This is a genomic window from Luteibacter sp. 22Crub2.1, from assembly GCF_900167995.1.
GTDB classification, from domain to species: Bacteria; Pseudomonadota; Gammaproteobacteria; order Xanthomonadales; family Rhodanobacteraceae; genus Luteibacter; species Luteibacter mycovicinus.
Genome location: NZ_FUYT01000019.1, coordinates 1 through 57,671 on the forward strand (window position 1 = coordinate 1; position 57,671 = coordinate 57,671).

Below are 57,671 nucleotides of genomic sequence, written 5' to 3' on the forward strand. Positions count from 1 at the left end.
GAGGCTTCACTGAAGCCGTGCTTGCGACACAGGTCTTTGACCGCCATGCCGGCCTCGACCTCGCGTAGGAAGCCGATGATCTGTTCTTCGGAAAAGCGTTTCGTCACATCCAATCTCCTTCTCGTGGGGGATTGGACTCGAAACCGGGCCGCTACTCAAATCTGGGGGGACGTCGCCCTAAGCCTAATCAGTCACCGGCCCATTCATCTCCATTTATCCGAAATAAGGGTGAAATACATCCACGGCATGCCCTCCGCGTCGAAGAGAGCGTCTATCTCTAGCAGGAGTGATTCGCTATGCATTCCTTCGGTGCTACATATCTGCAGTTCAAGCCACCGGCCGAGGGCTCCGGTATTACACAGATGCGAATCGAACGGATCAGCGGGCGACAGGTCTACGACCAAGCTCCTCAGGGCCATCGCGGGCATTGCAGTGGATTTGTCGCCACCCCGTAAAATTGTCCCGGTTGTCACTTGCACTTGCCACGTCCAAAGTCGCCCCGGCGCGTTACTGCGAACATCGCGACGCTACACGACTCGTCGCCCTTGGCCGCCTGCATCGCGACGCCGAACTGCCACACTAGCGTCGCTTGCGCAAAAACGCTGATGCCGCCGGCTCAAGCGCTCACTTATCACTTTCATCGTGTTCACTTCCCTTCACCTGCTCGCCACCACCCCGGGATTGCCGACCTGCGCCACCGCCATCGGTCTCCGAATTGCCCTTCGGGTAGTGAATTGCCTGAACAAAGGCCATCGCAATGCCCACCACGACGGCAGCTCTCGACGCACGATTCAGGATATAGCGCACAACCACAGCGTCGACTTCAAACCCCCGCATGACGTAGATGAGCAAATACAGACCTACGCCTAAGACAATCGTCAGGAGCGCGAACATGCCGCCAAAAGCCAAACATTTAAGTAGCTTTATCATATCTTCCCTTTCACTTCGTCTCAGCCGCGGGAGAAGGCTTTTTATCCAGATCTAACAGCGGCCCTAAGAGCTCGCTTATTATCGGACCGAGTACATTTCCTCCGACAGCTGGAGCGAATGAGTTCGCTGTCCTTGTACCGAGCCAAGTCGAAAACTTCTCTCCGGCCAAGTAACCGCCGCCTGCTGTTGCTCCAGCGGCTACTGTATTCAAAGCAACGCTTTTGTTTTCATTGTATTGCCAATTGTTGTACTCGGTTTGCACGAATCCACCCGCCGACCCGACAGCAGTATTCCACCAAAAGCCGCCCCCAGCCCCTAGGCTCCCCGTAGCGGTTGCAACGAGCACATTGCTTACGCGTACGGGCTCTCCTTGAGAGTATTGAGACGCCGCATTTACACCTCCGGCGATCAGACCCGCTCCAGCTCGCGCCGCGAGTGTCGACTGAATCATGCTCATGACGGTCTGACCTTGGCCAGCGACGTTGATCGCGCTCGTTCCAGCAAGACCACCGGCGAGTGCCAGCTGAGCATTGAAGCTCAAGAACTGCGCAGTGTCCCTTTTTTCCCATGCATCATAGCGCTCCGGATAGCTCGCACCCACGTAATATCCTCTGAGGGCTTTTTCGACGGCCGGATCACCAGTTGGATTCATAGCTTCAAGAACGTAACCCATCGCCCTCTGATCTTGCACAAGCATCGCCGATCCTAATGTTGCATCTGACTTATCGTCGCCCCACGAAGACAGATCGTATCGCAATCCCTGGGCACCAAAAGGAGTGTTGTAATAGAGGAAAATCATTGCATCGGTTCGCGATTGTTCTGTGTCCACAGTGCCAATGTATCGCGCGCTGAAGTCATCATTTTCCGCCATGGCGGCACGAATAAGTAAGCCACGAGCCTCATCCTCTGATATACCTTTCGCTTCCGCATATTTTGCGGCCACGCCGTCAGCAATGAAGGTCACCAGTTCTGGATGTATTTGCCGATTGTACTTATCTCCGTTCAGCGCCACGGCCGCGCCGGAACCTTGTCCAGAAACCCCTCCAATGGCGGCACTTCCCAGTTCCATAAGGGCATTCCAGTCCTCACTTCCCGGCGCCACGCCTTGCTCAAATAGAAACTGCTGCATCGCCTTCGATGCCGCTTCGCTGGTCGCACCGCCAACGGTGCCCTGGATCGCATTGCCGCCACCAAGCGACGCCATCACCGCACCCACCAACCCGTGCAGAATGACCTTGTTACGACCGCCATCACCCCAGGCCGCACGCTCGGCATCGGACGAACTGTGGTTCTGCATATACTGGGCAAGATCACCCACCCCACGCATACCCGTGTAGCCCGCCAGACTCGTCAGCTCCTGCTGCTCAGCAACTTTCTCCTGATCGAAGGCGTTCTTAAGCGCCTCGTTCTCCAGCGTCGGATTCCGATCCAGGTCGCTCAGATTCTTACCCGGATCGTTGCGAACAATAAGGCTCCCGGCGGCAATACCCGAATGGGTATCGCTACTCGCGTTGTCATGCTGCGGCGTCATAGCACCCACGGCAGCACCGACCGCCCCGGAGATATTGCTCGCCATCGTGCTGCCGCCACTGACCGTGACCTGGCTCGCCTTGTACTTCGACTCGTTGTGCAGATCCTCATAAATCAGATCGCCCGTGCTGAGAATGTTCTTCGACGGATCGGCACTGCTGGCAATCTGCCCACCGATCAGATGCGTGGTTCCGCCCACGCCCAGCTGGAAGCCGCCGTCACCTGCCTTGATCCCACTGACCTCATTGACGCTCTGATAGTGGCTATCGATCTTGCCCTGGCTGTAATACCCGCTCGCACTGACAAAGCCGCTCTGGGTCAGGCCAAACATCACCTTCGCCCCCGCCTGCATCGTCTTGCTGGAGAAGTCGTCGGTATCCTGCTCGCTGCGGATCGTCAGGTTGTTGCCGATGTTGGCGATAACCTGATTGCCCTTCAGCTGGGCGCCCTGAATCGTCGTGTCGTTGCCGCTGATCAGCGTCAGCACGCTGTCGGCGTTGATCGTCGTCTCGGCATGCGTGATGCCGTTGCCGCGCGCCTTGCCGCTGCCAATGCTTGCCTCGGCATAGATACCGAAACCGTCCGTGCCGAAGCTGACCCCCACGCCACCGCTGCTGTTCTTCGAATCGTTCTTGAGTGAATGATTCTCCGCCTGGCTTAGCAGATTGATGTCATGGGCGGCCGCGAGGGCGACGTTGTCGCCGGTGACTTCGCTGCCGATGATAGTGAGGTCGCCACCGGTCGCGGCGATGGTGACGTCGCCGTTGCTACGGATGTGACTGCCGAACGCCGTCTCGTCGTGGCTGGTGGTCTTGCTACTCGCACTCTTGCCGCCGATGCCCACCTGAACGTTGATGCCTTCCTGGCCAGCTCCGCCCTTGCCTGCGCCGATGCCCTGCGTCTTATACGTATCGAGGATGTCCTTGCCGTCGTAGTAGGCCTTGGCGGCGTACAGCGCTTTCAGCCGGTCATCGTCGACCTCGCTGCCACGCTTCACTGAATTCCGCGCGTCCATCGCCAGCTCGACCATGGAGCCGCCGAGACCCACCGTGATACCGCCCTCATTATGCCGCTGAAACTGCGTCGTATCCGACGTATCCACCGCCGCATCGATCGTCACGTTCTTGCCGACGATCGTAGTCGCCTTGTCGCTGATGACGTCGGTGCCGGTCAGGTGCAGGTTATTGCCCGCCGTGAGCGTGACCTGGCCATCCGTCGAGCCGACCAGGCTGCCGGTGTGGGTGACTTCCGTATCGCTCTGGCCCTGGCTGTCCTTGACCTTGCCGTAATGATCGTTGAGACCCTGACGCGAGAAGCCGGTATACGTGACGGACTTGTCCTGGCCCGTGCTGTACGTGTTCTCGGCCGTGGTCAGGGTGAGGTCGTTACCGGCAGCGAGCAGGACGTCGTTGGTCGCGGCAATCTGCACGCCTTCACCGACGATGTTACGACCCGCCGCCGCGGTCACGCTGTCGCCGCTGAGGGTGGTGCCGTGGGCGATGGTTTGGGTCGTCGAGGAATCGCGGTCGGTGGTCTTGCCCTGCTGCATCGGCGCCAGGCCGTGATTCAGTACGAAGCCCGACTTCTTTACCGTCGACTCGTGCGATTCGCTGTAGCTGTCGTGCGTGGCTTCGAGGTTGATGTCACGACCGGCGGCCAGCGCGATCGCGCCGTCGGAGCTGACCTGCGTACCCTGAAGCGTGATATCGCGCGATGCGGCGATGGTGACGCCATCGGCACTCTTGATGCTGCTGGCGATGGCATAGGTATCGTCGGTGGAATCGCTCGTACGCGTCGTCTTGCTCGAGAACGTGCTCGAGGTCTTCTTCTGCGTCGTCTGATCCCAGGTGTGCTGCTCACTACCCGCGTTGAGAATGACGTCATTCTTGGCCGCCAGCGCCACGCCGCCGTTGTCGCTACTCATCGTGACGGCGGTCGCGTTGATGTCATGCCCCGCACTGACGATCACGCCATTCGTCCCGGCAAGGCTGCTGCCGGTCAGGGTCTGATCCATCGTCGAGGTCTGGATCAGCTTCTTGCCGTCCTTGCTGCGGTCGTCGTGACGCTCGGTATCGGTGACCGCGTTGAGGATGACGTCGCGATCCGCGCTGACGACGATCTGATCCCCCGCCTTAACCTTAGCCCCCTCACTCACCACATCCCGACCCGCCGCGAGCACCGCATTCCCGCCCGCGTCGATCGTCGTCACCGTGTGCACGGTGCTCTCGCTGTTCTGCTTTCCACCCTGCACGGCCGTCGTCTGGCCGATGGCATTGAGGCTCAGGTCACGCCCGGCGACCAGCTGTGCATCGCCGCCCGCCTTAACCGATGTCGCCGTGAGCGAGAGATCGCGTTTCGCCGACAACGACAGATCGCCACCCGCGGACACCGGCACCGCGCCCAGCGTCAGGTCGCGACCCGCGCTTGCGGACAGGTTGCCCGTCGCGCTGATCGCACCACCCGAGGCCAGGCCCAGGCGCGCGGCGTCCACTGGCGCGATCGCGTCGCCCAGCTTCAGGCCACCCAGATCGACGCGGCCGATATCCGCACCGCTGACAATGTCATTGCCCGCAGTCAGGCTGACATTGCCGCCCTTGATGCTGCCCGCGTTCAGGATGTCCTGCGCGGCGGTCACGCTTAGGTTCCCGCCCGCGCTGAGGTTGCCGCCGTTGAGCAACGTGCCGGCCTTGAGGCTGGCGTTTTCACTCGCGGCGATCGTGCCCGTGTTGGTCAGCGTGCCGGAGGCGTCGAGGATGACCGTCTTGCCTGAGAGGATCGCGCCGTTCTGCGCGACTTCCTGCGCGTGCGCGGCGGACAGGTAGACCACCGGCACGAGCACCTTCTCGCCGTTGACCTCCTGGCTCACCATCCAGACGATGTCCTGGGTAAGGCTGGCCATCTGGCTGGCGGTGAGCGCGATACCGACCGAGAGCTGGAACTCGCCTGACGCCGACACGCCTGCGTCCATCAGCGCGCGGTACTGCGCCATGGCGTCGGTGTTGTCGGTGAGGTAGCGACGACCGGTGAGCGAGGTGATCTGGTCAAGCACCATGCGCTGCTCGTAGAAGCCATCGCCCAGGCGCTTCATCGTGCTCTCACCGTTGAAACCGAGGCGATCCATCAGGTAGTCGCTACCGAGGAAACCCGCCTGACTGGCGAAGCGCGGATCGGTCTCGATCAGGTACGGGCTCGCGCTGCCCGGGTGCGTCGTATACAGGCCGCTGGTCGGCAGGCGGATCTGGCCGGCCGGGGCGTCGGGCGAACCGATGCTCTGCGAGCCCGGACGCGGACCCGCATTGCGCGTGTCGCCGCTGGTGGTGCCGACGGCACCGACGCTGTTCGCATCCGGAGCGTTGCCCAGGCCACCGACACCGCCGAGATCGACGTTGCCGCCCGCCGCGCCGACATGCCCCGCGCCTGTGCCGGATACGTTGCTGCCGCCGCTATTCGCACCGAGCTGCACGCCACTGATCGGGCTACCGTCGGCGCCGACCGTGGTGTTCTCGATGGTCTGGCCGTGGAATTCCAGCGTGCCGCCCGCGGTCATCCTCGAGACGAGGCCCTGACCCGGATCGATCCCGATCCATGCGGGGCGCTGCCCGTCGCCGAGGGCGATGGTCGCAATGCTGCTGCCGTTGCCGTAGATCCTGAAGCCGTTCGGCACCCATCGATGGGGATCGTGCACCACCGACTCCCAACCAACGCCATAGGACGCGTCGGTACGCACGGTGCCGGTGGGATTCCATGCAATGTTGCGAATGGTCTCGCCACCGATGTTTACATCACCGGGCCCGACCGCACTCTGCCCGCCACCATTGATGACGAGATTGCTTCCTGCCGCGACGGTGGACTTGTCGTTGGTGACTGAGCCCGACAACGTAATGTCTTTCCCGGCGACAAGGCGTCCCTCGGCGCTTGCACGTGAAAGGCGCACGTAGGACAACAACGTATCGGTGAACGAAGCCTGGAAGCTGACCGGCGTGCCGTCGCCGTTACGGAAACCGATACAGCGGTTGTCGTCGTAGCCCGCGCCCTGGCAATACGTCCGCGCCCGCTGAATTTCTTCCGCACTGACGACCTGGCTCGGATCGATATTCGGCGGCTGGTGGTTCGGATCCGGATCGTTATACGCATAGCGCACGATGGGACCACCCACCTGCTGCACCGCGCCGTCGGCCAGGTTGACCGTCTGCGTTTCGAAGATGCGGCGCTGATTGGTGATCTGGTTGGCGGCGAGCGTGATCGAGCCGTCGGCTTCGATGTCACCGGACAGGTTGGTGATCGCCCCGGCACGGCTGCCACCGTCGTTGGCGGCGATGAAGATGTCGCCCAGCGCGAACACCATTGCATCGCGGTTGAGGAACGTGCCACCGATCAGCAGACGGACGTTGTCCGTCGCGGCGATCAGGGCCGACTGATACGCCGTGTTGTCCGCGACACCGCCCAGATCCGCGCCGTTGGTGAAGTTGTTCGCGCGAACGGTGATGTTGTCGCCGATCAGCGAACCGGTGTTGTCGATATCCGTACCGTTGACGTTGAGCGTGTCGCCTTCGAGGCGACCGCGGTTGACTACGGCTCCACGCGAGTTGAGCGTGGTCGTCGCGCTGCTTATGCGCGCGCCGTTGCCGTTGGTGATGCTGGCGGCATCGACGGTCAATGCGCCGACGCTTTCAAGCGCCGCGCCGTCGCTGTTGTAGAGCGAGCCACCCAGGTGCAGACCGAAGTTGCGGTTGGCCTTGAACTGACCGCCCGCGCCGTTGGTGAAATCGCCCGGCAGCGTGACATCGAGATCACGACCCGCGATGACGCGCCCGTTGCCCTGAATACCGCCGAGCAGGTTGAGCGCTACGTCGCCGTTGGACGACGTATTGCCGCCGGCGTTGTTGAGCCACGCCAGCGTCAGCGCAAGACGCGTACCGGCACCAAACTGGCCGTTGGTATTGATCAGCGTCGCACCGCCGTTGTTCCAGTCCAGGGTACCCGCCGCATACACGTTACCGCTGGTGTTCTCGAAACCACCGATACCGAGTGACAGATCGCCGCCGGAAACCACCCGGCCGCCGGTGTCGTTCAGCGAGGTCGCATTGATTGCCACGCCACCCTGACCGCCAAGCGTGCCGCTGGTGTTGTTGATGGCTCCGCCCGAGGCAAGGCGGGTCGTGCCCGTGCCCGTATTGGCGATACGGCCATTGATGTTGGAGAAGCCACCGCCCATGACGGTCAGCGTGGCCGCCGCATCCCCGCTGCCGCTCTCGATACGACCGTTGTCGTTGATCAGCGAGCCGTTGGCGACCACCGTCGATGAACCCATCGACTGGACGGCGCCACGATTCACCAGGTTACCCGTGGCGGCGATATCCGCCGTCGTATTGGCGTACAACTGCCCCGCGTTATCGACTGAGACGGCATGCAGCCACAGGCCACCGTTGCCGCCGATGAAGCCGCCGACACCATTGCTCAGCGCCTGCGCGATGCTCAGGCGCATCAGCTCACCGGACAGCCCCTTGATCTGACCGCTGCCGTTGGCCAGCGAGCCTGCCGTGATCGACGTCGCGCCACCCGACTGAAGCGTGCCTGCGCTATTGCCCAGCGCACCCGCCGTCGTGATCGTGAGCGCACTGGCGACCAGCGTGCCGTTGTCGTTGGCGATGCTGGCCGCGTCGATCGTCGCTCCGTCGGTCAGGCTGATCGTGCCGCCCGTGGAATCCAGCGCCCCGCGCGTATCGAGATCGAGCGCGCCGTTACCGACGATGCGTCCGCCGCGATTGGCGATGCCGTTATCGCCGTCGATCGTCAGCGTGCCCGTACCCGCGTGTTCGATCGCACCATTGTTGTTGGTAATCGAGGACGCACGCACGGTGAGGTTGCCGCCGTTGCCGGCGATGCGACCGTTGGTGTTATCCACGGCACCGGCGAAGTCCAGCGCCTGATCGGTCGTTCCGGTCTGGACGAGCGTCCCGCCGGTGTTGTCGAGGCTGACGGCCGTGACGTCGAGCGTGCCACCCTGCAACGTGCCGGCACGGTTCTTCAGCGCGCCGCTCGCCTGAAGCGCCAGCGTGCCGTCCGTGGCGATATTCGCGTTACCGGTATCGATGTCACCCGCCGTGGCGATCAACGCGATGTCGCCGCCAGTACGCAGGCGCGAGGCGGCCAGGTCGAGGGACGCGGCACGTAACGCCAGGCGGCTGGCCGCCAGCGTGTTGCCATGCACCGCCAGCGCGCCGGCCACCGTGGCGTCGAGCACGCCCGACGCGCCGAGACTGCCGTCAGCCTGCACGCCCGCGCCGAGGACGCCGGTGGAGACGAGAGTGCCGGCGACCACGGTCAGGTCGCCCTGAGCGACGAGGGTGCCGGTATTGCTCAATTGCTGGGCCAGGGTCCAGCTGGCTTTGCCGCCCGTATAGATGCTGCCGTCGTTGCTGGCCGTGGTCGCGTTGACGGTCAGGTCGCCGCCCGTGCGCAGGCTGCCGCTATTTGTCAGCGAGCGCGTCGACAGCGTGGCATCGCTGCCGGCGTAGACCGAGCCGGCGTTGTCGATAGCGTCCGTCGTTGCGACGTCGAGATGCGAGGTAGCGTAGAGGCTGCCGGTCGCCGTGTTGTCGAGACGCGTCAGGGCCTTTGCGTAGAGATCCGTTCCGGCCTGCACCGTACCCGCGTTGGTGAGCGTGCCGGTGTTGTCGATGCGGAGCACGCCGTCGGCGACGATCATCGCGTCCGCGGCGTTGTCGACATCACGACCGCGGAGGGTCGCATCGCGTTTCGCGTAGATCACGCCCTGCTGCGTCAGCGTGCCCGTGTCGATGGCCACGTCGCGGCCCGCTTGCAGGTGGCCGCTGTTGGTTACCGCAACCGCTGCGACGGACAGATCGCGATCCGCCACCGTCGTGCCCGTGTGGGTCAGGTTTTGCGAGGCCGTCAGGCTGATGTCGCCCACAGCGCTGACCGTGCCGCGCTGGGCGATGTCCGACGCGATCAGCGTCGCATTGCCGGTGTCGGCAAGCAGCTTGCCGCTGTTGTCGACCGTGGTGTTCGCCGCTACAGCGACCGAACCCACCGCTTCCGCTGTACCCGCATTGCTTACCGAGCCGCCACGAAGCGAGACATCGGTCTGCGCGTAGATATCGCCCGAAGCCGCGTTGTTGAGAGCCTGACCGGCCGTCGCTTCCAGTGCACCGCCGATCGCGTACAGCTTGCCGCTGTTGGTCAGCGCACCCGACGCGTCCAGCGCCAGCTTCTGCGCCGCCTGCATGGCGCCGGTATTGACGATGTCGCCGGCCACGTCGACGACAAGGTTGCCGTCGGCACGCAGGAGGTTGCCGTTGTCCAGCGAACCCGCATGCAAGGATGCATTCGTCGTCGCGTAGATCTGACCGGCATTGCTCACCTTGCCGTCGACATCGATCGTCAACGCGTGACCGGCATACAGCACCCCTTGCGCACCCAGCGTCAGCGCAGCCGTCGATACGACCAGGTCACCGCCCGACTGAATCTGGCTGTTATTGGTGACGTTGGCGGAATGGATCGCCGTGTCGCCGCCGGCGACGATGTTGCCGCTATTGGTCAGCGCGCGCGACGCATGCAGCGACGCCTGTCCGGCAAGGCTGATGCGGCCGCTGTTGTCGAGGGTGGCGGCATCGAGACCGGCCGCCCCGCCGGCGATGATGGTTCCGGTATTGCCGAGACGATCGTTCGCCTGCAGGCTCAGTTCGGTACCCGACTCGACCGAGGCGGCGTTGTCGATACTCCCCGCGCGCAGCGTGACGCGCTTGCCTGCGTAGACGTCACCCGCACCGCTGTTGGTGATAGCGGAGGCGTTGACGCCGAGCGAGCCGCCGACGGCATAGAGCTTGCCGCTGTTGGTCAGCGCGCCAGCGGCGTCGATCGATGTGTCGCTGGTTCCGTAGATGGTGCCGCTGTTATCGAGCGCTCCCGTGGTCGTTACCGCCACGTTGCTGCCCGCCGCCAGCGTGCCGCTGTTCGACAGCGCCGCACCCTGTATCGCCAGCTGCCCCGTCGACGTCGTCCTGCCGGTCAGCTCGAGACGGCCTTCCTGCGTGATCGTGAAGTCACCGCCCTGCGTCGCGAGTTCGCCCGCATTGCGTACGCCGACACCGGCTTCGGTACCGACGAGGCGGATCTTATTCGCATACATGCCGCCCAGTGCGGCCACGTCCAGGCTCACGCCATCCGTGGCGCCCTCGCCTGCGATCGCCTGCGCCGACAGGTCGCCGTAGTTCACCTGGTTCGCACCGGTGACCACGTTCAGCTCATTGGCCCAGACCTTCGCGTTGGCCGCGACGGTACGCGCGATCAGGTCGAGCCGGTCCGTGCCGGTGCCATTAAGACCCGCGCCGTTGATGGCCAGCGTACCGCGCGTCACACGGAAGGCCGCGAGGCTCCCATCGCCACCGAATACCGGCGTACCCGTGACCAGCGTGCCGCGCGAGGTGTTGATGAAGCCGCAGCCGTCGCAGCTGATCCCGTTCGGGTTGGCGATGATCACTTCGGCGCGGTTGCCCGCCACCTCGGTAAAGCCGCGCAGGCTCGATGCATTCTGTGAGGTCACCTCGTTGACGATGATCCGCGCCGACTGACCGCTGGCGAGATTCGCGTTGCCGACGATGTAGCCCGCCTGTTGCGTCTGACTGACCGCGGCGCCGTTATTGAGGATCAGGCCCTTCGGGTCGACGTTGAAGTGCTCGTACTGGTTATGCGACACGCCGCCCTGCGTGGGCGCGACGATGTTGACCACCGGCGTGCCGTTGGCCGCCGTATCCACGGTCGGCCGGTGGGCCGGGTTCGCGGCGCCGGCCACCTGGGCCTGCGAGGCGACAGGCGCGCCAACGAAGGCGACGAGCAGCGCGAGGGCCAGCGTATGCGTCATGCGGCGGGCAAAGTGAGGGCGCAGTGTCATCGTGCAGTCCTTGTCAGTACTGGTAAACGAGCTGGAAGCCCGTCGCCGGTCGCATCGTGTTGAGGGCGCGACCGCCCTTGTCCGCCCAGCCGGCGAACGCGTCGAAGCTGAAACGCCCGAAGCTGCCGCGCAGGCCGACGAATTCGCCACGCAGGGTTTTCTCGGGCAGCGTGCGAATGCTCGGCCCGCCGACGTGGCCGCCGTCGATACCGGCGTAGGCCGCGATGGGCAGGTTGCCCAGCGGCACGCTGAAGGTGTTGCGCCAGTACCAGCCACGCTCGCCCGCCAGCGTCTCTTCACCATCGAACCCACGGACGGAATAGCGTCCGCCCAGCGTGATGAATTCCGAAGCGTAGAGCGTGTCGCTACTGCGCTGGGCACGCAGTTCCGTCGTCCACTGCACCGGCACACGGCCGAGCTTGAACGGCACGTTGAGTGAGGCATCGAGCAGGTTCAGGCCGTACTGGAAGGTCGGCGCGTCTTTCGACAGGCCCGCCGCATCCTGCTGGCCGCCGAACCAGGTGACACCGCGGCGATGGGCAAGGCGCAGATCCAGCTGGGCGTTACCCAGGTACTGGCGCTGCACCAGCGCGAGCTCGGCCGTGGTGACGTCACGCTTCTGCGTCAGCAGCTCGGAGTCCTCGATAAAGCTGTGCGCCCAGCGTTTGCCGATGCGCAGTTCCAGCGAGGTCTTGCCGTACTTCGTGCGATGGAGCATGCGCTGCACGGTGATGTCCGTCGTGCGCGACTTGCCGCTGGAGGTGAAGGTCTGCTGCGAGCCTTCCACCGTCTGGTGGTACTTGTAGTCATACAGCGAAGCGGTGAACAGCCAGTCGCCATAAGGCACCGCATAGTTCGCCGTGTTGCCGCGCGTGCCGTGCCCGTCGCTGTGATAGACGTCGTGGTTGTAACCCAGCGACAGCACGTCGTTGATGCGCAGAGGATTGTCGAGTCCGAGGTTGATACCGCCCTGCAGGCGGCCGGTTGCGCGCGACCCGCTGTCGTCGAGCGACGCGACCACATGCCAGGGTCGCGAGCGCTTCGCGGTGATGACCAGATCCGACTCGCCCGGTTGTTCGCCCGGGGCGATGTCGATAGTGACGTCCTGCGAAGGCACGCGCTTGAACTGCTCCAGCCCCTGCTCGATGTCGCGCAGGTTGAGCAGGTCGCCCGGCCGGGCGGCGAGCGCGGTCTGCCAGGCACCCACGGCCGTATTATCGGCGAAGCGCACCGCACGAATCGTCCCCGGCACCAGCGTGAGCCTCAGCGTGCCGCTCGACAAGTCCTGCGGCGCGAGCCCCACACGAGTAGTCACGAATCCACGATCGATGATCATGTCCGATACACGGCGGACAATGGCGTTGACGCCCTCGTGGCCGACGCATTTACCGGCGTAGCGGTCGAGATAGCGCTGCGCGAAGACGAAGCCCTCCACGCGCTGGCCTTCGAGCACGACATGGGCGAGTCGGAAGCATTCCGCTTCAACCGGCACATCCGTGCGACGGAAATCCGTCACGGGGACGGAATTCAGTCGCACATCCGGCTGTTGTTGCTGCTCCAGACGAGCCTGTGCCTCGCGCTGGGCGCGATCGCGTTGCTCTTGCTGGTCAAGCGTCTGGACTTGTTGCGCCTGTGCGACGCCCGTCACAGTTAGCAGAATGCCGGCCACACGCATGGCCGTCGAGACGCCCTGCCCGCGCCTTCCTGAGGTGATGCTCACGTTTTCCCCTGTTTCTGGCCGGTCCGGGCCGTGCTGCTCCGAGGTGGGGAATTTTAGAGCCTGCGCATCTCAGGGGCTGAGCTTTAGTCGTAGGATATTGCCGACACGTCGTGTAGGGGAATTCCTACAAGAATTTCACCTGCACGGACATCAGGTCCTGATCGCCCTGACGGAACTGGCATAGGCGACCCACTTCGGTACTCAGCATTTTCATGGCGAGATCGTGAGCTTGCTCAGACGTGACGTCCGGCCTCGCCGCCATCGACTTTGCCATGGACGCGACCATAGGGTCATCTGCTGCCGGTGGCTTGCTCTGAGGTTCACAGGTCAGAGACACCGGGGAGCCCTTATACGTACCGGCGATGCCCTTGGTCGTTTCGTCATCGATACCTTCGACCACCGTGGACCAGCCAATTTTCACTACGTACTTATCGTGGCTCATGCTGCCCTCGGTGACGCAGAGCTTGGCATCTACCTGCTTGCCGCCGATCGCGACCGGCCGGGCCTGACACACCGTGCGTCCGGGCACCGCGGTAAGCGGTTCGCCATCCGTATCGGCGGCCAGGGCGGGTATCGACATGGCCGTAGCGATCGTGAGCAGCACGAGTTGTTTTTTCATCTGAATCATCATGACTCCAAGCAAAGTTAATCCATAAACGCGTGAGCGGCTGCGGGCTCGACTCCGCTCGACGCCACGTGTGACGTTCTGGCTATACGCTGCTGATGTGCCAGTCATCCGGGCCGCGCCATGCCATGGTACGGAATTGCAGCGAGGGATCCACGTCATCTCGGTATGCCCGCGCGAACTCTGCGGGCGACCAACCTTGGCCATCGACGAACACGGCGTCCAGGTCAATCAAATCGAGGAGAACCTGCCGTCGATGGTCGCCCGATGCGACGACAGACCGACTGATCCCCTCTTCGATCAGGATGCGCACCGACTCCCTATCCATGTGCAGACGCTCCAGATAGACACACACCGACAGCAAAACCCAACCACCCGGCGACGGTCACGGTGCCGCTACTCAGCAGCCCGAACGCGATCGGGTAAGCCAGCAGGATGGTCGCGAGAATCGCCAGTAAGCCCCTCACGGCTGCCGTCTACCTCAACGATACCCACGATTGAGCTTGCTGTTCCGCACGCCATACGTGAAATACACGATCAGGCCCAGCACCATCCAGATCGCAAACCGCTCGAAGGTGATCGCCGGCAGCCCCCAGATCAGCGCCAGCGAGAACAAAATGCCCAGCGGCGCCACGAACCACACGGCCGGCGTCTTGAACTTCCGCTCCAGGTGCGGCTTGCGTACGCGAAGCACCAGCACCGAGGCGCAGATCAGGATGAACGCGCTCAGCGTACCGATGTTTACAAGCTCCGCCACTTCGCCGATAGGCAGCAGACCCGCTACGACGGCGGTGAAGATGCCCAGGATCATCGTCGGGCGTGCCGGCGTACCGAAGCGCGGATGCACTTGCGCGAACCATGCTGGCAACAGCCCATCACGCGACAGCGCGAACCAGATGCGCGCCGCGCCGAGCATGAAGGCGAACAGCACGCTGATCACACCGATCACCGCCGCGACGGCGATCACGTTGCTAAGCCACGGCAGGCCGATGGCGTTGAAGGCGTCGGACACTGAGGCTTCGCCGCTTAGCGTCCCGTAAGGAACGATGCCGGTGAGCACCAGCGACACGGCGATATACAGCACCATCGCGACCGCGAGCGAGAGCAGCACCGCGCGCGGCAGGTCGCGCTGCGGGTTCTTCGCTTCCTCGGCCGCCGTGGTCAGCGTGTCGTAGCCGAACACCGCGAAGAAGACGACGCTCGCGCCCGTCAGCACGCCCTGCCAGCCGAAGTGGCCCATGCCCTTGGCGTCGAAGACGCGCGCCGGGATGAACGGGTGCCAGTTGTCGGTGTTGATGAAAAACGCGCCGACGCCGATCACCAGCGCTACGCCGATCACCTTGATACCGACGATCAGGGTGTTGAGGCGCGCACCCCACTCCGTCTTGATCGACAAAAGGATGGCGACGAACAGCGAGATACCGGCGGCGATGACGTTGAAGCGGTGAGCGTCGGTCGGGCCCGGCAGCGGATTCGCGACGCTGAAGCCGACGCCCAGCTTCGCCTGCTGCCAGTAATAGTTCATGGTGTCGGCGCTCATGCTCTTCTGCGCCCACTCCGGCAGATGTACGCCTGCCGTGGCCAGCAACACCTGCACGTAGCCGGACCAGCCGATGGCGACCACCGCCACCACCAGGGCGTATTCGAGCAACAGATCCCAGCCGATGATCCAGGCCGCGCCTTCGCCGAGCACGGCGTACCCGTAGGTGTAGGCACTGCCGGTGACCGGGATCAGGCCCGCGAACTCCGCGTAGCAGAGTGCGGCACAGGCGCTGCCGAAGCCGGCGATGATGAAGCTGAGGGCGACGGCCGGGCCGGCGTTCAGGGCCGCCTGCTGGCCGGCGAGCACGAAGATGCCCACGCCGATGATGCCGCCGATACCGATGGCCGTGAGCTGCCAGAGGCCGAGGACCCGGCGGAAGTCCGTACGCAGGCCGACCTCCGCCTGCAACTGCTCGACGGACTTGTGGCGGAGAAACTTGGCTAACGACATCGGGGCGACCCCTGGAGCTGGCAGAGCCCGGGATCATAGCGGGGCAAGGGCCAGGGTGTCGTCAGAAAAGCCCGACACCCCGCAGGATCAGGGGCGATCCAGCGCCTTGCGCCCCAGCGCAGGGTCGTCGGTAAAGAACGCATCGATCCCGGTCGCCAGATAGGCCCGGATCTCAGCCACCGAACCGGCTTCGTTCCGCGCCGCATCCCCCGCGTCGTCGCGGAAATCCGCCGCCAGGAAGTGGTTCTCCGGCCGGAACGTATACGGATGCACCTCCAGCCCGGCGGCGTGCGCGTCGTGCACCAGCGGCGCGACCGGCGCCAGCTTTCCGTCTCCGGTCAGCGGAATGATGCTGCGCGTGGACGGCCCGATGGCGTCGGCGTAGGTGGCGATGGCCTTGAGACCTTTCGGGGTCATCATCGCGCTGTAGGTGGTCGACGGCTGGTCGGCCGGGTGCTGGTCGGCCAGATCCATCAGCTGGAGCAGACGGATGTTCGGGTGATCCTTGCCCAGCTTGCCGCGCAGGTACTTCAGATTGCCGATCTCGAACGACTGGATCTCCACGGGTGCGGTGCGCGTATAGGCGTGCGCCGCCAGCGTAGCCAGCACCTTGTCTTCCATCGGCAGGCCGACGCCATGGAAATACGTCGAGTGCTTGATCTCCGGAATGATGCCGATGACCCGATGCCTGGCCGACGCTTCCGCGGCGACAAACTCGATCATCTCGTCGAAGGTCGGCACGGTGAACTGGCCGTCGTAGGCCGTGTTGGCCTTGCGGATATCCGCAAGGCGCTCGCGGGCGCGCAGCGTCTTCAGCTCGGCGAGGGTGAAGTCTTCGGTAAACCACCCCGTGATCGACTCGCCATCGACGGTCTTGGTCACCCGGCGGCTGGCGAACTCCGGATGCGAGGCCACATCGGTCGTCCCCCCGATCTCGTTTTCGTGACGCACGACCAGCACACCGTCCCTGGTGGAGACCAGATCCGGCTCGACGAAGTCGGCACCGTCCTCGATGGCCACGGCGTACGAGGCCAGCGTGTGCTCCGGACGCAGCGCACTGGCGCCGCGGTGACCGATGACGAGGACCTTCGCGGCAATCGGCTTACCGGGAGCCGGGGCGGCGGACGTGGGCATCGAGAGCACTCCAAGGGCCAGGGCCAGAGCGCATGAGGATAGTGCAATCGCCTTCATCAGAAATCCGCCGACAGGGTAACGAAGCTCTGGCGCGGCGCGCTGGCATGAAACGCCAGTGCGCGGCCGTTCGGATCGGTCGCGCCGAACGCGGTCAGATTGGTCGCGTAACGATGGTCGGTGAGGTTGGTGATGTTCAGCGCCAGCGTCAGCGACTTGAGGTAGCCGATCGTACCGAAATCGTAGCCCGCGCCGAAGTCGAACGAGGTGGCGCCGGCCACACTCTGATCGTTGGTATAGGTGTAGTAGCGCTTGCCGGTGTACTTGCCACGCAGGCTGGCCGACCAGGGGCCGTAGGTGTAGCTGATCTCGCTGGAGTACATGCGCTTGGGCGTGTCCACCGTGGTCTTGCCCTTCACCGGGACGACCACACCGCTGGCGACGTAGTTGTCGTCGTAGCGCGAGCGGTTGAACGAGGCGGAGTTGTACCACTCGAAGCCACGGACCGGCTTCCAGATGAAGGTGAATTCCGCGCCGCGACTGGACACCGAGCCGACGTTGACGAAGGCGGTGTTGCACTCCGGACGCGTGCCCTGCTCGATGCTCGGGCAGGGGTTGAGGGAGAGCAGACGATTGTCGAACTTCACGTCATACAACGCCACCGATGCTTCGTACGACTGACCGACGCTGCGGAAGCCACCATCGATGGAGCGCGACTGTTCGGGCTTGAGGTTGGCCTTGGTACCGTCGAACGCGCTCTGCGACACGGAGAGCGGGCCACCGGCACCGCCGCCCTGGAACGCCGCGATGTTCTTTGCATACGACAGGAACACCTCCTGACCGGGCGCCAGCTGGAAGGCAAGACCTGCCTGCGGCAACAGCGACTTGCCCGCCTTGAGCGTGCCGTTGGCATACGGGCTTTCCACGCCCGGCGCTTCGACCGCCTTCATGGTCGTGTGCGGGCTCTTCACACCGACGTCGATGGTCAAGCGGTCGTCCATCGCCTTGAAGCTGTCCTGCAGGTACGCCTGTTTGGTGGTGATCGTATAGTCCTGCGAGAACAGACGACGATCCGGGTCGGACAGATAGAAATCGTCGTTGAACGGACCGTCCACGTAGTAGAAGTTGCGCTCCACGTGATGGTTGTTCTTCTCGTACCACACGCCGCCCTCGACATGATGATTGCCGAGGTCCCACGACAGCGACGCGATCGCGCCATTGCGATTGATCGTGTAATTGGTGCTGCGCAGGGAGATCGGCAGCTCCGCGGCGGTGCCGGGGTTGGACTTCTGACCCGGCGCCCACCAGTGGCCCTGGCCCGCGTTCTCATGGTGATAAACCTGGGTATGCAGCGTCGCGCCATCGGCCACGGCGAAGTCGCCCGCCACGTAGTACAGATCGTCGCGTCGCAGCGCGCGGCTCAGGTAGTAGGCATCGTCGGTGTTGTCGACGCCGCCGGAGTAACCGCAACGCGAGTCGCGCACCCCACCGACCGTGTAAGCCGGCGTGCAATAGGCCGCCGCCAGGGCGCGGTTCCAGTCCGGTGCGTAGAGATTCCAGTCCCAGCCGAGGCCGCGCCTCATGCCGCTCCTGGACAGATAAGCGTAGTCGGCCTGCGCGGTCCGCGAAGTGTCCGCGAAGCCGGTGATCCGGTTGCCGTCACCGAACTCATAGACGGCCTTGCCGTTGAACTGCCTGGTCGTGGTCTTCGAGCCCGGCTGGGCCCACATGTCCGCGTCGGCCTTGATGCCGGACAGGTACATCGAAAAACCCTTGTAGTCACCCGTGTCGATGCGCGCATAGGTGCGACGGTTGTGGTCGCTGCCGAAGGTCTGCGCCGCCTTGCCACCGAAGGTCTTCGCCGGATCCGACGAGAAATACTGAATGGCGCCTCCGAGGTTGCTGGTCGACGCCGTCCCGAGCGCGCCGATGCCCTCGGACAGCTCGACCGTCGCCATGTTCTCGGCGATCAGGGCGCGCGAGATATTGAGGCCGTTGTAGTTGCCGTAGGCGTTGTCGCCCAGCGGCAGACCGTCGAGGGTGTAGCCGAGGCGCGTGGTATTGAAACCGCGCAACGTGATCGACTGGGACTCCTCGTTGGCGCCGAAGGCGTCATTGGACTGCACCGAGACGCCCGGCAGGCGATTCAGGATCTTCTGAGGGCTGGTACCCGGCGGGAGAACCTTCTGGTCCTGGGGCACGATGCGCTGCACCTGGCGGGTCTCGCCCTGGCCGATCACCGAGACCGCGTCCAGATCCTGCGTCTTCGGGGGCGGCGCGTCTTCGGCGTGAGCCTGCAGGGCGATGGCGGCGGCGAGGGCGAGAAACAGGGCGCTGCGGTTGTGCTTCATCGACAGGAAACTCGTAAAACGTAAGAAGCCTTCGAGCGTGGCCGCCCAGTGTTTAGGTTTTCTTACGAAGAGAAGAACATGTGACGCGGAGTGACGCAGGTCGCAGTTCGGCCGCGTCCCCGTACTGCAACACGCACGCCTCACCATGGCGTCCTTTACCCTCACGCGGAAACGATCCATGCGCCGACTCGCCCGCTTTGCCGCCCTGCTTCTGGTGATCCTGGCCGTGGACGCGCACGCCTCCCGCCGCGTCATCGTTTTCGTCTGGGACGGCATGCGACCGGATGCCATCAGCGAAGACGACACGCCGAATCTGGCGGCGCTGGCCAGGCAGGGCACGTATTTCGCGGACAACCACTCGACCTACCCGACCTTCACCATGGTCAATGCGTCGAGTTTTGCCACGGGCTCGTTCCCGGGGACGATCGGTTTTTACGGCAACCGCTTCTGGGCGCCGGGCGCCAGCGGTTTCGATGCGAAGGGCGCACCCAGCGACTTCGCCTCGCCGGTCTACACCGAGGACTATGCGGTACTGCGCGCGCTGGACGATCACTGGCACCACGATCTGCTGGAAGCGCCCACGTTGCTGGAGCGCGCACGCAAAGCGGGGCTGAAGACCGCTGTGGTGGGCAAATCGGGCCCGGCCTTCCTCCAGGACATCCACGAAGGCGGCGTGATCCTCGATGAGAACGTGGCGCTGCCGCTGGCTTTCGCGCAGCGACTGACGAAGGCCGGCTATCCGCTGCCGGCCAATACCGTACACGCCTACGATCCAGATCATTTCCACCTGGAGCCGGACAACGGCACGCCCACCGCGCCGTTGCCGCTGGTCACGATGAAGGACGGCGCGACCACGGACGCCTCCGATGGCGCCGGTGCGCCGGCCACACCGTCCAATGCGTTCCTGATGAAGGCCTTCCTCGACTACGTTCTGCCAGTCGAGAAGCCCGATATCAGCTTCGTCTGGCTGCGCAATCCCGACGGCACCGAGCACAGCTACGGTGTGGGTTCGCCGAACTTCCACCTCGCCCTGCGTGCGCAGGATGAACTGCTCGGCCAGCTGCAGGCGAAGCTGAAGTCGCTGGGCATGGATGCGGATACCGACCTCGTGATCGTCTCCGACCACGCGCATAGCAACGTCGCCGGTCCTGCCGACCTGTTCCCCTTGCGTCAGATCGCCGATGGCCGTGTCGGTCGCGTCGAAGCGGAATGGGGCTTCTCCACGTCGGGCGCGATTCGTCTCGCCGATGAGATGACCCACGCCGGCTTCAAGGCGTTCGACGGTTTCGGCTGCATCTACGCGCCAGTGATGTCCGGCGTCAAAGCGGATGGCGCGCAGCTGCATCCGACCCGCTTCGACGATGACGGCCGCGCTTGCGGCAAGCCCGGCCCGTATACGACGCCGTCGTACAAGGTACCGGCCGACCTGCCGAACGATGCCTTCGTCATCGCGCCGAATGGCGGCAGCGAATACCTCTACCTGCCCTCGCACGAGCGCGCTCGCATCGTGGAAGCCGTACGCTTCCTGCAGAGCCGCGAGATGTTCGGCGCGATTTTCGTCGACGCCCGCTACGGCAAGATCCCCGGCACACTCCCGCTGGCGGCCGTGCATCTGGAGAACACGCGTTCACCCGACATCATCGTCAGCTACGACTTCAACGCCGACGCGACCGTGCAGGGCTTCAAGGGTACGGTCTATACCAGCATGTCCAACGAGCGCGGCATGCACGGCAGCTTCAGCCCGATCGACGTGCACAACATGCTGCTGGCCAGCGGTCCGGATTTCCGCAGGAACCTGCGGAGCGAACTGCCGAGCGGCAACGTGGACGTCGCGCCGACCATCGCGGCCGTGCTGAAAATTGACCTCGGCAGGCCGGACGGGCGCGTGCTGCGCGAGGCGCTGGAAGGGCACTCGCCCGAAGGTCTGAGCGTGAAGCCCGCCGATATCGCGACCGACACCGCGACGGGCCTGGACGTGCGCCGCGTGGACGGTACGCCGATGAATCGTTCGACGTACCGCTTCGTCCTCAAGACCAGACAACTGAGCGATAACGGCAAGACCTACACCTACTTCGACCAGGCTAAGGCGGAACGCCTCCCGTAAAAGCGCGCCCCACCCCCGCGTGTAGGAGCGCGCCCCGCGCGCGAAAAGCCAACGAAGCGGCGACGCGGCACACCAGAGGCACACCCGCAACACACCCATCGCGCGCAAGGCGCGCTCCTACATGACCTTTTCTGCTAGTTTTCCGCCCCGAATCTCCTTGTTCCCACCCGGATACCCTTCGATGTTCAGATCTCTCGCGATGGCCACGCTTTCGGCCGCCCTTCTCGCTGCGTGCGCCAGCGCGCCGACCGCGGATAAGTCCGGCAAAACCGGCAGCGTGAAAGATGGCGCCACGCTCGACCTCGCCATCCTCGAGACCACCGACGTCCATTCGAACATCCTCTCGTACGACTACTACAAGCAGAAGGACGACCCGAGCTTCGGCTACGAGCGTCTCGCCACGCTGATCCATCAGGCGCGCAAGGAGTTCCCGAACACGGTGCTGTTCGATAGCGGCGACACCATCCAGGGCTCGGTACTCGCCGATTATCAGGCACTGGTCAAACCGGTCGGTTGCGATACCGAGCTCGGCATCTACGCCGCGATGGACGCGATCGGTTACGACGGCGGCACCGCCGGCAATCACGAGTTCAACTACGGCCTGCCGTTCCTTGCGCAGGTCACCAACACCGCGATGAACGTCGACGGCGTGAACCCGCGGCAGTGTGCCGGCCCGAAGTTTCCGCTGGTGCTGTCCAACGTCTACAGCGTTCGCGACAAGCAGCCGATCTTCAAGCCGTGGACGATCGTGACCAAAACCGTCGAGGTGAAGAACGCCGACGGCAGCACCACGCCGACCGCGCTTCGCATCGGCATCATCGGCTTCACGCCGCCGCCGATCCTCGACTGGGACAAGCGCAACCTGCAGGGCAAGGTCACCGTCGACGGCGTCGTCGAAGCGGCCAACCGTTACATGCCGGAAGTGCTCGCGCAGAAACCGGACCTCGTGGTCGCCATCCTGCACGGTGGCCTCAACACCGCGCCGTACACGCCGCAGATGGAGAACGGCGGTTGGTACCTCGCCGGTGTGCCGGGCATCGATGCGCTGCTGCTCGGCCATTCGCATACCGAGTTTCCGGGGCCGCGCTACATGGACATGAAAGACGTCGACGCGAAGCGCGGCATCGTCCGCGGCGTGCCTGCGGTCATGGGCGGCTTCTTCGGCAAGGATCTCGGTGTCATCAACATGACCATGACCCGCGAGAACGGTCGCTGGGTGGTGCAGAAGGACAAGAGCCACAGCCAGGTCCGTCCGATCTGTCCGAAGAAGAACGAGTGCGTGCCTGCGGATCCAACCATCGCGCCGATCGTGAAGGAAGCGCACGACGCCGCGGTCGCGTACGTCAACACGCCGATCGGCGCGACCGATCACGACCTCACCAGCTACTTCGCCGACGAAGGCAACATGAGCGCGCTGGCGGTGGTCAACGCGGCTCAGGCCGACTACGCACGCGACGAGATCGCGCGTGAGCATCCGGAGTGGAAGGACATTCCGGTGATTTCCGCGGCTTCCGCCTTTCGTACCGGCTTCGGCGGTCCGGACGATTACACCGATGTCGCCAGGGGACCGATGACGATCCGTAACGCCGCGGATCTTTACTTCTATCCGAACACGCTGGCGGCGGTGAAGATCGACACGGCAGGGGTGAAGGCCTGGCTCGAGAAGTCGGCGACGCGCTTCAACCAGATCGATCCGTCGAAGGACGGCGAACAGCCGCTCACCGGCAAGCTGGTGCCGTATAACTTCGACCAGATGCAGGGTGGCATTACCTACACCATCGATATCACGAAGCCGGAAGGCGAGCGTATCGGCAACCTGCGTTACAAGGGCAAGGCGATCAAGGATGGCCAGGCCTTCATCGTCGTGACCAACAGCTATCGTGCGAACGGTGGTGGTGAGTTCCCCGGCATGAACGGTGAGTCCGTCGTGCTCAACGCGCCGGACGGCAACCGCGAAGTCGTGATCAAGTGGGTCGAGGCGAAGAAGACCGTGACCGCGAAGGACGTGGACAAGCGTTCGTGGAGCTTCGTGCCGGTGAAGACCAGGGGGCCGGTGACGTTTACGGCGGCGTCGGGGAAGGAAGGCGTAGCCAAGGCGCAGGGACTGGCGATCAGGCAGCTGCGCGACAACGGCGACGGTACGGCGGTTTACGCGCTGGATCTTTCGAAGCGTTGAGGTAGTTCGCGTCGCCCGCGGGGCGGGCTCCTACAGAGGCTGCGATGGACGGGGTCGCCCGCGGGGCGGGCTCCTACAAAATTACGCAGACTTGTAGGAGCCCGCCCTGCGGGCGATTCAACCTTGCCCAGCCCCCCCCGGCAGCAAAGCCAGATCCTCCATAGGCCATCCGGCCACGTCCGACGCGCTTGACAGCCCCCATCACCCGGGCATAACGTCGGGCACATGTATCCCATCACGCCAGCGCTGCGTTTCACCACGGTCTCCCCGACCGGCACGCTTGCGTCCGTGACCACCACCGCGACCACATCCACTACGACCATTACCATGGTCGGAGGATCGGAGTTCGCGCGCGCCTAGTTCCTTGTCGCTGCCGGCCCCGACCTCCCGCAGGACGGGATCGGCGCCGGAACTCCCAGCCAAGATCCCCACCTGACGTGACCACGGGCCTCTCACCGGAGGCTTTGATCGTGTCCATCGCTGTCGCATTACCCCGCTCACCCTTACGCGCCGCGCCCGTGCGCGCCGCCGTCCAGCCTCTCGTGGTGCATGTCGGCGTCGTCGGACCCGGCAAGGTCGGCAGTGCGCTGCTGAACCAGCTGCGCCTTGCGGCTCCGCGTCTGCTGCGTGACTGCAACCTCGAACTCAGCCTGCGCGCCGTAAGCGACAGCCGGCACATGTGGCTCGACTGCGACGACGACGCCCTCAACGGCCGCCAGCACGGCGCGCAGACCTGGCGTCCGGCCGAACTCGATGAGTTTGCCGCCTATGTCGCCGGGGACGGCCACCATGTCGCCGTCATCGCCGACTGCAGTGCCAGCGACCTGGTCGCCGACCACTATGCCGGCTGGCTCGGCGCCGGTATCCACGTCGTCACCCCGAACAAGCGCGCGGCCAGCGGCCCGCTCGAACGCTGGCGCAAGATCGCCGCCGCGGCCGACGCCAGCGGTGCGCACCTGTACTACGAAGGCACGGTCGGTGCCGGCCTGCCCGTCGTGCAGACCCTGCGCGACATGATCGATACGGGCGATGAGCTCACGGCCGTCGAAGGCATGCTTTCCGGTACGCTGGCCTGGCTTTTCAACCGCTTCGATGGCTCCGTACCGTTCTCGGCCCTGGTCCGCGAGGCCCACGCCATGGGCTACACCGAACCCGACCCGCGCGACGATCTGTCCGGCATGGACGTGGCCCGCAAGGTGGTGATCCTCGCGCGCGAGGCCGGCGTTGCCCTGTCTCTGGACGATGTGGCCGTCCGCAGCCTGATCCCTGCCGAGCTCGCCGGCTCCTCGCGCGACGAGTTCATGGACAACCTCGAAGCGATGGATGCGCCCATGGCCGCCCTGCTGGCCGATGCCCGTATCGCGGGAGGTGTACTGCGCCACGTCGCGCGGCTCGATGGCCACCGTGCCTCGGTCGGCGTGCAGGTGGTCGACGCCGACCATGCCTTCGCCCATTCGAAGCTCACGGACAACGTGCTGCGTTTCGCCACCCGCCGATACTGCGACAATGCCCTGGTCGTCCAGGGGCCGGGTGCCGGTCCCGAGGTCACGGCCGCGGCAGTATTTACGGATCTGCTGCGCGTGGCCGGTGCCATGGGAGTAAAACGGTGCGCATGCTGAAAGAACAATCCTCACCCCTGATCCGCGCGGACGTCGCTGTCGCCGAGGCGTATGCGAGTGTCGGCAACGTCGGCATCGGTTTCGACATCCTGGGCCACTGCGTCGCGGGCGCGGGCGATCGCGCGGAAGTGCGCCGCATCCCCGAACGGGAGGTGCGCATCGCCGCCATCCATGGCGTGATCACCGACCTGCCGCTGGCCGCCGCGGACAACACCGCTGGCGCCGCACTGCTGTCGATGATGCGCGCGCTCGACCTGCCCTTCGGCTTCGAACTCACCCTGCACAAGGGCATCGCGCTGGGCTCCGGGATGGGCGGCTCCGCCGCGTCCTGCGTGGCCGCCGTCGTCGCCGCGAACGCGTTGCTCGACGAGCCGCTGCCGCGCGAAGCGCTCTATCCGTTCGCGCTGGACGGCGAAGCCGTCGCCAGCGGCAGCCGTCACGGTGACAACCTCGGCCCCATGCTGCTCGGCGGACTGGTGCTGGCCACCGACAAGCGCCTCGTGCGCATCCCGGTACCGGCGGCATGGCATTGCGCCCTGGTCCATCCGCATGTGGTGCTGGAGACCCGCCGGGCGCGCGCCGCACTCGCGGGCCATTACGCGCTGGGTGAATTCGTGGCGCAGAGCGCCAACCTCGCCCTCGTGCTCGCGGGTTGCTACCGCGGCGAAGCGGCGCTGGTACGCGAGGGTCTGTCGGACGTACTGGTCGAACCGCGACGTGCGCCTCTCATTCCGGGCTTTGCCGACGTCAAGCAGGCCGCGCTGGATCACGGTGCCTTCGGCGCCAGCATTTCCGGCGCGGGGCCCAGTGTGTTCGGCTGGTTCGAAGACCGCGCCTCGGCTGACGCCGCGTCGCACGACATGCGCGCCGCGTTCGCCGCGGCCGGCCATGACAGCGACATACTGGTCGCTCCCATCGACGGCCCTGCCGCCAGGGTTCTCTGAGCATGCGCTACGTCAGTACGCGCGGCGGTGCCGCGCCCACGCGCCTTTCCGACGCCATCGCCGCAGGCATTGCCCCGGACGGCGGGCTCTACGTTCCCGAACGGATGCCGACGGTCTCGCTGCCTTTTCGCCAGGGTGACCTCGCCGGCACCGCGCTGCGGATGCTGGAACCGTTCTTCGCGGGCGATCCGCTCGAGGATGAACTGCCTGCCATCTGTGCGGAAGCCTTCGCCCATCCGACGCCCCGTCGTCAGCTGCCCGTCCACGGCGCACATGTGCTGGAGCTGTTCCATGGCCCCACGGCGGCGTTCAAGGATTTCGGCGCGCGCTTTCTCGCCGCGTGCCTCAGCCGGCTGCGTCGCGACAACGACCGGCCGCTGACCATTCTCGTCGCGACCTCCGGCGATACCGGCGCGGCGGTGGGAGCCGCCTTCCACCATCTGCCGGGCGTGCGCGTCGCCATTCTCTACCCGGACAACCGGGTATCGCCGCGACAGGCGCATCAGCTCGGCAGCTTCGGCGGCAATGTGCGTGCGCTGCGCGTGGAGGGCAGCTTCGACGACTGCCAGCATCTCGTGAAGGCGGCGCTCGGTGACCCAGCCCTGCAATCCGACGTACCGATGTCCTCGGCGAACAGCATCAGCCTTGGCCGCCTGCTGCCACAGATGGCCTACTTCGGCCATGCCTCGCTGGAGGCCGACGAAGCGATGCACACGATCGTGCCGACGGGGAATCTCGGTAACGCGGTAGCCGCCTTGTGGGCGCGCGCGATCGGGTTACCGATCGGGGATGTGATGTTTGCCTGCAATGCGAACGATACGCTGCCGGAATTCTTCGGCGGACAGCCTTATCGCGCGCGCGATGCGGTGGCCACGATCGCCAACGCGATGGATGTCGGCGCGCCAAGCAACTTCGAGCGGCTCTGCCATTTGTTCGGCGGTGAGGGAGCGGCGCGACGCGGCGGGCACGCCGAAAGCGTCGACGACGCGGAGATCCGCGATGTCATTCGTCGCCATGCGAGTAACGACGGCGAGATCTTCTGTCCGCATACCGCGACGGCTGTCCGCGTGTTCGAGCGACATCGGCATGCCGGCGATCGACGCGCATGGACGATCGCGGCGACGGCACATCCCGCGAAGTTCGATACGGTGGTGGAGCCGTTGATCGGACGTACGGTCGCGGTGCCCGAAGCGCTGGGTGCCATGCTGTCGCGCAGGGCGGCCGCGGAGCCGATGGCGGCGGACGGACGGATGTTCGCGGAGTGGTTGCGGGGCTGGTAACCAGCCCCTGCCGGCGATGCGTCCGATCAGAACTGGTAAGCGATCATCAGGCGGTTGCTCGTCCACGGCAGGTTGCCGGGATTGAGATTGTTGGTACCGCCCACCGGGTGCTCCCAGCGATCACGGATCTGCAGACCCTTCAGCACGTCGTCGAGCTTGTAGACGATGTCGACGTACAGATTGTGGCTGGTACCACGCAGATTGGTGTCGTAGTGCGCATAGGCCGCCGTGAGGCTCAGCGCATCGTGCAGCATCAGGTAGGTCGCCTTCGCCTTCCAGGCATGTCCCGGCCCCTGCTCGACCAGGCCACGCAGCATCGACGTGGTGTACAGCGGATCGGCCGAATAGCTGTTGCTGTACGGCGAGATGATCGCGCCACCGCCCACCGCGTCGTGCTGACGCTCAAGCTTGTTGTACGCCACGTCGAACCTGGCCTTGCCGACCGACGCACCCGCATCCACGCCCCAAGCCTGCGCATCGACGCGGTCGCCGGCGGCACCGGTGAGCCTGGTGTGCGTTTCGACGAGCACATTATCCGGGCCACTGGTCTGGCGAACGATCTGCGCGCCGACGAACGGCGTGATACCGCTGTCGTTTCTGAACGTGTACATGCCGTCCACGTAGCTCATCCGGCCGAAGTGCTCGAAGTCGTAGAACCACGCCTGCGCCTTCAGGCCGCCGGTCGCGTACGTCGTACCGATCGCCGTGGTGCCGTCCATTTCCTGCGCGGTGCGCGGCAATGCGCCGTTGTTCCCGTACATCGAGTCGTGATGGTACGTCGACGGGTAATACAGGTTGTCGTCGTTGTAGCCGCTGGAGGTTCGGCTTTTCCAGCGGAGCGTGCGGATGGCGAAAATGTCCCAGCCTCTGGCCGGCTTGAAGTCGAACATGGCCGCCTGATAGGAAGCGGGGATCGCCCGCGAGTCGAACTGCCCCATCCACGGCGTGTTGAGATACTGGTCACCGGCCCGTGCCACGAGCCAGTCGTTCGCATACTCGGCATAGGCCTGGGTGAACCCGCTGACCGCGTGGTTCGGTCCCATCAGCGAGGTATCGACCCGGCCCGGGTTGTCGGCACGCGTACCGAGCGACTGCGCCGAGAACGCGGTGGCGGCGAGACTGAAGCCACCCACCTTGCCGCTCTTCACGGTGAACAGCCCCGCCAGTGACGTGGCTCGCGTGTTGTACTGCGTGTCGGCATCGTAATGACGAGCAAAGCTGTACAGGCGCAGTTCGCCGTTGAACGAACCGTCGCGGAAGAAATCATCGGCCTGGACGCCGGCGGCCGTGCATGCGAGTGCGGCGGCGATCAGATAACGGGCGCGCATCAGTGCACCGCACCGGCGTAAAACGAGCTGACCACGGTTGTATCCCCTGCTTTGCGTTTCAAGCGCAATTTCAATTCAAGACCGGGGACGTCGCGGAAGAGGTACTTCGCTCGTCACCCACGCTTTTCGCAACTTCATGCGATTCGACTTGCAACAGCGCGGATGACGCGACGGGTTGCCCGCCCATTATCGGCAACCCTGTAACGAACTTGAAACAAAAATGACATTTCGGAGTTGAGGAAAATCCATGGCGGGGCCCGGTTCGTGGGAGCGGCGGATGCCGCTCCCACGAGCTCCAGCCTCGCCGTCAGGGCTCGTCCCGGCCCTCCGAGCGGGCCAGCAGTGCGCGGATCGCATCGCCCGTCTTCGCCACCACCCCCAGCGGCCCGGGCGAACCGACCTCAGGCAACTGGGCCGTGATCGACGCAAGCAGTAGGCCAAGCCTTGCTTCGGGGTCGTATTTCCCTTGCGCATCGATCGACGTGCCGTCGCTTCCCTGCACCCGTCGCAGCGAACCGTCGGCGGCGTAGATCAGGGAGACCCGATCACCGATGGTGACCACGCGATCGTCATTGATGAGGAATTCGGACACCGACTCACGGGAGACGCCGCGCACCCGGATGCCGGCATCCTCCTCATTCACGGTCCAGCGCACGCTCCGCCCGCCCTCGGTCACCTCGCGCAAGGTGAGCTTCCCGTCCTGGTAGGCATCCGAGACATCACGCTTCCCGGCAACCGCCGAAGCGCGCCCGGCCGCCTGACAGAACACGGGGAACATGTTGTCCACATCGAGCTCCCGGTTCGCGAAGGGCCCCATCGGCATGCCTAAGGCCATCATGTAGACCGAAAATCCCGGCGCGCAGGACATGTAGCCGTAGCCGCCATCGCCGCTGCTGTGCCATTCGCTGTCGCCGCCCGGCCGGTCATAGCGGAACTGATAGGTGTACGCGTAGCCGATGTCGCTGGTTCTCGCCGAGATGAGCTGGCAGTCGGGTTCGTTGAAGTGTTCGCAGCGCGCCTGCATGGCCCGGAGGCTCACCTGCATCAGGTCGGTGAAATACTCACCGGCGGCTTCGTACTCGATAAAGGGAGGGGGCGCGTCAGCCGCATGGGCGAGAGGGGTGAACGCGAGGAAGGTGCATGCCGTGAGCCGCGCAAACATGCGCGCTCCGGCCGTCCGTTGCTTGGCCATGAATCGTCCTTTGGGATACGTCGACTGGAACGTGACCAGTTTAGGTGGCGCAAAAAAACACGGTCAACGTGACCAAGTGCGACCTCCGTCACACTCCCACTAACTGTCCATTTTTCTCATTCCATGAGGGCCATACCACTTGGCCGCAAGCCGCATTCCAGCGCGGCCTGCGTAGGAAAACCACGACATCGGGCGTCTAGCCGTCCAAACGTCCTAGGAAAAAAGTTTCGCGCGAAAGTGTTGACACACGTCGACGAAGTGACATACGTTCGATGACATGACGCAGCGCACCACCCATGGCCGCTTTGACCTGAACCGCCTTCCGGCGGTCGGCAAGCTGCGTCTCGGTGGCGGCCTCCTTCTTCTTAGCCTTGTACTTATTACCTGCGGAGGTGCGGGCTGAGGGCAAGTGTCCAGGTGAATAAGCAACAAACCTGAAGACTCCTGAAGAACCCCGCACCCGGCAACGGATGCGGGGTTTTTTATTGCCCCGGGCCCGCCTCATTCACGAGCGGAGCCAGACATGAATCCAGCAAACCAGGGCAGCACCGAATCCGTCGAGAGCGACGTAGGCGGCCGCGTGCGTATCTTCGACACCACCTTGCGCGACGGCGAACAGGCCCCTGGATTCTCCATGGACCGACGAGCCAAGCTGCGCATGGCGCATGCCCTGGAAGAACTGGGTGTCGACATCATCGAGGCCGGATTCCCCCAGGCCTCACCCGACGATTTCGCCGCCGTAGCCGAGATCGCGAGATCGCTGAAGACGCCCACGGTCGCCGCGCTGGCCCGATGCCAGCCAGGCGATATCGACAGCGCGGGCAGAGCATTGCAAGGCGCGCATCACTCACGGATCCACCTGTTTCTGTCCACCAGCCCGCTGCATCGCGAACACAAGCTGGGCAAGAGCAAGCAGCAAGTCATCGACATCGCCGCCGAATCCATCCACCGGGCGAAGGCCCTGGCCCACGAAGTCGAATTCTCCGCCGAAGATGCCCTGCGCACCGAACCGGACTACCTCGCCGAGATCTTCTCGGTCGCCGTTGAAGCCGGCGCCAGCGTCCTGAACGCTCCCGACACCGTCGGCTACGTCACCCCCGACGAAATCACCCGGATGTTCACCTACCTGCGCACCCACGTGAGAAACGCGGACAAAGTCGTGTTTTCGGCCCACTGTCATGACGATCTCGGCCTGGCCGTCGCCAACTCGCTGGCCGCCGTCGCCGCCGGTGCACGCCAGGTGGAATGCACCATCAACGGCATCGGCGAACGCGCCGGCAACGCCGCCATGGAGGAGATCGTCATGGCGCTGCACACGCGCCGCCCACTGTTCAAGGTCGATACCGGCATCGTCACCCGGCACTTCTATCCGACCTCTCGCCTGCTGGCCGAAGTGACCGGGCAGGCCGTGCCGCGCAACAAGGCGATCGTCGGCGACAACGCCTTCGCGCACGAGTCCGGCATCCACCAGCACGGGATGATCAAGCATCGGGGCACGTACGAAATCATGCGGCCACAGGACGTCGGGGCGAAAACCTCGCTGGTCCTGGGCAAGCACTCCGGTCGCCACGCGCTGCGGCAGCGCCTGGAAGAACTGGATTACGACATCGACGAAACGACGCTGGACGCCGTCTTCGATCGCTTCAAGGCGCTGGCCGACAGGCAGCGCTCGGTAACCAACGACGATCTCACCGCTCTGATGAGCGCTTACGAATTCGATACCCAGGCCGCGCCCGTCGCGGTCCAGTCCTGAGGAGGATCCATGGAAGCCCCGAAACATCTCTGGCACAACGGCCGCATCACGTCCTGGCAGGACGCCACCGTCCATGTCGGCGCACACGCGCTGCATTACGGCTCCTCCGTCTTCGAAGGCATTCGCGTGTACTCCACGCCGGATGGCCCGCGCTATTTCCGACTGGAAGAGCACACCGAGCGGCTGTTCCATTCCGCGCGTGTGTACGACCTGGTGATGCCGTACGACGCCAGGCAGATCAATCAGGCCTGTCGCGATGTCATCACCGCGAACGGACTGCAGTCCGCTTACGTGCGTCCCATCGTCTTCCGTAGCGGATTCACCTTCAGCCTGGCGCCGTCGCTCGACACCAGGGTCGACGTGTCGATCATCGCCTTGCCCTGGGGCGCTTACCATGGCGCCGACGCGATCGAGAAGGGTGTCGACGTCTGCGTCTCCTCGTGGAACCGCGCCGCGCCCAATACCTATCCCAGCGGCGCCAAGGCCGGCGGCAACTACCTCAACAGCCAGCTGATCGCGCGCGAAGCGATCAATGGCGGCTTCGCCGAGGGCATCGCGCTGGGCACCGACGGGCTGCTGAGCGAAGGCGCGGGCGAGAACCTGTTCATCGTGCGCAAGGGCGTGATCTACACGCCGCCCGCCGCCTCGTCGATCCTGTGCGGCATCACGCGGGACTCCGTGCTGACGCTGGCGCGCGCGCGCGGCTTCCAGGTCATCGAACAGCCGCTGCCGCGTGAAATGCTCTACTTCGCCGACGAAGTGTTCATGACCGGTACGGCCGCCGAAGTCACCGCCGTGCGTTCGGTCGACCGCAAGCCGGTCGGCAGCGGTCGTCCGGGGCCGATCACCCGTCAGTTGCAGGACGACTTCTTCGGGCTGTTCGACGGCCGCACCGAAGACCAGTGGGGCTGGCTGTCGCCCATCGGGGAAACCGCGGACGGGAGGGTCGCGGCATGAGCGCGCGTACCCTGTTCGACAAGCTGTGGGACAGCCACCAGGTAAAAGCCGAAACGGAAAGCACGCCCGGCGTGCTCTACATCGACCTGCACCTGGTGCATGAAGTCACGTCGCCGCAGGCTTTCGACGAGTTGCGCGCACGCGGGCTGAAGGTGCGCCGCCCCGATCGCACACTCGCCACGCTGGACCATTCCACGCCGACGCTGCCCGCCGATGCGGACGGCAGGCGTCCGTACTACACGAAGGAGGCGGAAGCCCAGGTCGCGAAGCTGGAGTCCAATGTCGCCGAGTTCGGCATCGACCTGATGGGCTGGGACAGCCCGCAACGCGGCATCGTGCATGTGGCCGGACCCGAAGTGGGCGCCACGCAGCCCGGCATGACCATCGTCTGCGGCGACAGCCACACCGCCACGCACGGCGCCTTCGGCGCCCTGGCCTTCGGGATCGGCACCACGGAAGTCAGCCATGTGCTGGCCACGCAGTGCCTGCTGCAGCGTAAGCCGAAGTCCTTCGCGATCCACGTCGACGGCGCGTTGCAGCGAGGCGTCACCGCGAAAGACCTGATCCTGCACATCATCGGCCAGATCGGCATCGGTGGCGGCACCGGTTACGTGCTCGAGTACACCGGTGAAGCCATCCGCGCGCTGTCGATGGAGGAGCGCATGACGGTGTGCAACATGTCGATCGAGGCAGGCGCACGCGCAGGCCTGATCGCGCCGGACGAGACCACGTTCGCCTGGCTGAAGGGCCGCGAGCGCGCGCCGAGGGGCGAAGCCTGGGATCGTGCGGTTACCGCATGGCGTGCGCTGCCCACCGACGCAGGCGCCACCTACGACCGCGAAGTCCGCATCGACGCATCGGCGATCCAGCCGTCGGTCACGTACGGCACCCATCCCGGCATGGTCGTGCCGATCCACGCCAACGTGCCCGCTGCCGCCGACGCGCAGGAACAGCGTGCGCTCGACTACATGAAGGTCACCGCGGGCAGGCCGATCACGGGCGAGACGGTCGACGTCGTCTTCGTCGGCAGCTGCACCAACGGTCGCCTGTCCGACCTGCGCGCCGCCGCGGAAATCCTGCGCGGCCGCACCGTCGCCGCCGGCGTCCGCATGCTGGTGGTGCCGGGCTCCGAGCAGGTACGTCGCGATGCCGAGCGCGAAGGGCTGCACGAGGTGTTCCGCGCCGCCGGTGCCGAGTGGCGCGAGCCGGGCTGCTCCATGTGCATCGCCATGAACGGCGACCTCGCCCAGCCGGGCCAGCTGGTCGTCGCCACCAGCAACCGCAATTTCGAAGGTCGTCAGGGCAAGGGCGCACGCACGGTACTGGCCAGCCCGCTGGTCGCCGCCGCGTCGGCGATCGCCGGCCGAGTCGCCGATCCCCGCGATTACATGAACCAGGAAGTCGCCGCATGAGCCAGACCAGCCGCCCGCTCGCCTACGTGCATTCCCGCACGGCGGTGCTGCGTAACGAAAACATCGACACCGACCGGATCATCCCGGCGCGCTTTCTGACCACCACCGAACGTACCGGCCTGGGCAAGCATTGCTTCGAAGACTGGCGCTACGCCGCCGACGGCAGTGACGACCCCGCGTTCCCGCTGAATCAGCCCGCGGCGCGCGGTTGCTCGATCCTCGTCGCCGGCCACAACTTCGGTTGCGGCTCCTCGCGCGAACACGCGCCCTGGGCGCTGCTGGACTACGGCATCCAGGCGGTGATCTCCAGCGAGATCGCGGATATCTTCCGCGGCAATTCGCTGAAGAACGGCCTGCTGGCGATCGTGGTCAGCGAGGCCGAGCACCGCTGGCTGCTCGACAATCCCGGTGTCGAACTGCGCATCGATATCGCCGAAGGCAGCATCCGCCTGCCGGACGGCGGCACCATTCGTTTCAATCTGGACGCGTTCTCGCGTCATTGCCTGCTCAACGGCGTCGACCAGATGGGTTTCCTGCTGCAGCAGGAGGCCGACATCGCGGCGTTCGAAGCACGCATGGAGGAAGCCGCATGAAGGCCTCGATCGTCGTATTGCCGGGTGACGGTATCGGCCCGGAAGTCGCTGAGGCCGGCGTCGCCGTGCTGAGCGCCATCGCCGAACGTTTCGGCCACGAGTTCACGTTCGCCGAGCACGCCATCGGCGGGGATGCGATCGATCGCTTCGGCGATCCGCTGCCGCCGAGGACGCGTGACGCCTTGCTGGCTTCCGACGCGATCCTGCTGGGTGCCGTCGGTGGTCCGAAGTGGTCCGACCCCAGCGCGAAGGTCCGTCCCGAACAGGGCCTGCTGGCCATGCGCAAGCTGCTGGGTGTGTTCGCCAACGTGCGCCCGCTGAAGCTGCATCCGCGCACCGCGGCGCTGTCACCGCTGAAAGCGGAGCGGACGAAAGGTGTCGACCTGGTCTTCATCCGCGAACTCACCGGTGGCATCTACTTCGGTGCGAAAACGCGCAGCGAGACCGATGCGACGGATGAATGCCGCTACAGCGTCGAAGAAGTGGAACGCGTGGTCCGCCATGCCTTCGAGCTGGCACGTACACGCCGCGGGAAGGTGACCTCGGTCGACAAGGCCAATGTGCTCGAGACATCGCGCCTGTGGCGCTCGGTGGCAACGCGCGTCGCCGCCGATTACCCCGATGTCGAGCTGGAACATCAGCTGGTCGACTCCATGGCGATGCATCTGCTGACGCGTCCCGCCGACTACGACGTCATCGTGACCGAGAACATGTTTGGCGACATCCTGACCGACGAAGCCTCGGTGCTCGCCGGCTCGCTGGGTCTGTCCCCTTCCGCGTCCATCGGCGGTCCTGGTGCGGGCGTCTACGAGCCGATCCACGGTTCCGCACCAGATATCGCCGGCCAGTCGCTGGCGAACCCGCTCGGCACGATTCTCTCCGCCGCGATGTTGCTGCGTCACTCGCTCGGTCTGGCCGACGAGGCCGCCGTGATCGAAGCCGCGGTGGATCACGTCCTGGAGCACGCCAACCTCACCCGCGACCTGGGCGGCAGCGCGAGCACGCATGACGTGACCCGCGCCGTCCTGGAAGCCTGTCACGCCAACGCGGAGGCCGCATGAACGACAAGAAGATCCCCATCCGCACGCTGCGCAGCGATGCGATCAAGACCGGTCCCGACCGCGCGCCGGCACGTGCCATGCTGCGCGCCACCGGTCTCGACGACGACGCCATCGCGCGGCCGATGGTCGCCATCGTGCACAGCTGGTCCAACGTGTCGCCGTGCAACCTCAACCTGCGTGAACTGGCGGAAGCCGCTGCCGAAGGCGTCCGTGCGGCAGGCGGCACGCCGGTCGAGTTCAACACCATCGCCGTCACCGACGGCATCGCGATGGGCACCACCGGCATGCGTTCGTCGCTGGTCAGCCGTGAGGTGATCACCGACTCGATCGAGCTGGCTGTCGACGGTCACTGTCTGGATGCCATGGTGTTGTTGTGTGGCTGCGACAAGACCATTCCCGCCGCCGCCATGGCCCTGGCCCGCCTGAACATCCCCGGCGTCGCGCTGTACGGCGGCAGCATCGATCACGGCACGCGCAACGGCTGCGCCATCACGGTACAGCAGGTGTTCGAAGCGGTGGGCGCTCATGGCGCGGGCAAGATCGACGATGCCGAACTGGAAGACGTCGAGCGTCACGCCTGCCCCGGCGCGGGTGCCTGCGGCGGGCAGTACACCGCCAACACCATGGCGATGGTGCTGACCACGCTGGGTCTGTCGCCGGTCGGTCTCAACGATATCCCGGCGACACATCCGTCGAAGCGCGACGCCGCCTTCCGCTGTGGCGAGCTGGCGATGGAATGCCTCAACGCCGATCGCAAGCCGCGCGACATCATGACCCGCAGCGCGTTCGACAATGCCGCGCGCATGGTCGCCGGCACGGCCGGCTCCACGAACGCGGTACTGCACCTGCTCGCCATCGCCAACGAAGCGCGCGTTCCGCTGTCGATCGAAGACTTCGAGCCGGCCTCCGCGCATACGCCGGTCATCGCCGACCTCATGCCCGGCGGCCGTTACAGCGCCGTCGAACTGACCGCCGCCGGCGGCACGACCATCGTCGCCCGCGAACTGCGCAAGGGCGGCATGCTCAATGACACGCAGACCGTCACCGGCCGCAACCTGTTCGCCGAACTCGACGCCGCACCCGCGGCCACCGAGGGCCAGGAGGTCGTTCGCTCCGTCGACAGCCCCTTCAAGCCGCGTGGCGGCTACAGCATCCTCTACGGCAACCTGTCGCCCGAGGGCTGCATCCTGAAACTCGCGGGCCACGGCCGCAGCAGTCACGCCGGACCGGCCCGTGTCTTCGAGAGCGAAGAGGAAGCGTTCGCCGCCGTGAAGGCCGGACGTATCCGTGCCGGTGACGTGATGGTCATCCGCAACGAAGGACCCGCCGGCGGTCCGGGCATGCGCGAGATGCTGGCGGTGACGGCCGCCCTGATCGGTCGCGGGCTCGGCAACGATGTGGCGCTGATCACCGATGGTCGCTTCAGCGGCGCGACGCACGGATTCATGGTCGGGCACATCGCACCGGAGGCCGCGCGCGGCGGCCCGATCGGCCTGATCCGCGAGGGCGATGCGATCTTCATCGATGCCTCGACGCGGGAGCTCCGCACCGACGCGGACCTGGCATCGCGCCGCGCGGCATGGCGACCGGAGCCGCCGAAGGTCACCCGTGGCGTGCTTGCCAAGTACGCACGCCTGGTCGGCTCCGCCGCCGAGGGTGCCGTGACGCAGGCCTTCGACGACGCGCCCGCTACCGCCATCGCTAACCCGCCACGCCGCGAATACGCCGAAGACGACTGCACGCAGGAGCTCATCGGCAACTGATCGTTCCGACGACTCATCAACGGGAATCGCCAACCGATCTGGCTCCCACTCAGACAACGACGCATCAAGGAGAACACCGTGACCGACAAGCAAGCCACTACCGCCCCACTGCAGAACGCCCGTATCGCCGTCCTCGGCTACGGCAGCCAGGGCCGCGCGCATGCCCTCAACCTGAAGGACTCCGGGCTCGACGTCGTCGTCGGCCTGCGCGCCGGCGGGCCGTCCTGGAGCCGCGCCTATAACGACGGCTTCGCGGTCGCCGAGCCCGCCGACGCCGTGCGCGGCGCCGACCTGATCGCCGTGCTGACTCCGGACATGACCCAGCCTGGCATCTACAAGGACGCTATCGAAGCCAACATCAAGGCGGGTGCCACGTTGCTGTTCGCGCACGGCTTCAACATCCACTTCGGCCAGATCGAACCGCGCAAGGACATCGATGTGGTGCTGGTCGCGCCGAAGGGTCCCGGCGCACTCGTCCGTCGCGAGTACGAGATCGGTCGCGGCGTCCCGTGCCTGTACGCCGTGCACCAGGATGCGACCGGTCACGCGACCGAGCGTGCCACCGCCTATGCGGCCGGCATCGGCGGCGCTCGCGCCATGCTGATCGAGACCGACTTCAAGGAAGAAACCGAGACCGATCTGTTCGGCGAGCAGGCCGTCCTTTGCGGTGGTGCGACCGAGCTGGTGATCAAGGGTTTCGAGACCCTGACCGAAGCCGGCTACCGCCCGGAGATCGCCTATTACGAAGTGATGCATGAGCTGAAGCTGATCGTCGACCTGTTCTACGAGGGCGGCATCGCGCGCATGCTCGAGTTCATCTCGGAGACGGCCCAGTACGGCGATTACACCCGCGGTCCGCGCGTGATCGACGCCAGCACCAAGGAGCGCATGAAGGCCGTGCTCAAGGACATCCAGGACGGCACCTTCGCGCGTGAGTGGACAGCCGAATACAAGGCGGGCCTGCCGAACTACAAGAAGTTCAAACAGGCGGATCTGGATCACCCGATCGAGAAGGTCGGCGCCCAGTTGCGTGCCCGTATGCCGTGGCTGCAGGCGAATCAGCCGAAAGCCCCCGCCGAAGCGGCCAAAACCGCGGAATAACCGAGAAACCCTGTAGGAGAGCGCGCTGCGCGCGATGTCCCTCAGTCGCGCGCAGGGCGCGCTCCTACACGCCGCCAAAGGAATCGATATCAACGTGAACGCGCAACTGGATACCGTCGGCGAAACCCGCCGCATCGCATCGAATCACCCGCTCGCCGGTCAGTCCATGACCGGTGCCGACATCGTCGTGCAAGTGCTTGCCGACGAGGGCCTCGACGTACTCTTCGGTTACTCCGGCGGCGCGATCCTTCCCGTATACGATGCGGTGTTCCGTTACAACGCGGAGCATACGAAAGACGACGGCAACGAACCGATGCCGCTCATCGTCCCCGCCAACGAACAAGGGGCCTGCTTCATGGCCGCCGGCTATGCCCGTGCCTCCGGGCGGGTGGGTGTGGCCCTGGTCACCTCCGGCCCCGGCGCGACCAACGCCGTGACACCGGTGCGCGACTGCATGGCCGACTCCATTCCCGTCGTCGTGATCTCCGGCCAGGTGCCAACGGGCGCCATCGGCACCGATGCCTTTCAGGAGGCGCCGATCAGCACGATCATGGGCGCGTGCGCCAAGCACGTCTTCCTGGTCACGGACGCCTCCACGCTCGAAGCCACGTTGCGTACCGCGTTCCATATCGCGCGCAGCGGCCGGCCCGGCCCCGTGGTGATCGATATCCCCAAGGACGTGCAGAACGCACCCCTCATTTTCGAAGGCCGCCGCGAATTACCCGTGCGCGGCTATCGCTCGCGGCTGCGCGCCGTGGAGTCGGCGACTATCGCCGACGCCCATTGCGCGAGCTTCTTCGACGCTCTGGCCAGGGCCGAACGCCCCCTGATTTACGCGGGCGGCGGCATCATCGCGGCGGGCGCGTCATCCGTCCTCCGTGAGTTCGCGCACGCCTTCGGCATTCCGGTGGTCACCACACTCATGGGCATCGGAGGCTTCGACACCACCGACCCGCTCGCGCTGCACATGCTGGGCATGCACGGCGCGGCGTATGCCAACTATGCGATGGACGACAGCGACTTCGTCTTCGCCCTCGGCGCGCGCTTCGACGACCGCGTCGTGGGCGTGCCGACGAAGTTCGCACCGAGCGCACGCGCCATCGCGCAGATCGACATCGATCCCGCCGAGATCGGCAAGGTCAAGTCGGTGGACTGGCACCACGTCGGCTCGCTCGACGTGTCGCTTCAGCGACTGCTGGATTACGGCAGGCGCATCGGATTCAGACCCGACTACGCGGCATGGCACGCCCATGTCGGCGCATTGAAGACCACACACGCGATGAATTTTTGCCGGGACGGCGAGACCATCCAGCCTTGCGCGGTCATCCAGGCGATCAATCGCATCACGGACGGCCGCGCCATCATCAGTACGGGCGTGGGCCAGCACCAGATGTGGGCCGCGCAGTACTTCGATTTTCGCGAGCCCAGACACTGGCTCACCTCGGGCTCGATGGGCACCATGGGCTTTGGCTTGCCCGCCGCCATCGGCGCCCAGTTCGCGCGGCGCGACCTGACCGTCATCGACATCGATGGCGACGCCAGCATCCGCATGAACATCGGCGAGATGGAGACGGTCACCACCTATGGCCTGCCGGTAAAGGTCGTCGTACTCAACAACAGCGGCGACGGCATGGTTCGTCAGTGGCAGAAGCTGTTCTTCAAAGGCCGCTTCTCCGCGTCGGACAAGAGCCTGCACAAGAAGGATTTCGTGCGCGCCGCGCAGGCGGATGGCTTCGAATGGGCGCAGCGCCTCGACGACCCTGCCGCCATCGACGCGACGATCGCCGATTTCCTTGCCTTCGACGGCCCCGCCTTCCTGGAAGTCGTGATCGATGCCGACGCCGGCGTCTATCCGATGGTCGGCCCGGGCGCCACCTACGCCGAGATGATCACCGGCGACTGGATCGCCAGCCGCAACCCGCCGATCGCCTCCACCGCCGAACCTACAGGGATGTTCTGACCATGCGCCACTTGATCTCCATGCTGTTGCAGAACGAAGCCGGCGCCCTGGCGCGTGTGGCGGGCCTGTTCGCATCGCGTGGCTACAACATCGAATCGCTGACGGTAGCCGCCACGCATGACGTGGACGCCTCGCGACTCACGCTGGTGATCTTCGGCGACGACGACGTGGTCGAGCAGATCATCAAGCAGTCGGCCAAACTGATCGACGTGATCGAGATCGCCGAACTCACGCGCCGCGAACACGTGGAACGCGAGCTGCTGGTGGCGCGCATCGAGGCCAGCCACGCCGCGGTCGATCTCTGCCTCGCGCAGTTCGGCGGGCGCATGCTGCAACGCGCGGCGGGTCAGTCGGTGGTCGAGTACACGGGGCGCGCCGACGAAGTGGATGCGTTTCTTGTCGCACTGCGTGTCGCGGGCGAGATCGTCGATCATGCGCGGAGCGGGATCGCCGCGATTGAAAGACCGCTGGCGATCGCCTGACGTTCGGGCGGGATGGTCTACCAGACCTTGTAGATCTTCCCCGTCTCCCGCCCCTCGACCGACCGCGAAAACGCCAGCGCCGCCCGCGCGGCGCCGACCGGCTCGAAGCCCCGGAAATACGGCCCATACGACGCCATGGCCTCCGACAGGACACTGGGGCTGACGACGTTGATGCGGATACCGCGCGGCAGCTCGATGGCGGCGCCACGCACATAGCCCTCGACCGCGCCGTTGACCATGCTTGCGCACGCGCCGGCCAGGATCGGCTGCTCGGTGAGAATGCCGGTAATCAGCGTGAATGAGCCGCCGTCGTTAAGGGAGTCGACGCCGAGCTGGACGAGGCGGACCTGCCCCAGCAGTTTGTCCTGCAGGCCCTCGACGTATTTTGCCTCGGTCAACTCGGCCAGGGGCGCGAACGGTACCTTGCCCGCCGCGCAAACCACGGCGTCGAGCTTGCCCAGTTCACGGTACATGGCCTCGATGCTTTCGCTGTCACGAAGATCCACGCGGAGATCGCCACCCGAGCGCCCCGCCGTGACGATCTCATGGCGCTCGCCGAGTTCGGCCGCCACGGCGCGGCCCAGCGTGCCACTGGCACCGACGATGAGAACCTTCATTGCACTGCTCCTTGGAGATTGCCAGCGGGAGAGGGTACTCTCGGCCGCATGAATCGTCGCGCCGCCCTTTCGCTGCCGCCACCCATGGCCGATACGTCGGCACTCGGTCGTGAGCAGGATCTGCTGGGTCTGTCCGACGAACCGTCGATTCATTACCTCGAGCACGGCTCGCGCAGCCGGCTGATCCGCTGGCATTACCACCCCGCGTACGAGCTGCACCTGATCGTATCGACCGAGGGCACGGCTTATGTCGGCGACTACGAAGGCCGCTTCGCGCCTTATACGTTGATGCTCACCGGGCCCAACGTTCCGCACAACTGGGTCACCGATGCAGGATGCGAGCCCTCGCCGTTGCGTGACAGGGTGATCCTTTTCTCAGAAGCCTTCGTCCGTCGCTGTACGGAATTTTTCCCGTCCGCCCGCCACGTGAAGTCCCTGCTGCTCGAGGAAGCCCGCTACGGCATCCAGTTTTCTTCGGAACTGGGCAGGCAGCTCGAACCGCTGTTCCGCCGCGTCTCCGATCATCCGGGACTTCGCCGGGTAGCCAGCTTCTTCGAGATGGTGGAGGCCCTGGCCGAAGACACCGCGCGTCGGCCACTGAGCAGCCGGCCCTTTCAGGCCTCGGCCGATCCCAGCCAGTCGATGAAGCTCCACCGTGCCGTGGCCTTCATCGACCGGCATTACACCGGGGACGTATCGCTCAGGGCGGTGGCGGACCGCCTGGGCATGTCGGAATCGGCGTTCTCGCGCTTTTTCCATCAGCACACGGGCTACCGCTTCATCGACTACGTCAACCAGACGCGCGTGCAGCACGCCTGCGAGAAGCTGGTCAGCTCACCGGCCTCGATTACCGACATCTGCTACGAGGTCGGTTTCAGCAATCTCTCCAACTTCAACCGCCGCTTCCTGAGCCTCACCGGGATGACCCCGCGCGAATATCGGATGCGTCATCGGCTGCCCGTCGCCGACCTGTAATGTCGCGACGCGTCACGCGTCCGTTTCCGCCGAATCCTCATCCTCGCGTTTTTACGTACTTTATTGTCACGCATCGGGAATGCTGCATCGCAGCATAAAGCTGGTCGTATCGCCGTTTTCCGGTACCGCCGCCGGGGCCTTTTCGCAAGAAAGTATGTATTTTCACCGGAAAACCACGTTGCGCGTATTGGTGAGCCGTCCTCGATAAAACCTATAAACGCACATCCATTTCGACGCGACGGCAGATACGTCACCGCGCGAAAGCCCGCCGCCCAGGGAGGCACGATGAGCGATTACCGGAACCGGCTCGGCGCCCTAGCCGCCTCCGCGCTGTTCGCAGCGCTGGGGATTTCCGCCGCCCACGCCGACACGACACTGACGATCGGTACCGTGAACAACGCGGACATGGTGCGCATGCAGGCCCTGTCCCCCGAGTACGAGCGCACGCATCCCGGCGTGCATCTGAACTGGGTGGTGCTCGAAGAAAACACGCTGCGTCAGCGCCTGACCACGGACATCGCCACCCATGGCGGGCAGTTCGATGTCATCACCATCGGTGCGTACGAGGCGCCGCTATGGGGTAAGCAGCAGTGGCTGAAACCGCTGGATAACCTGCCGGCCGACTACGACGTCAACGACGTCATGAAGAACGTGCGCGAACAGCTGACGGTGGATAACCACCTGTATGCCGTGCCTTTCTACGCCGAGGCCAGCGTTACATACTTCCGCACGGATCTGTTCGCCAGGGCCAACCTGACCATGCCGGCCGAGCCGACCTGGGACCAGATCAAGGGCTTTGCGCAGAAACTGCATGACCCGGCCAACGGCGTGTACGGCATCTGCCTGCGCGGCAAGGCCGGCTGGGGCGAGAACATGGCCCTGCTCGGCACCATCGTCAACAGCTATGGCGGACGCTGGTTCGACGAGCAGTGGCATCCGCAGATCGACACGCCCGAGTGGCACAAGGCGGTCAATTTCTACGTCGATCTGCTCAAGAACTACGGACCGCCCGGCCCGTCGGATAACGGGTTCAACGAAAACCTCGCGCTCTTCGCCGCAGGCAAATGCGCCATGTGGGTCGACGCCAGCGTCGGCGGCGGCACGGTCACCGATCCGAAGGAAAGCAAGGTGGTCGGCAACGTCGGCTTTACGCGCTCGCCGCACCAGATCACCGATCGCGGTTCGTCGTGGCTGTGGGTCTGGTCGCTGGCGATCCCGGCCAGCACGCGCCAGCCCGATGCGGCGCGTGACTTCATCCTCTGGGCGACGTCCAAACCGTATCTGAAGCTGGTCGCGGACAAGTACGGCGCGCAGGCGACGCCACCGGGTACCCGTGAGTCGACGTATGCGAACGCGGGCTACATCGAAGCGGCACCCTTCGCGAAGGTCACCTACGACTCGCTGAAAGCCGTCGATCCCTCGCACCCCACGCTCAAGCCCGTGCCGTACAAGGGTATTCAGATCGTTTCCATTCCCGAGTTCCAGGCGGTGGCGACGCTGGTCGGCCGCCAGATCGCCGGTGCGCTCGCCGGCCGCGGCAACATCGATGAATTGCTGCACACGGCCCAGGGCGCGGTCAGCCGCACCATGAAACGTGCCGGCTACTACGACAACAAGCCGGTCATCCAGAAGGAGTCGCCGTAATGAGCGCGCGCATCCGTAAACGTCCGGAACGGCTGCTCGCCCAGCCCGCGATCATCATGCTGCTGGTATGGATGATCGTGCCACTGGCGATGACGCTGTATTTCTCGACCCAGTATTACAACCTGCTCTACCCGGGTAAGTCGGCCTTCGTCGGGCTGGAAAACTTCGCTTACTTCTTCACCTACCCGAGCTTCTGGACCTCGATCCTCAACACGATCCTGCTCGTGGGCAGTGTGCTGGTGATCACCGTGATCGGCGGCGTGCTGATATCGGTCCTGGTGGACGAGACCTTTCCGGGCCAGGGCATCGTCCGCATGCTGCTGATCTCGCCGTTCTTCATCATGCCCACCGTGGCGGCGCTGGTCTGGAAAAACCTGCTGATGAATCCGGTATCGGGCTTTCTCGCGTGGGTCTGGAAGGCCTTCGGGGCCACACCCGTGAACTGGTTCGCCGACTGGCCGCTACTGTCCGTGATCACCGTGGTGTCGTGGGAATGGCTTCCGTTCGCCATCCTGATCTTCGTCACCGCGCTGCAGTCGCTGGATCGCGAGCAGATGGAAGCCGCACGCATGGACGGTGCGCGGGGCTTCGCGATCTTCCGTTATCTGACCCTGCCTCACCTGGCGCGCCCCATCGCCGTGGTGGTGATGGTCGAGGCGATCTTCCTGCTCAACATCTTCGCCGAGATCTTCGTCACCACCAACGGCGGACCGGGCGATGCGACGACCAACATTCCGTACCTGGTGTACACGCAGGCGCTGCTCGAATTCGACGTGGGTGCCGCGTCGGCCGGCGGTCTGGTCGCCGTGGTACTGGCCAACATCATGGCGGTGTTCCTCATCCGCCTGATCGGCAAGTCGTTGACCGAGAAGGCGTGAGGAGACAGCCATGGCCAAGAAGACCCGCAACCCCCTCGCCCGCACGCTACGCATCGTCGCTTCATGGATCGTCGCGTTCGTCATGTTCTTTCCGATCCTCTGGATGGTGCTGACCAGCTTCAAGTCCGAGCTGGATGCCTTCAGCATGCCGCCGCACTTCCTGTTCGCGCCGACGCTGGAGAACTACGAGCAGATCCTGGCCCGTGCGAATTACCTGCACTACGCGTGGAATTCCATCGTGACGGCGGGCGGCGCCACCATCCTCGGCATGATCGTTGCGGTCCCGGCGGCGTACGCCTTCGCGTACCACCCGACGATGAGGACCAAGAGCGTGCTGCTGTGGATGCTCTCGACCAAGATGCTGCCGAGCGTGGGCGTGCTCGTGCCGATCTACCTGATCTGTCGCGATCTGAACATGCTCGATTCGAAGACCGCGCTGGTGATCATCTTCGCGTTGATCAACCTGCCGATCATGGTCTGGATGATCTACACGTACTTCCGCGACATTCCGTACGACATACTCGAAGCGGCCCGCATGGATGGCGCCAGCACCACGCAGACGATGTTCCGGGTGCTGATCCCGGTGAGCCGCGGCGGCCTCGCCTCGACCGCGCTGCTCTGCCTGATCCTCTCGTGGAACGAAGCGTTCTGGTCGCTCAACCTCACCACCGCCAGCGCCGCGCCACTGACCGCGCTGGTGGCCTCGTTCTCCAGTCCCGAAGGACTGTTCTGGGCGAAGTTGTCCGCCGTGTCGACCCTGGCCTGCGCACCCATCCTGGTGCTCGGCTGGCTGTCGCAGCGACAGCTCGTCCGCGGTCTCACCTTCGGCGCAGTCAAATAAGGAGCCACCCATGTCCCGTCTGGAAATCCGTCAGCTGCGCAAATCGTTCGAGGGCGTCGACGTCATCAAGGGCATCGACCTCGTCGTGGAGGATCGCGAGTTCTGCGTCTTCCTCGGGCCTTCGGGCTGCGGCAAGTCCACCACGTTGCGTCTCATCGCCGGCCTCGAAGAGGCCGACGACGGGCAGATCCTGCTCGACAAGGACGACATCACCGATAAGCCGGTGGACAAGCGCGACCTTGCCATGGTGTTCCAGAGCTACGCGCTCTATCCGCACATGACCGTGCGCGAGAACATGTCGTTCGCGCTGAAGCTGGCGAAGATGGACCAGCGCGCGATCGATGAGAAGGTGGCCCGGGCAACGAAGATCCTCGCCCTGGAGCCGTACCTCGACCGCAAGCCGTCCGCACTCTCCGGCGGTCAGCGCCAGCGTGTCGCGATCGGTCGCGCCATTACCCGCGAACCACGCGTGTTCCTGTTCGACGAACCGCTGTCCAACCTCGATGCCGCGCTGCGTGCGGCGACGCGCCTCGAGATCGCCCGGCTGCACACCGAACTCAACGCGACGATGATCTACGTCACCCACGATCAGGTCGAAGCCATGACGCTGGCGGATCGCATCGCGATCTTCAGCCACGGGCGTATCGAGCAGATCGGCAAACCGATGGCGCTGTATCACAAGCCGGTGAACAAGTTCGTCGCCGGGTTTCTCGGCATGCCGCAGATGAACTTCCTCGAAGCGACAGCCGAAGGCGGTACGTTCCGCCTCGCCAACGGCAATACCGTCAGCGTGGCCGGCGTCGAAGCCACCGGCAAGGTCACCATCGGCATTCGCCCGGAACACCTTCGCGTGTGTGACGGCGACGGTAGCGGCGAGACGATCAACGGCAAGCTCAGCGTCGTCGAGCGGCTTGGCAGCGAAACCTATGCGTACGTCGACGTGCCGCAGGTCGGCTCGATCACGGTGCGCGCGGAAGGCGACTTCGAGCGCCGCGCCGGTCGCGACATCTGCATCCGCCTCGACCTGACGCACGCTCACGTCTTCGATGCCAACGACGTCGCCATTCATCATCCTCCACGAGTCTGACCATGGCCTTCCCCCTCCGTAACGACTCGCTCGACCGCCTTCCCCAGGGCGTCGACGCACCGCCCTTCGACCGCACGAAGGTCACCGCCGGCATCGCGCATATCGGCGTCGGCGCGTTTCATCGTGCGCACCTGGCGATCTATACCCATCACACGCTGTCCGATCCCGCGATGCATGCGTGGGGCATTCTGGGCATCAACCTGCTCGAGCACGACCGTCCGCTGGCGGAGGCGTTCAAGGCCCAGCAGGGCCTGTATTCGGTCAGCGAATACGATCCACGCGGCGAGCGGAAGACGCACGTCGTCGGCGCCATGGTCGACTACCTGTATGCGCCCGATGACGGCACCAGGGTGCTGGACCGCCTCGCCGACCCGGCCATCCGTATCGTCTCGCTGACGATCACGGAAGGTGGCTACCTCGATGAGCACGGGACGTTCCGTCTCGACGATGAGACGGTGGCCTATGACCTGAAGCATCCGGACACGCCGAAGGGCGTATTCGGCTTCATCGTCGGCGCGCTGGAAAAGCGCCGTGCCGCCGGCGTGGATGCGTTCACCGTGATGTCGTGCGACAACCTTCGACACAACGGTGCGCAGGCGAAGCGCGCCGTGCTCGCGTTCGCGAAGGCACGGTCGGACGAACTGGCGGACTGGATCGACCGGGAGGTCGACTTTCCGAACGCCATGGTCGATCGCATCACGCCGGCGACCACGGCGAAGGTGCGCGACGAACTCAATGCCGCGACCGGCCTCGACGATCAGGCGCCCGTGGTCTGCGAAGACTTCATCCAGTGGGTACTCGAGGACAAGTTCCGCCACGGTCGGCCATCGTGGGAGAAGCACGGCGTGCAGATCGTCGACGACGTCTCGCCGTACGAGGATGCCAAGATCCGGCTGCTCAACGGCTCCCACCAGATGCTGGCGTATCCGGCGTTCCTGGCCGGCCACCGGCGGGTCGACGTCGCCGTAAAGGATCCGCTGTTCAACGCGTACCTCACCGCCTTTCTCGACGACGACGCGGGCGTCTGGCTGAAGTCGCTGCCAGGCATGGATCTCGGGCCGTACAAGAAGAAGCTGCTCGACCGGTTCAGCAACGCGTCGATTGCGGACCAGCTGGACCGGCTGTGCCTCGATGGCGGCTCGAAGATCCCCGGGTTCCTGGGGCCGACGATCACCGCGTGTCTGGAAGAAGGCAGGGATGCCCGCCGCGTGGCCTTCCTGCTGGCGACCTTCGACCGCTATGTACGCGTCGGCAAGGACGACAACGGTGAGACGTATCCATTGCGCGAGCCGAATGCGATGCGTCTCGTCCAGCCGCTGATCGACAGCGGTTCGAAAGACACGCTGATCGAAAGCGTCGAACTGGTGGGTCCGTTGCCCGCCAGGGACAAGCGATTCCGCAGGCAGTACGACATCTACGTGGAATCGCTGGAAAAGCAGGGCGTACGCAAAACGTTGGAGAACCTCGACTCCCTCGTCGACTGAGGTTTCATGGGGCGATCTCAGGGACTTCACTTACCCGATCCTACGGTGGTCCCCCGACCTCGTAGCAAGTGGAGTCCCCACCATGCCCTACAACCCGACCAACCCGCAGCCGCCCTTTGCCGAACCGGGCAAGAACCGCCCGGAAGATGAGATCCGCCAGCCCGGCAGCTACAAGCCGGAGCGCGACGCGGACCCCGAGCCGCCAGTCAACGATGATCCCATCGAGCCGCTGGAACCTTGATCGACCCCGGGCGCCGAGAGGCGCCCTTTTTTTTAGACTCGCTTCTGTATGACGCAGTCCCGGCGGCGAATCCCGGCGAAGCGATGACGCGGTCACCGCTTCAGCCGCTAGACTTCACGGCATGAGTCCGACACCGAACAAGCCCGCCCCGCGACGCAAGGCGCCGACCACCGCGCGCAAGGCAGTGGCGCCCGCGCCCGACGTAGCCGCACGCCCCGCCGACGCGTCCACCAGCGCCGAACGCGTGCTTGCCTTCCTGCTCAAGGGTTTGCCTGCGGCCCGTCGCGAGAAGATCCACGCCTATCTCGTCCTCACCCGCATGGACCGCCCCATCGGCGCGCTATTGCTCCTGTGGCCAACCTGGTGGGCACTCTGGCTCGCCGCGAAAGACTTTCCGCCGGTCGGCCCGTTGATCATCTTCACCCTCGGCGTGTTCGCCATGCGCTCCGCCGGCTGCGCGATCAACGACTACGCCGACCGCAAGCTCGACCCTCAGGTTGCGCGGACGGCCGGACGGCCGATCGCCAGCGGGCGAGTGACGCCGCGCGAAGCGCTCTGTGTGTTCGCCGGGCTGCTCGTTTTTTCTTTCGTACTGGTCCTGTTTACCAACACGCTGACCATCCTGCTGTCATTCGCCGGCGCGGCGCTCGCGGCGGTGTACCCGTTCTCCAAGCGCTACACCAACCTCCCCCAGGTGGTGCTCGGCGCGGCCTTCGGCTGGTCGATCCCGATGGCGTTCGCCGCCGTGACCGACACGGTGCCACCGGTGGCGTGGCTGCTCTTCATCGCCAACATCATCTGGTCGGTGATTTACGACACCGAGTACGCCATGGTCGACCGCGAGGACGACATCAAGGCCGGCGCGAAATCCACCGCCATCCTGTTCGCCGATGCGGACCTCGTCATCATCGGCATCCTGATGGGCACCTTCCTGCTCGCCATGCTGCTGGTGGGCACACGTTCGGGGCTGGGCTGGCCGTACTGGCTCGCGCTCGCCGCCACGACGGGGCTCTTCGCCTGGCAGCAATGGATCATGCGCGACCGCGATCGCCAGGCCTGCCTTAAGGCGTTCCGCCAGAACAACTGGGTGGGCCTGGCGTTGTGGGTGGGGATCGTGGTGGCGCTGGCCCTGTAAGCGGCATGCCCGGCGCCGGCGTGCGCGCCAGGGCCCACACATCCACCCGAGGAATGCCGGCTTCGATCAGCAACTGCGCGCACTCGCCCAGCGTCGCGCCCGTGGTCATGACGTCATCGAGCAACGCCACGTGGCGTTGCGGCGGCATGCGCCGTACGTCGAAGGCGCCGCGTACGTTACGCGCGCGCGTGACCGCGTCGAGTTCGGTCTGCGCCGCGGTCCGCTTCACCCGCCTGAGCACGTCGTGCCTGACAGGAATACCCAGATGCCTGCCCAGCGGACGGGCGAGTTCGAGCGCCTGGTTGTAGCCACGGGAGCGCAGACGGGACGTGTGCAACGGCACGGGCAGGATGAGCTCGGGCATCGTCGGCGGCTGGCCGGCGGTTAGCCACGCGTCGGCGATCACCCGGCCGGCGACAAGGCTTCCCGCGAACTTGAAACGGGCCTCCAGCACGTCGATCGGCCAGGTGTAGACGAACGGCACCCAGAGATCGGCCCACGGCCTCTCGCGCTGGCGGCACGCATCGCATTCGGCCACGGCTACCGGAAGCGGAACGGCACACCTCCCGCAGCAGACGTCGTTACGGACGAGGCCGGAACGGCACGCCCTGCAAAGCGCCCGGCCATCCCTACTCTCTGCCTCGCAGACCAGACAACGCGGCGACAGGAGGAATCGAGTCGCCGCGTTCAGCCACGGACGGTATCGGGACGCATCCATGCGTCGCAGGCCGCGTCAGTCGCGCCGCCGGAACATCGCGGCGTCGACGATCGACCACAGGTGGATGATCCAGCCGAGCCAGATGATCCATAGGACAGCCGCCAGCACGAACATGATGAGTGCCTTGAAGACGCGGCCCTGGACCAGCTGACCCAGGCCCGGGATAAAGAAACTGCACACGGCGGCGATGACGTTGCCGCTGCTGCCTTGTCCAGCGCTCATAGATGGTCTCCGCGAAGGTGGTTGTCCCCATCGTACGGCGGCACGCGTCGTTCGACCGTAAACCTGCGTATAGCCGTTAAGGTTGACAGTGTGAGCCGACCTTTCCACACTGCGCGCCTTCGTCCCCGGGATCCCCACCATGACCGCAGCCCTACGCCACGACTGGTCCCGCGAAGAGGTCGAGCACCTTTTCGCCCTGCCGTTCAACGACCTGCTCTTCCAGGCGCAGAGCGTGCACCGTGCGTATCACGACCCCAACGCCGTGCAGGTTTCGACCCTGCTCTCCATCAAGACGGGCGGCTGCCCCGAGGATTGCGCCTACTGTCCGCAGGCGGCGCGCTACGCCACCGGCGTTAAGGCCGAGAAGCTGATGAGCGTCGAGGCCGTCGTCGCCAGGGCGCAGGCCGCCAAGGATGCGGGGGCCAGCCGCTTCTGCATGGGCGCCGCGTGGCGCTCGCCGAAGGATCGGGATGTGGCCAAAGTCGCCGAAATCGTCGGCGCGGTGAAGGCCCTGGGCCTGCAGACCTGCGCCACGCTGGGCATGCTAACCCAGCCACAGGCCGATACGCTGAAGTCCGCCGGCCTCGATTTCTACAACCACAACCTGGACACGTCGCCGGACTTCTACGGCGAAATCATCCACACCCGCGAGTACCAGGACCGCCTGGACACGCTGGAGCATGTGCGCCACGCCGGCATGAAGACCTGCTGCGGCGGTATCGTCGGCATGGGTGAATCGCGCGCCCAGCGCGCCGGCCTGCTGATGACCCTGGCGAACCTGCCCGAACATCCGGAGTCCGTGCCGATCAATCGCCTGGTGCAGGTCGCCGGTACGCCGCTGGCGGGCACCGAGGCACTGGATCCGTTCGAGTTCGTGCGCAGCATCGCTGTCGCCCGCATCCTCATGCCGGCCTCGGTCGTCCGCCTCTCGGCCGGCCGTGAGTCGATGGACGACGCTCTGCAGGCGCTGTGCTTCGCCGCGGGCGCCAATTCGATCTTCTATGGCGAGAAATTGCTGACGACCGGCAATCCCGATGTGGAGCACGACCGTCGCCTGTTCGAGCGCCTCGGTCTGAAACCGATGGAGGTCGAGATCGAGCCGGGCACCGTTCACGCGGACATCGTCGAACGCGCCGACGCGGCGTGAACCGACCGGGCCTCCTCGTCCGACTGGAGGCCGCGCGCGCGGCCCGCGAGCAGACCGGCCTGCTGCGACGCGCGCGAACCTGCGAAAGCCTGGGCGGCGCCCGTCGCATGATCGACGGGCGCGTGCTCATCGATTTCTGTGGCAACGACTATCTCGGGCTGGCCGGACATCGCGACCTGATCGCCGCGATGTCCCGCAGCGCCTTCGCCGAAGGCGTCGGCACCGGAGCCGCGCACCTCGTCTCGGGGCATCGCGGCGAACATGCGGCGCTGGAAGAGGAACTGGCCGACTGGACGGGCCGCGAGCGCGCCGTGCTCTTCTCGACCGGCGTCATGGCCAACCTCGGCGCCCTGCAGGCCCTGCTCGGGGCCGGCGCGATGCCCTCGCCGGGCAAACCGGCGGCCCTCTGCGTCCAGGACCGCCTCAACCACGCCAGCCTGCTGGACGGCGCCCATCTCGCCGGCGCCGAGCTGCGCCGCTATCTCCATGGCGACGCGCAGGCCGCCGCACGGCAACTCGATACACGCCCGGACCTGCCCGCCCTCGTGGCGACCGATGGCGTGTTCAGCATGGACGGCGATATCGCCCCGCTGGCCGAACTGGCCCGGGTCTGTCGCGAGCGCCAGGCCACGCTTTATGTGGATGACGCGCACGGCCTGGGCGTGCTCGGCCCGGAGGGCGCGGGCTCGGTGGCGGCGGCGGGGCTCGATGCGAGCGCGGTGCCCGTCCTGATGGGCACGCTGGGAAAAGCCCTCGGCAGCGCCGGGGCTTTCGTCGCCGGCGACGCCGCGGTCATCGAGGCGATCGTTCAGTTCGCCCGGTCTTACATCTACACGACGGCGATGCCCGCGGCGCTCGCGGCCAGCACGCGCGCCGCACTGCGACTGGTCCGCAAGGATCCGGAAGGCCGGCGCGAGCGCCTCCGGGAGAACATCGCCCGTTTCCGGGCGGGAGCGGCCCAGATCGGGCTGTCGCTCATGCCCTCCCCCACGGCGATCCAGCCCCTGCTGATCGGCGGGGCGGACGACGCGATGGCCGCCGCGCGCGCGCTCGAGGCCGCCGGCTTCCTCGTGGTGGCGATTCGCCCGCCGACGGTGCCTCGCGGAGCGGCGCGCCTGCGCATTACGCTGTCCGCGACACATACGCCCGACCGCATCGACGGCTTGCTGGGCGCCCTGGCGGCGCTGCCCCGCCCCCGGCAGGACGTGGTCGTATAATGGACGACCGCACGCCCCACGCCATGCCCATGTCGATCCTCAATATTTCCGCCTACAAGTTCGTCGCCCTGGACGACCTGGACGACCTGCGCGCGCGCTTTGTCGCGCGCTGCGACGCCCTGGCGCTGAAGGGCACGATCCTGCTGGCGCCGGAAGGGATCAACCTGTTTCTGGCCGCGCCGCGTGAGGCCATCGCGTCGTTCATGGCCTGGCTGCACGAGGACGCCCGCTTCGCGGATATCGCACCGAAGGAGAGCCTTTCGGACGACGTGCCGTTCAGCCGCATGCGCGTACGCCTGAAGAAGGAAATCATCACCATGCGCGCGCCTGCGATCCGCCCCGGGGCGGGCCGCGCGCCGCATGTCCTGCCGACCGATCTGCGCCGCTGGCTCGATCAGGGCCATGACGATGACGGCCGTGAAGTGGTGCTGGTCGATACGCGCAACGATTACGAAGTGGCGGCCGGCACGTTCGAGAACACGGTGGAGTACGGCATCGCCAGCTTCACGGCGTTTCCCGACGCCGTCGCCGCCGACCGCGCGCGCTTCGATGGCAAGACGGTGGTGTCGTTCTGTACGGGCGGCATCCGCTGCGAGAAGGCGGCCATCCACATGGCGGGGATCGGTATCGATCGCGTCTTCCAGCTCGAAGGCGGCATCCTCAAATACTTCGAGGAGGTCGGAGGCGCGCACTGGCGCGGCGACTGCTTCGTCTTCGACGATCGTGGCGCGGTCGACCCGGGCCTGGCGCCGAGCCCCGCCGCATGACCGGCCTGCATATCGAGACGCATGGTACCGGCCCGACGCCGCTGGTGATGATCCATGGCTGGGCCATGCACGGCGGCATCCTCGCGCCACTGATCGAAGCGCTTGCCGACCGTTTCACGATGTATGTCGTGGATCTGCCGGGCCACGGTTATTCCCGCGACTCCGACATCCCGCTCGAGCCGCTGGCATGCGCGCGCGCTATCGCCGAAGTCACCCCGCCCGCCGTGTGGCTGGGCTGGTCGATGGGTGGACTGGTTGCGCTCGTGGCGGCACTCGACCTGCCTGACCACGTCCGCGCGGTGGTGCCGGTGTGCTCCACGCCGTGCTTCGTGAAAGATGAGAACTGGCCGCATGGCAACGACGCGGCGATGGTGCGGAAGCTGGCGGCGGACCTCGATGCGGACTACCGCGCGACGGTCGAACGCTTCATCGCACTCGAAGCCATGGGTAGCGCCGACCCGCGCGCGGAGGCGCGACGCCTGAAGGACGAGGCGTTCTCGCGCGGCGAGCCCGATCCGCGCGTGCTGATGGAAGGCCTGCGACTCCTCGAGGCCACCGACCTGCGACCGCGCCTGCACGAGATCGCTCGCCCCAGCCTCTGGATCGCCGGTCGTCGCGACCGCATCGTCCATCCCGACACGATGCGCTGGTCCGCGGAAGCGGCCGGCGGACGGTTCGAAGAAATCGCCCATGCCGGGCACGCCCCCTTTATCGGACACGCCGCCGCCGTGGCGGAAGTCCTCACGCAGTTCACCGACGCGAATCCATGAGCGACTTCCATTTCGATCGACGCCAGGTCCGACGTAACTTCGGCCGTGCCGCGGGTACCTACGAAAAACACGACGCGCTACAGCGTGAAGTGCAGTCGACACTGGTCGAGCGCCTTGAGATATTCGAACAGGTGCCCGAGGTCGTACTCGACGTGGGCGCCGGAACGGGACGCGGCAGCGCCGCCCTGAAGAAGCGTTACCCGAAGGCACAGGTGATCGCGGTCGACCTCGCGCTGCCGATGCTGAAGCAGGCGAAGCAGCATGCCAGCTGGCTGAAGCCATTCGGCCGCGTCGTCGCCGATGCGTACACACTGCCGGTGCCGGATCGGAGCGTCGATATCCTCTTCTCCAATCTTTGTTTTCAGTGGTGCGAGGACCTGTCGCGGCTTTTCGCCGAATGCGCGCGCGTGCTCAAGCCCGGTGGCCTGCTCACCTTCTCGACGTTTGGCCCGGACACGCTGACCGAATTGCGTGCCGCCTGGGCCGAAGCCGATCAGCACGCCCATGTGGCACGCTTTCTCGACATGCACGATGTCGGCGACGCGATGCTCGCGCAGGGACTGAAGGACCCGGTGCTGTTCGCCGAGCGCTACACCCTGACATACCCGACGCCGCGCGCCGTACTCGACGAGCTGAAGGGCCTGGGTGCCAACAACGCCGATGCCGACCGTGCGCGCGGCCTCACCGGCAAACAGCACTACAAGCGCATGATCGACGCGTACGAAGCCATGCGAAGCGACGGCGTCATTCCGTCGACCTGGGAAGTCGTCACCGCGCACGCATGGGGTCCGCCCGCGGGTCAGTCGCGCCGCGAAGGCGGCGGTGAGATCGCAAGCTTCCCCATCGAAAACCTGCGTGGCTCACGGCGCAAGACGCCGTTCTGATCGCGAGCACTCGCACCGCGCCAGGTGGTCGTTGACCATGCCGGCGGATTGCATCAGCGCGTAGCAGAGCGCGGTACCCGCGAAGCGAAACCCACGCTGGTGCAACGCGGCGCTCATCCGGTCCGACGCTTCACTGCGACAGGGGACGTCGCCCGCCCGCTGCCATGCATGGATCACCGGCGCGCCGCCGACAAAGTCCCACAGGTAAGCCGACAGCGAGCCGGTGTCCTCGACAATACGCTGGCATCCACGCGCGTTGCCGCGCACGGATGCGAGCTTCAGGCGATGTCGTATCAGTCCGCGGTCGAGCGCGAGGGCCGCAAGCTCGCCGTCGCTCATCGCGGCCACCCGCCCGATGTCGAAGCCATGGAAAGCGCGGCGGTAATTCTCACGCTTATCCAGCACCAGACGCAGGGCGAGACCCGCGCGCGCGCCATGAAGCGTCAGATGCTCGAAGAGGCGCGTGTCGTCATACAGCGGCACGCCCCACTCGGTGTCGTGGAACCGACGCTCCACCTCGCTTCGCTCCGCCCAGTCGCAGCGCATGTCCCCACCTCACGGTTTGTCCGAAGGGGGACAAGCATATGAAGCCGGACGCACACGACGATGTCCGCGAACGCAGGCTGGGAACGTGCGAATGCGGGGAACACCATCGAAGTGCATCCGCCCGCACCGACACGGGGCGTCTCCGTCAGTCTGTGGGCAGGACGGCGGTAGTTACCAGGGCAGTGCGTCGAGATCGACATTGCCGCCGCTAAGCACGACGCCCACACGACGTCCGGCGAAACGGTCGGGATAACGCAGCATGGCGGCGAGCACCGTGGCGCTCGATACTTCCACAACGATGCGCAGCTCCGTCCACAGCAGCTTCATGGCGTCGATCGCTTCGCCGTCGCTGACGCGCAGTACGCTGACGCCATGCTCGCGAAGAACGTGAAAGTTCGGTTCGCCGATCAGCGTGCGCAAGCCGTCGCATACCGTCTCCGGAGTGAACGGCCCGACCCGCCGTCCGCTCTTGAGCGAACGCGCCGCGTCGTCGGCACCTTCCGGTTCGGCACCGAACAAGGCGATGCCTGGATCGATGCCGTGCGCGGCGATCGAACATCCGGAAGCCAGACCGCCACCGCCGACGGGAAACAGGATGGTGTCGAGGCCAGGTGCCTGACGGAGCAGTTCGGGCAGCAGCGTTCCCTGGCCCGCCATCACGCGCGGATCGGCATACGGGTGCACCAGTTCGGCGCCGGTCCGCGCCTGTATCTCGGCGGCCGCCGCTTCGCGCGCCGCAGTCGTCGGCGCACAACGGTGAATGATCGCGCCCGCTGCGGCGATCGCATCCACCTTGGCTTTCACCGCGCCCTCAGGCACGACGACGTGGGCGGCAATGCCCCGGGTGCGTGCCGCCATCGCCAGCGCATTGCCGTGGTTACCGGACGAATGCGTCACCACGCCGCGCGCGGCTTCCTCGTCACCGAGTGACCAGACGGCGTTCGTGGCGCCACGAAACTTGAACGCACCGCCGCGCTGCAGGTTTTCGCACTTGAACACGATCGATGCACCCACCAGCGCGTCGATGCGGTCGCTGCGCAGCACCGGTGTCACGAGGGCATACGGCGCGATACGCGCGGCGGCATCACGCACATCCGCGAAGGTCGGCCCTGTCACGCGTCGAACTCCACACCGCAGATGAAGCGACGTTCCTCGCCCGGCGCCAGCGTGATCAACGGCGCGCAGTCATCGCGATTGAAGGCATCGGGCATGCACTCCATCGGTTCGAGGGCGACGGACTTACGCGCGTCGCGCTCCGCCGTATCCGAGGTGAAGACGAGCATGACGCCCTTCTCCTGCCAGACCGCGATCGCCGCGCCCGTCGCCGGATCGCGCAGGCGCGTACGCGCCTTGCCGTCGGTGCCGAGCTGAAGGTCTGCATAGGTATGATTCAGCGCCGTCGCGCCGATGGCCCGCGGCTTGCGAAAGTCGAACTGACGATCCGCCTTGTCCACGGACTGCCACGCACGCGTACCCGGCAACGGAATGAAGCCTTCGTCCGTCGCGATGATCTTGTCGGCGGGCACTTCGAGCTCCCAGCCTTCGATCGGGTTGTCAGAGAGGCGGAAGTACGGGTGCC

At 65.4% G+C, this 57,671-nt stretch carries 42 protein-coding genes and 2 pseudogenes (1 of these 44 running past the window's edge); 27 read left to right on the top strand and 17 right to left on the bottom strand.

What is annotated here, in order from left to right:
* The 9 genes from B5X73_RS17920 to B5X73_RS17965 all read right to left on the bottom strand — a co-directional run.
* Nucleotides 1–107, bottom strand: a 107-nt coding sequence (locus tag B5X73_RS17920; RefSeq protein WP_139382832.1) for a transposase, incomplete at its 3' end; no start/stop codon positions are given.
* Between the two features lie 517 nt (nt 108–624).
* Nucleotides 625–930 carry a hypothetical protein gene (locus B5X73_RS17930; RefSeq protein ID WP_036116550.1) on the bottom strand — a complete coding sequence of 102 codons (306 nt, stop codon included), beginning with the start codon at nt 928–930 and terminating at the stop codon, nt 625–627.
* Between the two features lie 10 nt (nt 931–940).
* On the bottom strand, nt 941–11,374 hold the full coding sequence (locus B5X73_RS17935) for a hemagglutinin repeat-containing protein (RefSeq protein ID WP_176167885.1): 10,434 nt from the start codon (nt 11,372–11,374) through the stop codon (nt 941–943).
* Nucleotides 11,375–11,387: 13 nt separating this feature from the next.
* Complete coding sequence (locus tag B5X73_RS17940) at nt 11,388–13,094, bottom strand: ShlB/FhaC/HecB family hemolysin secretion/activation protein (RefSeq protein WP_139382833.1); 1,707 nt, start codon at nt 13,092–13,094, stop codon at nt 11,388–11,390.
* A 124-nt stretch (nt 13,095–13,218) separates the two neighbouring features.
* The gene (locus B5X73_RS17945; protein ID WP_139382834.1) at nt 13,219–13,722 is read right to left on the bottom strand and encodes a hypothetical protein; all 504 of its coding nucleotides are present in this window, start codon (nt 13,720–13,722) and stop codon (nt 13,219–13,221) included.
* Nucleotides 13,723–13,804: 82 nt separating this feature from the next.
* Nucleotides 13,805–14,032 (bottom strand): hypothetical protein, encoded by a 228-nt coding sequence (locus tag B5X73_RS17950; RefSeq protein WP_139382835.1) that lies wholly within the window; start codon nt 14,030–14,032, stop codon nt 13,805–13,807.
* A 168-nt stretch (nt 14,033–14,200) separates the two neighbouring features.
* The gene (locus B5X73_RS17955; protein WP_079522780.1) at nt 14,201–15,712 is read right to left on the bottom strand and encodes an amino acid permease; all 1,512 of its coding nucleotides are present in this window, start codon (nt 15,710–15,712) and stop codon (nt 14,201–14,203) included.
* An 87-nt stretch (nt 15,713–15,799) separates the two neighbouring features.
* On the bottom strand, nt 15,800–16,846 hold the full coding sequence (locus tag B5X73_RS17960) for a glycerophosphodiester phosphodiesterase (protein ID WP_079522781.1): 1,047 nt from the start codon (nt 16,844–16,846) through the stop codon (nt 15,800–15,802).
* Between the two features lie 56 nt (nt 16,847–16,902).
* Complete coding sequence (locus tag B5X73_RS17965; RefSeq protein ID WP_079522782.1) at nt 16,903–19,194, bottom strand: TonB-dependent receptor; 2,292 nt, start codon at nt 19,192–19,194, stop codon at nt 16,903–16,905.
* Nucleotides 19,195–19,372: 178 nt separating this feature from the next.
* On the opposite strand from B5X73_RS17965, the gene B5X73_RS17970 reads away from it, so the two are divergent.
* From B5X73_RS17970 to thrC, 5 genes and pseudogenes are all read left to right on the top strand, one after another.
* Entirely contained in the window at nt 19,373–21,298 is a 1,926-nt protein-coding gene (locus B5X73_RS17970) for an alkaline phosphatase family protein (protein WP_176167886.1), read from the top strand.
* 181 nt (nt 21,299–21,479) lie between these two features.
* The gene (locus tag B5X73_RS17975; RefSeq protein WP_079522784.1) at nt 21,480–23,474 is read left to right on the top strand and encodes a bifunctional 2',3'-cyclic-nucleotide 2'-phosphodiesterase/3'-nucleotidase; all 1,995 of its coding nucleotides are present in this window, start codon (nt 21,480–21,482) and stop codon (nt 23,472–23,474) included.
* Nucleotides 23,475–24,025: 551 nt separating this feature from the next.
* Nucleotides 24,026–25,093 (top strand): annotated as a pseudogene (locus B5X73_RS17980) (homoserine dehydrogenase); the annotation flags it as partial.
* Entirely contained in the window at nt 25,087–26,037 is a 951-nt protein-coding gene (locus B5X73_RS17985) for a homoserine kinase (RefSeq protein WP_079522817.1), read from the top strand. The pseudogene B5X73_RS17980 and the gene B5X73_RS17985, both read left to right, overlap by 7 nt.
* A gap of 2 nt (nt 26,038–26,039) precedes the next feature.
* Nucleotides 26,040–27,317: a threonine synthase gene (thrC, locus tag B5X73_RS17990; RefSeq protein ID WP_079522785.1), complete on the top strand. Its 1,278-nt coding sequence runs from the start codon at nt 26,040–26,042 to the stop codon at nt 27,315–27,317.
* A gap of 26 nt (nt 27,318–27,343) precedes the next feature.
* Here the strand turns inward: thrC and B5X73_RS17995 are convergent, their stop codons facing one another.
* Together B5X73_RS17995 and B5X73_RS18000 are read right to left on the bottom strand one after the other, a co-directional pair.
* Entirely contained in the window at nt 27,344–28,645 is a 1,302-nt protein-coding gene (locus tag B5X73_RS17995; RefSeq protein ID WP_079522786.1) for an OprD family porin, read from the bottom strand.
* A 307-nt stretch (nt 28,646–28,952) separates the two neighbouring features.
* Nucleotides 28,953–29,837, bottom strand: a complete 885-nt coding sequence (locus B5X73_RS18000; protein ID WP_079522787.1) for a hypothetical protein — start codon at nt 29,835–29,837, stop codon at nt 28,953–28,955.
* Between the two features lie 523 nt (nt 29,838–30,360).
* Between B5X73_RS18000 and B5X73_RS18005 the strand changes: the two are divergent.
* The 9 genes and pseudogenes from B5X73_RS18005 to ilvN form a co-directional block, all read left to right on the top strand.
* A pseudogene (locus tag B5X73_RS18005) lies at nt 30,361–31,536 on the top strand (2-isopropylmalate synthase); the annotation flags it as partial.
* Between the two features lie 63 nt (nt 31,537–31,599).
* The gene (locus B5X73_RS18010) at nt 31,600–32,547 is read left to right on the top strand and encodes a branched-chain amino acid transaminase (RefSeq protein WP_079522789.1); all 948 of its coding nucleotides are present in this window, start codon (nt 31,600–31,602) and stop codon (nt 32,545–32,547) included.
* On the top strand, nt 32,544–33,959 hold the full coding sequence (gene leuC / locus B5X73_RS18015) for a 3-isopropylmalate dehydratase large subunit (protein ID WP_079522790.1): 1,416 nt from the start codon (nt 32,544–32,546) through the stop codon (nt 33,957–33,959). Before B5X73_RS18010 ends, leuC begins: the two co-directional genes overlap by 4 nt.
* Nucleotides 33,956–34,552, top strand: a complete 597-nt coding sequence (gene leuD, locus B5X73_RS18020; protein WP_036116577.1) for a 3-isopropylmalate dehydratase small subunit — start codon at nt 33,956–33,958, stop codon at nt 34,550–34,552. Before leuC ends, leuD begins: the two co-directional genes overlap by 4 nt.
* Nucleotides 34,549–35,613 carry a 3-isopropylmalate dehydrogenase gene (gene leuB / locus B5X73_RS18025; RefSeq protein WP_079522791.1) on the top strand — a complete coding sequence of 355 codons (1,065 nt, stop codon included), beginning with the start codon at nt 34,549–34,551 and terminating at the stop codon, nt 35,611–35,613. Before leuD ends, leuB begins: the two co-directional genes overlap by 4 nt.
* Nucleotides 35,614–35,639: 26 nt before the next feature.
* A complete protein-coding gene (gene ilvD / locus B5X73_RS18030; RefSeq protein WP_079522818.1) occupies nt 35,640–37,376 on the top strand; it encodes a dihydroxy-acid dehydratase in 1,737 nt (578 codons plus the stop codon).
* A 78-nt stretch (nt 37,377–37,454) separates the two neighbouring features.
* Nucleotides 37,455–38,477, top strand: a complete 1,023-nt coding sequence (gene ilvC, locus B5X73_RS18035; RefSeq protein ID WP_079522792.1) for a ketol-acid reductoisomerase — start codon at nt 37,455–37,457, stop codon at nt 38,475–38,477.
* A gap of 166 nt (nt 38,478–38,643) precedes the next feature.
* Nucleotides 38,644–40,437, top strand: coding sequence for a biosynthetic-type acetolactate synthase large subunit (ilvB, locus tag B5X73_RS18040; RefSeq protein WP_079522819.1), 1,794 nt, complete (start codon nt 38,644–38,646; stop codon nt 40,435–40,437).
* 2 nt (nt 40,438–40,439) lie between these two features.
* The gene (gene ilvN, locus B5X73_RS18045) at nt 40,440–40,919 is read left to right on the top strand and encodes an acetolactate synthase small subunit (RefSeq protein ID WP_079522793.1); all 480 of its coding nucleotides are present in this window, start codon (nt 40,440–40,442) and stop codon (nt 40,917–40,919) included.
* A gap of 17 nt (nt 40,920–40,936) precedes the next feature.
* On the opposite strand, the gene B5X73_RS18050 is transcribed toward ilvN, so the two are convergent.
* Nucleotides 40,937–41,536, bottom strand: coding sequence for a short chain dehydrogenase (locus B5X73_RS18050; protein WP_079522794.1), 600 nt, complete (start codon nt 41,534–41,536; stop codon nt 40,937–40,939).
* 48 nt (nt 41,537–41,584) lie between these two features.
* Here B5X73_RS18050 and B5X73_RS18055 point away from each other — a divergent pair, with 48 nt between their 5' ends.
* The 8 genes from B5X73_RS18055 (at nt 41,585) to ubiA (ending at nt 49,821) form a co-directional block, all read left to right on the top strand.
* Nucleotides 41,585–42,511: a helix-turn-helix domain-containing protein gene (locus B5X73_RS18055; RefSeq protein WP_079522795.1), complete on the top strand. Its 927-nt coding sequence runs from the start codon at nt 41,585–41,587 to the stop codon at nt 42,509–42,511.
* Nucleotides 42,512–42,796: 285 nt separating this feature from the next.
* On the top strand, nt 42,797–44,155 hold the full coding sequence (locus B5X73_RS18060) for an ABC transporter substrate-binding protein (protein ID WP_051944087.1): 1,359 nt from the start codon (nt 42,797–42,799) through the stop codon (nt 44,153–44,155).
* Nucleotides 44,155–45,033, top strand: a complete 879-nt coding sequence (locus tag B5X73_RS18065) for a carbohydrate ABC transporter permease (protein ID WP_079522796.1) — start codon at nt 44,155–44,157, stop codon at nt 45,031–45,033. The genes B5X73_RS18060 and B5X73_RS18065 overlap by 1 nt, the downstream gene beginning before the upstream one ends.
* Nucleotides 45,034–45,043: 10 nt before the next feature.
* Nucleotides 45,044–45,874, top strand: coding sequence for a carbohydrate ABC transporter permease (locus tag B5X73_RS18070; protein ID WP_079522797.1), 831 nt, complete (start codon nt 45,044–45,046; stop codon nt 45,872–45,874).
* Nucleotides 45,875–45,884: 10 nt separating this feature from the next.
* Nucleotides 45,885–46,961, top strand: a complete 1,077-nt coding sequence (locus B5X73_RS18075; RefSeq protein ID WP_036116590.1) for an ABC transporter ATP-binding protein — start codon at nt 45,885–45,887, stop codon at nt 46,959–46,961.
* Nucleotides 46,962–46,963: 2 nt separating this feature from the next.
* A complete protein-coding gene (locus tag B5X73_RS18080) occupies nt 46,964–48,445 on the top strand; it encodes a mannitol dehydrogenase family protein (RefSeq protein ID WP_079522798.1) in 1,482 nt (493 codons plus the stop codon).
* An 82-nt stretch (nt 48,446–48,527) separates the two neighbouring features.
* Complete coding sequence (locus tag B5X73_RS21090) at nt 48,528–48,686, top strand: hypothetical protein (RefSeq protein WP_156128470.1); 159 nt, start codon at nt 48,528–48,530, stop codon at nt 48,684–48,686.
* A 121-nt stretch (nt 48,687–48,807) separates the two neighbouring features.
* A complete protein-coding gene (ubiA, locus tag B5X73_RS18085; protein WP_079522799.1) occupies nt 48,808–49,821 on the top strand; it encodes a 4-hydroxybenzoate octaprenyltransferase in 1,014 nt (337 codons plus the stop codon).
* Here the strand turns inward: ubiA and B5X73_RS18090 are convergent.
* Together B5X73_RS18090 and B5X73_RS18095 are read right to left on the bottom strand one after the other, a co-directional pair.
* Entirely contained in the window at nt 49,748–50,539 is a 792-nt protein-coding gene (locus tag B5X73_RS18090; protein ID WP_303048773.1) for a ComF family protein, read from the bottom strand. The two genes, ubiA and B5X73_RS18090, sit on opposite strands and share 74 nt — an antisense overlap.
* A 15-nt stretch (nt 50,540–50,554) precedes the next feature.
* The gene (locus tag B5X73_RS18095) at nt 50,555–50,761 is read right to left on the bottom strand and encodes a hypothetical protein (protein WP_036116594.1); all 207 of its coding nucleotides are present in this window, start codon (nt 50,759–50,761) and stop codon (nt 50,555–50,557) included.
* A gap of 139 nt (nt 50,762–50,900) precedes the next feature.
* Here B5X73_RS18095 and bioB point away from each other — a divergent pair, with 139 nt between their 5' ends.
* The 5 genes from bioB to bioC are packed head-to-tail and all read left to right on the top strand — an operon-like array spanning nt 50,901 to nt 55,546.
* A complete protein-coding gene (bioB, locus tag B5X73_RS18100) occupies nt 50,901–51,908 on the top strand; it encodes a biotin synthase BioB (protein ID WP_036116596.1) in 1,008 nt (335 codons plus the stop codon).
* Nucleotides 51,905–53,125 (top strand): 8-amino-7-oxononanoate synthase, encoded by a 1,221-nt coding sequence (gene bioF, locus B5X73_RS18105; RefSeq protein ID WP_079522800.1) that lies wholly within the window; start codon nt 51,905–51,907, stop codon nt 53,123–53,125. The genes bioB and bioF overlap by 4 nt, the downstream gene beginning before the upstream one ends.
* Entirely contained in the window at nt 53,125–53,892 is a 768-nt protein-coding gene (locus B5X73_RS18110; RefSeq protein ID WP_239708935.1) for a sulfurtransferase, read from the top strand. Before bioF ends, B5X73_RS18110 begins: the two co-directional genes overlap by 1 nt.
* A complete protein-coding gene (gene bioH / locus B5X73_RS18115; protein WP_079522801.1) occupies nt 53,889–54,662 on the top strand; it encodes a pimeloyl-ACP methyl ester esterase BioH in 774 nt (257 codons plus the stop codon). Before B5X73_RS18110 ends, bioH begins: the two co-directional genes overlap by 4 nt.
* On the top strand, nt 54,659–55,546 hold the full coding sequence (bioC, locus tag B5X73_RS18120; protein ID WP_043691710.1) for a malonyl-ACP O-methyltransferase BioC: 888 nt from the start codon (nt 54,659–54,661) through the stop codon (nt 55,544–55,546). The genes bioH and bioC overlap by 4 nt, the downstream gene beginning before the upstream one ends.
* On the opposite strand, the gene B5X73_RS18125 is transcribed toward bioC, so the two are convergent.
* From B5X73_RS18125 to B5X73_RS18135, 3 genes are all read right to left on the bottom strand, one after another.
* Complete coding sequence (locus tag B5X73_RS18125; RefSeq protein WP_079522802.1) at nt 55,523–56,092, bottom strand: DNA-3-methyladenine glycosylase I; 570 nt, start codon at nt 56,090–56,092, stop codon at nt 55,523–55,525. The genes bioC and B5X73_RS18125 overlap by 24 nt on opposite strands.
* Nucleotides 56,093–56,263: 171 nt before the next feature.
* Nucleotides 56,264–57,208, bottom strand: a complete 945-nt coding sequence (locus B5X73_RS18130; RefSeq protein ID WP_079522803.1) for a pyridoxal-phosphate dependent enzyme — start codon at nt 57,206–57,208, stop codon at nt 56,264–56,266.
* A protein-coding gene (locus tag B5X73_RS18135) for an aldose 1-epimerase (RefSeq protein ID WP_079522804.1) crosses the window boundary here: on the bottom strand, nt 57,205–57,671 show its end. 538 nt of this gene lie beyond the right edge of the window; only the last 467 of its 1,005 coding nucleotides appear in the window; its start codon lies off the right edge, out of view — the gene reads right to left on this strand; it ends in the stop codon at nt 57,205–57,207. Before B5X73_RS18135 ends, B5X73_RS18130 begins: the two co-directional genes overlap by 4 nt.

Coding starts and splice junctions, on each gene's coding strand:
- B5X73_RS17930 (WP_036116550.1), bottom strand. CDS start 930: ATGATAAAGCTACTTAAATGTTTGGCTTTTGGCGGCATGTTCGCGCTC.
- B5X73_RS17935 (WP_176167885.1), bottom strand. CDS start 11,374: ATGACACTGCGCCCTCACTTTGCCCGCCGCATGACGCATACGCTGGCC.
- B5X73_RS17945 (WP_139382834.1), bottom strand. CDS start 13,722: ATGATTCAGATGAAAAAACAACTCGTGCTGCTCACGATCGCTACGGCC.
- B5X73_RS17955 (WP_079522780.1), bottom strand. CDS start 15,712: ATGTCGTTAGCCAAGTTTCTCCGCCACAAGTCCGTCGAGCAGTTGCAG.
- B5X73_RS17960 (WP_079522781.1), bottom strand. CDS start 16,846: ATGCCCACGTCCGCCGCCCCGGCTCCCGGTAAGCCGATTGCCGCGAAG.
- B5X73_RS17965 (WP_079522782.1), bottom strand. CDS start 19,194: ATGAAGCACAACCGCAGCGCCCTGTTTCTCGCCCTCGCCGCCGCCATC.
- B5X73_RS17970 (WP_176167886.1), top strand. CDS start 19,373: ATGCGCCGACTCGCCCGCTTTGCCGCCCTGCTTCTGGTGATCCTGGCC.
- B5X73_RS17975 (WP_079522784.1), top strand. CDS start 21,480: ATGTTCAGATCTCTCGCGATGGCCACGCTTTCGGCCGCCCTTCTCGCT.
- B5X73_RS17985 (WP_079522817.1), top strand. CDS start 25,087: ATGCTGAAAGAACAATCCTCACCCCTGATCCGCGCGGACGTCGCTGTC.
- thrC (WP_079522785.1), top strand. CDS start 26,040: ATGCGCTACGTCAGTACGCGCGGCGGTGCCGCGCCCACGCGCCTTTCC.
- B5X73_RS17995 (WP_079522786.1), bottom strand. CDS start 28,645: ATGCGCGCCCGTTATCTGATCGCCGCCGCACTCGCATGCACGGCCGCC.
- B5X73_RS18000 (WP_079522787.1), bottom strand. CDS start 29,837: ATGGCCAAGCAACGGACGGCCGGAGCGCGCATGTTTGCGCGGCTCACG.
- B5X73_RS18010 (WP_079522789.1), top strand. CDS start 31,600: ATGGAAGCCCCGAAACATCTCTGGCACAACGGCCGCATCACGTCCTGG.
- leuC (WP_079522790.1), top strand. CDS start 32,544: ATGAGCGCGCGTACCCTGTTCGACAAGCTGTGGGACAGCCACCAGGTA.
- leuD (WP_036116577.1), top strand. CDS start 33,956: ATGAGCCAGACCAGCCGCCCGCTCGCCTACGTGCATTCCCGCACGGCG.
- leuB (WP_079522791.1), top strand. CDS start 34,549: ATGAAGGCCTCGATCGTCGTATTGCCGGGTGACGGTATCGGCCCGGAA.
- ilvB (WP_079522819.1), top strand. CDS start 38,644: ATGACCGGTGCCGACATCGTCGTGCAAGTGCTTGCCGACGAGGGCCTC.
- ilvN (WP_079522793.1), top strand. CDS start 40,440: ATGCGCCACTTGATCTCCATGCTGTTGCAGAACGAAGCCGGCGCCCTG.
- B5X73_RS18050 (WP_079522794.1), bottom strand. CDS start 41,536: ATGAAGGTTCTCATCGTCGGTGCCAGTGGCACGCTGGGCCGCGCCGTG.
- B5X73_RS18055 (WP_079522795.1), top strand. CDS start 41,585: ATGAATCGTCGCGCCGCCCTTTCGCTGCCGCCACCCATGGCCGATACG.
- B5X73_RS18060 (WP_051944087.1), top strand. CDS start 42,797: ATGAGCGATTACCGGAACCGGCTCGGCGCCCTAGCCGCCTCCGCGCTG.
- B5X73_RS18065 (WP_079522796.1), top strand. CDS start 44,155: ATGAGCGCGCGCATCCGTAAACGTCCGGAACGGCTGCTCGCCCAGCCC.
- B5X73_RS18070 (WP_079522797.1), top strand. CDS start 45,044: ATGGCCAAGAAGACCCGCAACCCCCTCGCCCGCACGCTACGCATCGTC.
- B5X73_RS18075 (WP_036116590.1), top strand. CDS start 45,885: ATGTCCCGTCTGGAAATCCGTCAGCTGCGCAAATCGTTCGAGGGCGTC.
- B5X73_RS18080 (WP_079522798.1), top strand. CDS start 46,964: ATGGCCTTCCCCCTCCGTAACGACTCGCTCGACCGCCTTCCCCAGGGC.
- B5X73_RS21090 (WP_156128470.1), top strand. CDS start 48,528: ATGCCCTACAACCCGACCAACCCGCAGCCGCCCTTTGCCGAACCGGGC.
- ubiA (WP_079522799.1), top strand. CDS start 48,808: ATGAGTCCGACACCGAACAAGCCCGCCCCGCGACGCAAGGCGCCGACC.
- B5X73_RS18090 (WP_303048773.1), bottom strand. CDS start 50,539: ATGGATGCGTCCCGATACCGTCCGTGGCTGAACGCGGCGACTCGATTC.
- B5X73_RS18095 (WP_036116594.1), bottom strand. CDS start 50,761: ATGAGCGCTGGACAAGGCAGCAGCGGCAACGTCATCGCCGCCGTGTGC.
- bioB (WP_036116596.1), top strand. CDS start 50,901: ATGACCGCAGCCCTACGCCACGACTGGTCCCGCGAAGAGGTCGAGCAC.
- B5X73_RS18110 (WP_239708935.1), top strand. CDS start 53,125: ATGGACGACCGCACGCCCCACGCCATGCCCATGTCGATCCTCAATATT.
- bioH (WP_079522801.1), top strand. CDS start 53,889: ATGACCGGCCTGCATATCGAGACGCATGGTACCGGCCCGACGCCGCTG.
- bioC (WP_043691710.1), top strand. CDS start 54,659: ATGAGCGACTTCCATTTCGATCGACGCCAGGTCCGACGTAACTTCGGC.
- B5X73_RS18125 (WP_079522802.1), bottom strand. CDS start 56,092: ATGCGCTGCGACTGGGCGGAGCGAAGCGAGGTGGAGCGTCGGTTCCAC.